The following is a 57,671-nucleotide window of genomic DNA, read 5'->3' as shown; positions in this document are numbered from 1 at the left end:
GGGGGTCTCGCGCTCGACGACCTCGCCGCCGAAGGCGAGCGTGCCGCCTTCCTGCTTCGCGATGGCGACGTAGCGCAGGTTCTGGTCGAGCTGGCGCTGGTCGACGACCGGTCCGATGTCGGTGCCGGCCTTCAGCGCATGGTCGACCTTGAGCGTCTTCATCTTCGCCACGACGGCCTCGACGAAACGGTCGTGGATGCCATCGGTGACGATGATGCGGCTCGACGCGGTGCAGCGCTGACCGGTCGAGAAGAAGGCGCTCTGCACGGCCGCGTTGACGGCCACGTCGAGCTCCGCGTCGTCGAGCACGATCAACGGGTTCTTGCCGCCCATCTCGGCCTGCACCTTGGCCTGGCGCGCGGCGCAGGCGGCGATGAGGCGGCGGCCGGTGGCGACCGAGCCGGTGAAGCTCAGCGCCCTGACGCGGGGCGAATCGACCAGCGTCTGCCCGACCTGCGAGCCCGCGCCCATCACCAGGTTGAAGGCACCCCGGGGCAGCGCGGTGCGCGACAGGATCTCGGCGAGGGTCCAGGCGCAGCCCGGAACCAGCTCGGCCGGCTTGAAGACGACCGTGTTGCCGTAGGCCAGCGCGGGCGCGATCTTCCAGGCGGGAATCGCGATCGGGAAATTCCACGGCGCGATCAGGCCCACGACGCCGACCGGCTGGCGTAGCACGTCCACCGACACGCCCGGCCGCACCGACGGCAGCGTCTCGCCGCCGCAGCGCAGCGCCTCGGCGGCGAAGAACTTGAAGATCATCGCGGCGCGGTGCGTCTCGCCCAGGCCCTCGGCCAGGGTCTTGCCTTCCTCGCGGGACAGCAGACGGCCGATCTCGTCGCGGCGGGCGAGCAGTTCGTTGCCGACCGCGTCCAGCACATCGAAGCGCTGCTGCGGCGTGGTGGACGCCCAGGCGGGGAACGCCGCCTTCGCGGCGGCGATCGCCGCCTCGGTCTGCGCCGCATCGGCTTGCGCGTACAGGCCGATCACGTCACCGGTGTCGGACGGGTTGATGTTGGGACGCTGATCGACACCGGCGACCCATTCGCCGCCGATGTAGTTCTGGAATTGGGGGATCTGGCTCATGACGGGCCTCGGGGGTTGGGGTCGGGGCCGACTCGGGGCCGACTCGGGAGCGGACTCGGGGTGGGACTCGGAGCGGGACTGCGGAACGGACTCAGCGCGCCCAGCGCAGCACCAGCGGATCGAGGCGCCTGGCCGCGTCCAGCAGACCGGCGCGGACATGCGGGTTCATCGTCGGGAACGGATGACGCGGCAGGTCGCAGGCGATCACGCCGCCCTCCTTCATCAGCGCCTTCGCGGTCAGGATGCCGCCCTGGCGGTTCTCGTAGTTGATCAGCGGCAGCCAGCGGCCGTATTCGGCCACGGCGGTCTCGCGATCGCCCGCGGCGTAGGCATCGACGATGCGGCGGATCCCGTCGGGGAAGGCACCGCCGGTCATCGCGCCGGTCGCGCCGGCGTCCAGGTCGGCCAGCAGCGTGATGGCTTCCTCGCCGTCCCACGGGCCTTCGATCGTGTCGCCGCCCAGCGCGATCAGTTCGCGCAGCTTGCTGGCGGCGCCGGCGGTCTCGATCTTGAAGTAGCGGACCTGCTCGATCTCCCGGGCCATCCTCGCCAGGAAGGGCGCGGGCAGCGGCGTGCCCGACATCGGCGCGTCCTGGATCATCACCGGGATGTCGATCGCATCGGAGAGGCGCGCGTAGAACTCGTGGATGCCGGCCTCGCCCACGCGCAGCGTCGCGCCGTGGTACGGCGGCATCACCATCACCATCGCCGCGCCCATCTCCTGCGCCATCCGGCTGCGCTCGGCACAGATCTGGGTGCTGTAGTGCGTGGTCGTGACGATGACCGGCACGCGGCCGGCCACGTGCTCGAGGATGGTCCGCGCCAGCACCGCGCGCTCGTCGTCGCCGAGCACGAACTGTTCCGAGAAATTGGCCAGGATGCACAGCCCCGTCGAGCCGGCGTCGATCATGAAGTCGACGCAGCGCTTCTGGCTCTCCAGGTCGAGGCCGCCCTGCTCGTTGAACGTCGTGGGTACGACCGGGAACACGCCCTTGTATGGTCGGGGGAAGCTCAGGCTCATGTTGTCTCCAGGAGGCTTCGTGTTTCTTGTGGATCGAATTAAAGTATTACTTTATTTGGAGTCATATCCGTGCAAACCCGGATCGGCCCGAGATTGACTTGGCAAATAGTCAGACTTATAGAATTGAGCCCCTTGCCGCCGGGAGGCCAGGACGGCCGACCGGCGGCACCGACACGAAGAGGCGCGACACTCGCGCCCGCACCCACGGAGACGACATGACCAGCGCCATCTATCCCAGCCTGCGCGACCAGCGCGTGCTCATCACCGGCGGGGCGACCGGCATCGGCGCGACGCTGGTGGAGCGCTTCGCCGCGCAGGGCGCGCGGGTGGGCTTCATCGACATCGCGGCGGACGCCGGCCGGGCGCTGGCGGCGAAGCTGCCGGGCAGCGCCTTCGTCGCCGCCGACCTGACCGACATCGCGCAACTGCGCGCCGCGATCGCGGCGCTGCGGGAGCAGCTCGGCGGTCCGTTCAAGGCGCTGCTGAACAACGCCGCCAACGACAAGCGCCATGCGCTGGAGGACGTCACGCCGGAGTTCTGGGACCAGGCGATCGCCGTCAACATCCGGCACCAGTTCTTCGCCGCGCAGGCGGTGGCGCCGGACATGAAGGCGCTGGGCGGCGGCTCGATCATCAATTTCGGCTCGTTCAGCTGGATGCTCATGCAGGGCGGCATGGCGGCATACACGACGTCCAAGGCCGGGGTGCAGGGGCTGACCCGCTCGCTGGCGCGCGACCTGGGGCCCTTCAACATCCGCGTCAACACGCTGGTGCCGGGCTGGGTGATGACCGAGAAGCAGCTCAAGCTGTGGGTCAATGACGAGACGAAGCAGGAGATCGACGCCAACCAGTGCCTGAAGCAGCCGCTGATGCCGGACCACGTCGCGGCGCTGGCGCTGTTCCTCGCGGCGGACGACAGCGCGATGTGCAGCGCCCAGGACTACATCGTCGACGGAGGCTGGGCGTGAGCGCGCCGGGGTCCTGGACGTCCACGTCCGCGAACACGTCCGCGACCGGGACGGCCACCGCCAAGGTCCACGTCGACTGCCGGGACCGGCTCGGCGAATGCGCGCTCTGGTGCGACCGCGAGCAGGCGCTGTACTGGACCGACATCGACAGTCACCGGCTGTCGCGCTGGCAAGCGAGCGCGTCGCCGACGGGCGACGTCACGCAGTGGTCGATGCCGGAGGCGCTGGGCAGCTTCGCGCTGTGCGAGGCCCCGGGTCGGCTGCTGCTCGGGCTGGCGTCCGGCGTGGCGTTGTTCGACCTCGCCACCCGCGAGATCGGCCCGCTGACGCCGGTCGAGGCCGATGAGCCGCGCACCCGCATCAACGACGGCCGCTGCGATCCGCAGGGGCGCTTCGTGTTCGGCATGTTCAATCCGCACGGCGCCGCGGTCGGCGGGTATTACCGCGCGGAGACGGCCGGCGTCGGCATCGGGCGGGGGCTGAAGGTCGAGCGGCTGCCGTTGCCGCCGGGGATCGTCGGCAACTCGCTGAGCTTCAGCCCGGACGGCGGGACGCTGTACTACACCGACTCGCCGACGCGCACGATCTGGGCCCTGCCCTATCACGCCGACGGTCGGCTGGGCGAGCGGCGCGTCTTCGCGCAGTGGCCGATGGACGGCGGCGAACCGGACGGCGCGGCGGTCGATGCCGACGGCGGGCTGTGGTCCGCCGCCTGGGGCGACGGCGTCGTGGTCCGCTTCGATGCACAAGGGCGCGAGACACTGCGTCTGGCCTTGCCCGCGTCGCAGCCGACCTGCCCGGTCTTCGGCGGTCCGTCGCTGGACCGGCTGTTCGTCACCACCGCGCGCAAGGACTGCGAGCATGAGCCGCTGGCCGGCGCGGTCTTCGAGCTCGATGCGCACGGCCATCGCGGCCGCGCGCCCTACCGGTTCCGCACGCCATGACACCGATGCAGCGCAAGGTCTACGGTCACCTGCCCGACGGGCGGCCGGTTCACGAGTACACGATGGACAACGGCCGCGGACTGCGGCTGTCGGCGATCACCTATGGCGGGATCGTCACGCGGCTGGAGGTCCCCGATGCCCGCGGTCAACTCGCCAACGTCGTGCTGGGGCTGCCGACGCTGGAGGACTACGTCCTGCGCAATCCGCACTTCGGCGTGATCGTGGGCCGTTATGGCAACCGGATCGCGAATGCGGCCTTCCGGATCGATGGCGAACGGCACGCGCTGCCGGCCAACGACGGCGCCAATTGCCTGCACGGCGGGCCGCGCGGCTTTGGGCTGCAGTTGTGGCGCGCGGAGGCGGAGAGCGACGACTGCCTGCGTTTCGAGCTGGACAGCCCGGACGGCGATCAAGGCTTTCCGGGACGGCTGCGGGCGGTGGTGCGGTACCGGCTGGTCGAGGACATGGGCTGGCAGGTCGAGTACGAGGCGACGACCGACCGGCCGACGGTGGTGAACCTGACGCACCACGACTACTTCAACCTCGCGGGTCATGGATCGGCGCTCGACCACGAGCTGCAGATCGCCGGCAGCCGGTATTGCGAGATCGACGCCGCGTCGATTCCGACGTCGATCGCGCCGGTGGCCGGCACGCCCTTCGACTTCCGGGAATCGCAGACCATCGCGTCGCGCCTGCGTGAGGGGCATCCGCAGTTGCGCCACGGCAAGGGCTACGACCACCACTGGGTACTCGATGGTCTTGTCGACGGCCTTGTCGACGCCCCTCTCGGCGCCCGTGCCGACGCCCAGCCCCACCTGGCGGCGCGACTGCGCGATCCGGTGTCGGGGCGATGGATGGAAGTCCTGACGACGGAGCCCGGCGTGCAGTTCTATTCGGGCAACTTCCTCGACGGCAGTCTGCTGGGCAGCGGCGGGGAGTTCATCCGGCAGGGAGACGGGCTCTGCCTCGAAACCCAGCACGCCCCCGATTCGCCGAACCGCGCGGTCAGCGCGGAGTGGCCGTCGACGGTGTTGCGGCCGGGCGAGGTCTACCGGAGCCGGACCTTGCATCGCTTCGGCGCGACTCCGTAGTCACTCGCCGGCGCGCCGTCCCGCTTGGCGTTTCAGCCGCCGGAGCGGTCAGCGTTCCGGCCTGCCGGCCAGAGGTCAGTGCTTCGACCTGCCGGCAGACATCAGCGTTCCGGCCTGCCGGCCAGAAGCCCCTCCGTGGCGTAGGCCCGGAGAAACGCGTCCACCGCGCGTTGGGCGGAACGCTTGATCTGCGTCCGACTCAGCGGCGGCAGATCGCGGTGAAACCAGCGGTGATACTGCTCCGCGTTGACCAGCCCGCCGAACTGCTGGGCCAGGATCCCCGGATCCTCGCGGCGCAGTTCGCCGAGCGCCACCGCTTGCCGGAACATGTCCGTCACCACCGCCAGGCCGCGCTTCGGGCCGGCCTCGTAGAACAGCCGGCCGATGTCGGAGTGTCCCGCCGCGCCCAGCACCATGCGGTGCGCCGCCACCGACTCGTCGCTGGTCAGGAAGCCCACCAGCTTCTCCGCGAACCGCAACAGCGTCGCCTCGAGGTCCCCGCCGCGGTACTCGGCGATCTCGGCCAGCGCCGCGGCCATGTGCCGGTCGCCCGTCGCCGCGGTCACGGCGAGGAACAACTCCTCCTTCGACGCGAAGTAGCCGTAGATCGTCGACTTCGATCCGCCGATGCGCTTGACGATCTCCGCCATCGAGGCGCGCTCGTACCCGAACTCCAGGAACACCTGCGAGGCCGTCTCCAGGATCGCCTCGCGGCGGGCTTCTGTGCGCACTTTCACGACAACTCCTTAACAGTACCAATCGGTCTATTTTTCCTTGACACCCATGAACTGTCAAACCAATAATCCGCCCGTCAATACCGAACCGTTCGGTACATTTTCTAGAACACCGCCCCTGCTCGACCTGGAGTCCCGTCATGCGCATCCGCCCTGATCCCTTCCTGCCCACGGCGCTGCTGGCCGCCGCCGCGGCGCTGGCCCTCACCGCCTGCGGCGAGCCTCCCGGCCGGCCCGCCATGGGCGCGGGCGGCCCCCCGCAGGTCAGCGTCACGACCGTGACGACGCAGCGCCTGGCGCTGACGACCGAGCTGCCCGGTCGCGTGACGGCGGCGCTCGTCGCCGAGGTGCGGCCGCAGGTCGGCGGCCTGGTGCAGGAGCGCCGCTTCAAGGAAGGCGGCGAGGTCAAGGCCGGCGAGCTGCTCTACCAGATCGACCCGGCGACCTACCGCGCCAGCGTCGACAACGCGCAGGCCACGCTGGCCAAGGCGCAAGCCACGCTCGTGTCGGCGCGGCTGAAGGCCGGCCGCTACAAGGAGCTGTCCGCGATCAAGGCGGTCAGCCAGCAGGACGCCGACGACGCCGAAGCCAGCCTGCTGCAGGCGCAGGCCGACGTCGGCGCCGCGCAGGCGGCGCTGCAGACGCAGCGCATCAACCTCGCCTACACCCGCATCACCGCGCCGATCGGCGGCCGCATCGGCCGCTCCACGGTGACGCCGGGCGCGCTGGTCACCGCCAACCAGGCCGCCGCGATGGCCACCGTGCAGCAGCTCGATCCGATCTACGTCGACGTCACCCAGTCCAGCGGCGCGCTGCTGGCGCTCAAGCGCTCGCTCGAGAACGGCCGCCTCAAGAGCGGCACGGCCGCCGTGCGCCTGGTGCTCGAGGACGGCAGCGTCTATCCGCAGGCCGGCACGCTGCAGTTCTCCGAGGTGACGGTGGACCCGAACACCGCCGCCGTGACGCTGCGCGCGGCGTTCCCGAACCCGCGCGGCGACCTGCTGCCCGGCATGTACGCCAAGGCGGTGATCGAGGAAGGCGTGATCGACCAGGCCGTGCTGGTGCCGCAGCCGGCCGTCAGCCGCGACAGCACCGGCAAGCCGGTCGCCTTCGTCGTGGACGGCGACGGCCGGCTCGCGCAGCGCGCGCTGACGACGGAACGGGCCATCGGCGACCAATGGCTGGTCGGCAGCGGCCTGAAGGCGGGCGACCGGCTGGTCGTCGAAGGCCAGCAGAAGGCGCGCCCCGGCCAGCCGGTCGAGGTCAGGACCGCGACCGCACCGACCGCACCCACCGTCAAGACCGCATCGGCCAGCGCCGCCGCGGGTGCGAACTGAGCATCGGACGGAGACCCTTCATGGCTCGCTTCTTCATCGACCGGCCGATCTTCGCCTGGGTCCTGGCCATCATCACGATGCTGGCCGGCACCGTGGCGGTGCTGACCCTGCCCATCGCCCAGTACCCCTCCATCGCCCCGCCCGCCATCGCCATCACGGCCAACTACCCCGGCGCCTCGTCCAGGACGCTCGAGGACACCGTGACGCAGGTCATCGAGCAGAAGATGAAAGGACTGGATCGCCTGTCCTACATCGCCTCGACCAGCGAATCCACCGGCAGCGTGACGATCACGCTGACCTTCGAGACCGGCACCGATCCCGACACCGCGCAGGTGCAGGTCCAGAACAAGCTGGCCCTGGCGACGCCGCTGCTGCCGCAGGAGGTGCAGCAGCAAGGCCTGCAGGTCGCCAAGTCGGCCAACAACTTCCTCAACGTGCTGGCCTTCATCTCCGAGGACGGCAGGCTCAACGGCTCGGACCTGTCCGACTACGTCGCCGCCAACGTGCAGGACCCGATCAGCCGCGTCGAGGGCGTCGGCGACACGACGCTGTTCGGCTCGCAATACGCGATGCGGATCTGGCTGGACCCGGACAAGCTCAACAGCTTCAAGCTGACGCCGCTGGACGTGAAGACCGCGGTGCAGGCGCAGAACGCGCAGGTCTCGGCCGGCCAGCTGGGCGGCCTGCCCGCGGTGCCCGGCCAGCAGCTCAACGCCACCATCACCGCGCAGACGCGGCTGAAGACGGCCGAGGAGTTCGAGGCCATCCTGCTGCGCACGCAGACCGACGGCTCCGCGGTGCGGCTGCGCGACGTCGCCCGCGTCGAACTCGGCAGCGAGAGTTATGCGACCGTGGCCCGCTTCAACGGCAAGCCGGCCGCCGGTCTGGCGATCAAGCTGGCCACCGGCGCCAACGCGCTGGACACCGTCAAGGGCATCGACGCGCGGCTGGAGGAACTGAGCCGGTTCTTCCCGCCCGGCGTGAAGGTCATCAAGCCCTACGACACCACGCCCTTCGTGCGCATCTCCATCGAGGAAGTGATCAAGACCCTGATCGAGGCCGTGGTGCTGGTCTTCCTGGTGATGTACCTGTTCCTGCAGAACTTCCGTGCCACGCTGATCCCCACGATCGCGGTGCCGGTGGTGCTGATGGGGACCTTCGGCGTGCTGGCGGTGTTCGGCTACTCGCTCAACACGCTGACGATGCTGGCGATGGTGCTGGCGATCGGCCTGCTGGTGGACGACGCCATCGTCGTGGTCGAGAACGTCGAGCGCGTGATGAGCGAGGAAGGCCTCTCGCCGCTGGAAGCGACGCGCAAGTCCATGGGCCAGATCACCGGCGCGCTGGTCGGCGTGGCGCTGGTGCTGGCGGCGGTGTTCGTGCCGATGGCCTTCTTCGGCGGCTCCACCGGCGTGATCTACCGCCAGTTCACGGTGACCATCGTGTCGGCGATGACGCTGTCGGTGCTGGTGGCGATGATCCTCACGCCGGCGTTGTGCGCGACGCTGCTCAAGCCCGCGGCCAAGGGCCATGCGCTGGCCACGACCGGCTTCTTCGGCGCGTTCAACCGCGCCTTCGATCGCGGCAACCGCCGCTACCAGGGCATCGTGCACCACATGCTGGGCCGCGGCTGGCGCTACATGGCGGGCTACGCGGTGCTGGTGCTCGTGGTGGGCGTCGTCTTCAGCAAGATCCCGGCCGGCTTCCTGCCCGAGGAGGACCAGGGCACGCTGTTCACGCTGGTGCAATTGCCCCCCGGCGCCACGCAGGCCAAGACCCTGGAGGTGCTGCAGCAGGTCGACCACCACTTCCTGGTCGAACAGAAGGACGCGGTCGATTCGATCTTCTCGGTGGCGGGTTTCAGCTTCGCGGGCAGCGGCCAGAACGCGGGCTTCGCCTTCGTCAAGCTCAAGCCCTGGGGTGAGCGCGTGCGGCCGGAACTGAAGGCCGCGGCGGTGGCCAACCGCGCGATGGCGACGCTGTCGAGGATCCGCAATGCCACGGTCTTCGCGATCGTGCCGCCGGCGGTGTCGGAGCTCGGCAACGCCAGCGGCTTCGACCTGATGCTGCAGGACCGGGCCAACCTCGGCCACGCGGCGCTGATGCAGGCGCGCAACCAGCTGCTGGGCGCGCTGTCCAAGGAACCCGGCCTGGTGGCGGTGCGGCCCAACGGCATGGAGGACACGCCGGAGTTCCGGCTCGACATCGACGAACACAAGGTCGGCGCGCTCGGCCTGTCGATGAGCGACGTCAACGCGACCTTCTCCACCGCCTGGGGCAGCAACTACGTCAACGACTTCCTCGACCGCGGCCGCGTGAAGAAGGTCTTCCTGCAATCGGACGCGCCGTTCCGGATGCTGCCCGGCGACATCGACCACTGGTTCGTGCGCAACGCCGGCGGAACGATGGTGCCGTTCAGCGCGTTCGCCACCGCCGGCTGGACTTCCGGTTCACCGCGCCTGGAGCGCTACAACGGCGTGCCCTCGGTCGAGATCCTGGGCATGGCGCTGCCCGGCACGCTGTCCAGCGGCCAGGCGCTGGCGCTGGTCGAGCGCCACGCCGCCGAACTGCCCGCGGGCATCGGCTACGAGTGGACCGGCGTGTCGCGGCAGGAGCGCGAGGCCGGCGGCCACGCGACGCTGCTGTACGCGGTGTCGATCCTGGTGGTCTTCCTCTGCCTGGCGGCGCTGTACGAGAGCTGGTCCATCCCGTTCTCGGTGATCCTGGTCGTGCCGCTGGGCGTGCTGGGCACGCTGATCGGCGCGGTGCTGACGTGGAAGATGAACGACGTCTACTTCCAGGTGGGCCTGCTGACCACGGTGGGCCTGGCGTCGAAGAACGCGATCCTGATCGTCGAGTTTGCCAAGGAGCTGCACGCCAAGGGCCTGTCCGCGCTCGACGCCGCGATCACCGCGGCCCGCATGCGGCTGCGTCCGATCCTGATGACTTCGCTGGCCTTCATCCTCGGCGTGCTGCCGCTGATGATCAGCAAGGGCGCCGGCGCCGGCGCGCAGAACGCGCTGGGCACCGCCGTCGTCGGCGGCATGGTGTCGAGCACGGTGCTGGCGATCTTCTTCGTGCCGCTGTTCTTCGTCGTCGTGCAAAGGCTGTCGGGGCGCGGCAAGCCCCAGGCCTCCCCCGCCGCCGCCGCGACCGCGGACACCCCTCCCCTGTTGAACGAGGGCCACTGACATGACCCGCTTGATCTCTCCTTCCTCGCTGCCTTCCCTGACGAGCCTCGCGGCATTGACCGCGGCCCTGCTCCTCGCCGGCTGCGTCAACCTGGCGCCGCGCTACGAGCGGCCCGCCGCGCCGGTGCCCGAGCGCTTCCCGCAGGCGCCGGCGGACGGCGCCCCGGCCGCCGACGTCGGCTGGCGGACCTTCTTCGCCGACGCGAAGCTGCGGGACCTGATCGGGCTCGCGCTCGACAACAACCGGGACCTGCGCGTCGCGGTGCTCAACATCACGCAGGCCCGCGCCCAGTACCGCATCCAGGACGCGGCCACGCTGCCCGCCGTGACCGCGAACGGCAGCGGCACGGCCACGCGCACGCCGGCCGCCCTCTCCGGCACCGGCGCGGCAGTGACCAGCCACCAGTACAGCGCGACGCTGGGCGTCAGCGCCTACGAGCTGGACCTGTTCGGCCGCGTGCGCAACCTGAGCACGCAGGCGCTGGAGCAGTACCTGTCCACCGAAGAGGCGCGGCGAAGCACGCAGATCTCGCTGGTGGCGGAGGTGGCCACCGCCTACCTGACCTGGGCCGCCGACCTGGAGCGCCTGGCGCTGGCGCAAGAGACGCTGCGCAGCCAGAGCGACACCTATGCGCTGACGCGGCGGCGCTTTGAGCTCGGCAGCGCGTCGGCGCTGACGCTGCGGCAGGTGCAGACCAGCGTCGACAGCGCCCGCGTCGACGTGGCGCGCTACGCCGGACAGATCGCCCAGGACCGCAACGCGCTGGCGCTGCTGCTGGGCACGCCGGTGCCCGACGCGCTGGCCCCGGTTGCGCTGGGGGACGCGCTCAACGCGCTGCCCGAGCTGCCCGCCGGGCTGCCGTCGGACCTGATGCTGCGCCGGCCCGACCTGCTGCAGTCCGAGCACCAGCTCAAGGCGGCCACGGCCAACATCGGCGCCGCGCGGGCCGCCTTCTATCCGCGGATCAGCCTGACGGCCTCGGCGGGCAGCGGCAGCGCCGACCTGTCGGGCCTGTTCAAGGGCGGCTCGGGCACCTGGACCTTCCTGCCGCAGATCAGCCTGCCGATCTTCGACGCGGGCAGCAACCGCGCCTCGCTCGACAGCGCCGTCGCCGGACGCGACATCGCGGTGGCGCAGTACGAGCAGGCGATCCAATCGGCCTTCCGCGAGGTCGCCGACGCGCTGGTGCAGCGCGACGCGTTGAGCGGCCAACTGGAGGCCCAGCAGTCGCTGGTCGAAGCCAGCGGCGAAGCGCTGAAGCTGTCCGACGCCCGCTTCGTCCGGGGCGTCGACAGCTACCTGGACGTGCTGGATGCGCAGCGCACCTGGTACGGCGCGCGGCAGACGCTGATCGGCACGCGGCTGTCCCGCCTGACCAACGGCGTGACGCTTTACAAGGCGCTGGGCGGCGGCTGGAACGGTTGAGCGCTCGAGGAGGCGGCGGTCTGGAAAGAGGCGCTCCGGAACATGGGAGACTGCGCCGCGTGGTTGATGCACGGGGTGGGGAGTCGACGATTGAGAAGTTTGAAGCAGCTGTTTGAGCGGTCCACGGGGCATCGGCATTCCGGCCGGTTCCGGGACCACGCGCCGGGACGGGGCCAGGCCTGTCTCCTGGCCGCCTTGATGACCATCGCGACGCTGGCGGGTTGTTCGACTTATCGCCCGTGGATCAACGCGGGGCTTCCCCCGGCGGCGGACGGCGCGTTGCCCGTCGCGCGGCCCTCGCCGAGTCGCCCCGTGGCGCCGGTGGTGGCCGCGGTCACGCTGTCGGGCGGTGGCGCGCGGGCGGCCGCCTTCGGCCTTGGCGTCCTGCGCGAGCTGAAGGCCACGTCGTTCAACATCGACGGTGAACCGACCACGCTGCTGGACCAGGTCGCGCTGGTCAGCGGCGTCTCCGGCGGCAGCATCCTGGCCGCGCACTTCGCGGCTTTCGGCGACGAGACGCTGACGCGCTTCGAGCCCGACTTCCTGATGGTGCCGTTCGAGGCCGGGCTGATCCGCCAGGCCTTCGCGCCGACGCGGCTGTATCACCTCACCTCGCCGTGGTACGGCCGCAGCCACATCCTGGCGCAGCGGCTCGACGAGCTCTATCGCGGCCGCACCTTCGGCGACCTGAAATCGCGCCCCGGCGCGCCGGACCTGATGGTGACCGCCACCGACCTCACCACCGGCGCACCCTTCGACTTCACGCCGGAGCAATTCGGCCTGATCTGCTCCGACCTGGATCGCACGCCGCTGTCGTTCGCGGTCGCGGCCTCGTCGGCGGTGCCCATCCTGCTTTCGCCGATCACCTTGCAGAACCACGCCGGCGAATGCGCGCCCGGGCCGCTGCCGCCGCGCGGCTCGACGATGGTCGAGAACGACTACCGCACCCGGTTGCTGGCACTCAGCGCCCAGAGCTATCGCGACGCCAAGGAGCGTCCCTTCATCCACCTGGTGGACGGCGGCGTCTCGGACAACACCGGCGCGCGGCTGATGCTGGACCGCCTGCTGGCCGGCGGCTCCATCGCGTCGTCCTTCCCGGACGCGCCGCCCGGCTCGATCCACCGGATGATCCTGGTCACGGTGAACTCGGAACGCGACCTGGCCGAGCGCATCGACGCCAGCGACCGCGTGCCCTCGACCGGGCAGGTCATCGAGACGCTGGTCTTCGGCGCCGGCGCGCGGGAGACGCAGGTCACGCTGGCCATGCTCAACGACGACGACCGCCGCTGGCGGGCCGAACTGATGCGCACGCGCGGCACGCCGGGCAGCCCCTTCGCGGCGGACGCCGAACTCCACATCATCAGCGTGAGCCTGCATGACGTGCCGGACGACAAGATCCGGCACAGCCTGCTGCGCGTGCCCACGGCGTTCACGATCGAGGGGCGCGACGTGCAGGAGCTGCAGAAGGCGGGCGCCGAGGCGCTGCGGTCGACGCCCGCGTTCAAGCGCTTGAAGGACAGCCTGGATCGCCTGTCGCAGCGGGCGGCACCCGGTTGAGCCGCACGCCGCCGTCGAGGTGGATGGCGCGCGTTGGGGATGTCGAGGCGTCCTCGCGGGGATAGGTGTTGCGCCGTGCCGACGCGAACCGTCACAGAGTGAAACCGCCCGCGAGCTGACAACGATGTCAAGTCAAGATGAGGAAAGTGCCCAAAGGCACCTTCTTCGAAGCAACTTCTTGTCGACGCAGGCTTTCCCATCGTGATGAATCTCGACCTTGACGCGTGGCTCGCGTCGACCAGCTCCCGCCGCCAATGGATGCAGCGGGCTCTTGTGACCGGTGGATCGGCGCTCGGTTTGAGCGCTTGCGGCTCAGGCGGTTCCGATGAGTCCATGGCGTCGACCGGCGCCAGCACCGACGGCGGCACGGTCGCGACCGGCGGTACCGGCTCGACGAGCACCGGGACGACAGCCACCCCGCGCGTGTTCACGCATCCGGGCCTGCTGAACACCGAGGCCGACTTCAGCCGCATGAGGACGCAGCTCGCGGCGGGGCGCGAGCCGTGGGTGGGCGGCCTTCGGGCCCTGACCTCGAGCAGCCGCGCGCAGCTGGGCCGCGACCCGCAGCCGGTCGCCACGGCCATCCGCGGCGGCGACGGCGAGAACTTCCGCGCCATGGTGGAGGATGTCCAGCGCGCCTACCAGTTGGCGCTGCGCTGGAAGGTCACGGGCGATGCCGCCTATGCCGACCAGGCCGTGCGCTACGTCAACGCGTGGGTCTCGACGATGACCTCGCTGACCGGCAACGGCGACCGCTTCCTCGCCGCCGGGATCTACGGCTACCAGTGGGCCAACGCGGCCGAGATCCTGCGCACCTACAGTGGCTGGAGCGCCGTGGACCGCGCCGCCTGCCAGCAGTGGCTGCTGACCCATTTCTATCCGCTGACCAGCAGCTTCCTGAAGGACCACAACGGCTCGAACGTCACCAACCACTGGGCCAACTGGGACCTCGTGTGCCTGGTCGGCATGCTGGCCATCGGGGTCTTCGCGGACCGCGCCGACGTCTACCAGGAGGCCCTCGACTACTTCAACCGGGGCCGCGGCAACGGTGCGTCGCAGCACATGGTCTACGCACGCCATCCCGGCCACATGGGGCAATGGCAGGAAAGCGGGCGGGACCAGGGGCATGCGACGCTGAGTCTGGGCATGGCCGGCTACCTGTGCGAGATGGCCTGGAACCAGGGCGACGATCTGTACGGCATGGACGACAACCGCCTGCTCGCCGGCGCGGAGTACGTTGCGAAGTCCAACCTGAAGGACGCCGCGGGCGCGTTCTACACGCTGCCGTTCTACGTCTACAGCAACCGCCAGGGGACCTTCACCGCCGTCTCCGACGGTGGCCGGCCGAACGGCCGGCCCTGCTGGGAACCGATCTTCAACCACTACGTCAAGCGCAAGGGTCTCGCGGCACCGTGGGTCAGCGCGCTGGCGGCGCAATTGCGCCCGGAAGGCAACACCTGGCTCGGCGACGACCTCAGCTTCGGCACGCTGACGTTCTCGCGGGACGCGGAGGTGTCGCGCGTCAAGCCCACCGGGTTGCAGGCGATCGTGCGCGGTGGCGCGGCGCAGTTGTCCTGGTGGGGCAGCGCGGACGCGGCGTCACACGCGGTCCTGCGCGCGGCCGTCGGGGCCAGCGCGTTCACGGAGCTCGGCCGCATCAATGCCGGCGACCTGAACACGTGGACCGACACCTCCGTGACCCAGGGCCGGTGGCAGTATCAGATCCGCGCGCTGGACGGCGCCGGAGCGACCTTGTCGACCTCGGCCACCTCGATCGTCGACCTGGACGCACCGCTGCTGTTGAGCCTGCCGCTGGACGACGGCCAAGGCACGGTCGCCCGCGACCTCGGCGAGCGCCAGTTGGCCGGCGCCCTCAAGGGCGGCGCGTCCTGGGGCGACGGCCGCAAGACCGGCACCCAGGCATTGGCGCTGGATGGCGCCTCCGGTCACCTGGAGCTGCCTGCGGGCGTGGTGGCGGGTGTCGGCGACCTCACGATCGCCGGCTGGGTCTGGTGGAACGGCGTGAACAAGGGGAACGCGCGCATCTTCGACTTCGGCTCGACCGACATCACCTATCTGGCGCTCCTGGTGAGCGCCGACGCGATGCGGGTCAGCGTGACCAACACCAGCTACTTCGGCGAACAGACCGTGTCGACGGGACCGCTCGCCAAGGGCCGCTGGGTCCACCTGGCCATGACGCTCAAGGACAGGACCTGCACGCTCTACGTCGACGGCGCCGCGGCGGCCTCGATCGCGACGATGGATCTCGCGCCCTACCAGCTCGGCAAGACGACGCAGAACTGGCTGGGCCGCGCGCAGTACGGGCAGGATCCCTACTTCAACGGACGGCTGCAGGACTTCAAGATCTTCGGCGGCGCGCTCACCGCGGAACAGGTGCGAGCGATGGCGCAGGGGTGACCTTCGCACCGGCACCAACGATTGTTGCCAGCCGGAACGCAACACCCGGCGTGATTCAATCGGGGCATCATTCCCCGCGAAACACCGCGAGCCCTGGAGCCCCATGCACCGACACCCCGACACGCCCGCCGGTTCCGTCCATCGCCTGATGCTCGACAGCGAGGTGCTCGTCGGCAACCTGGTCGGCGCCCCCACCCGACGCCTCGTGGACGTGTACATCCCGCACGGCCATGACGGCCGAGGCCTGCCGCTGCTCGTGGACATCGTGGGCTTCACCGCTGGCGGCCCGGTGCACACGAACTGGAAGAATTTCGGCGAGAACGTGCCCGAACGGCTGGACCGCTTGATCGCCGCCGGCGAGATGCCGCCGGTCGTCGTCGCCTTCCCGGACTGCTTCACCCGGCTGGGCGGCAACCAGTACGTCAACTCGGTCGCCATGGGCCGCTGGGACGACTTCCTCCGTGACGAGGTCGTGGCCCTTCGTCGAGGGACGTTTCGACTGCGGCGGCAATGGCCGTCGCGGCCTGTTCGGCAAGTCCAGCGGCGGCTACGGCGCCATGGTCCATGCCCTGCTGCATCCGGACTTCTGGGCTGCGGCGGCTGTGCATTCCGGCGACATGGGTTTCGAACTGCTCTATCGCCACGAGTTCGTCCCGGTGCTGCGCGCACTGTCCAGGGAGCCGGACGTCGGCCGATGGGTGGACGCCTTCTGGACTGCGAAGAAACCCAAGGACAGCGACGTCCACATCCTGATGATGCTCGCGCAGGCGGCGAGCTTCGACCCCGATCCCTCGGCGCCCTACGGCGTGCGGCTGCCGGTCACCGCCGACACCTGCGAGCTGATCCCCGACCGCTGGGCCAACTGGCTGGCCTGGGACCCGCTGACGCTGGTCGAATCGCATGGCCGCGGGCTGAGCGCGCTCAAGGCGCTCTACATCGACTGCGGGGACGTCGACCAGTACAACCTGGTCTATGGCGCCCGTCGCATGCACAAGCGGCTGAGCGCGATGGGCGTGATCCACGTCTATGAGGAGTTCGCCGACGATCACACGGCCGTCGACTACCGGATGGACCTCAGCCTGCCGATTCTGGCGACGGCCCTTTCATGAGGGCGACTTCCGCCGACGTCCCATTCCAGCGCCTCAACGCCCGCTGGAAGAACAGGCTGTTCGGCAGCTGCAGCATCGTGCCGTTCTGCGCGTCGCCGCTCTCCAGCAGCGTGGTGTAGACCAGGTTGATGTCCACCACCCGGCCCTTGACGCCGGGCCGGTCGCCCGCTTCCAGCAGCTCCACGACGTCGCCGATCCGGAACGCATGCGTGATGTAGATCAGCAGCGTGCAGAACAGGTTCGAGAGCACGCTCCAGGCCGCGAAGAACGCGACCGCGCCCACCGCGGCGAAGCCGGTGAACGCCGTCCACAGCACCGACCCCGACACGCCCAGGCGCTCCAGCGACCACAGCACGGCGCCGCCGTAGACCAGCACGCCGATGCTGCGCAGGAACAGCGACGCGACCTTGACGGGGAAGCCATAGCGGGTTGTCAGCCGGCGGGAGATGAGCCCCGCCACGCGCATCAGCAGCCAGGCGCCGAAGCCGATGATCACCACCTCGATCACCGGGACGAAGATGTCCAGCCATTCGGCCAGCCACAGGGGAAGACGGTCGTGCAGGGATTGGTAGAGCTTGTTCATGGCGCCGCAGATTACACGTCGATGGCGTCGCCACCGCTTCCGGGTGAGTGGTCGTTGCAGCTCATGATCGAAGCGACCGGCCGTTACAAACTTTGATCGCCGCCCCTTCGCCTTGCGCGCGGGGTCTTTACGCGGTTTCGCCGCTACAAGGATCGCTTTTTGCTGTAACCCCTTGCTCGCAGGCCGGCGACCCTCGTCGCCGTTCACATTCTTTTCAAGACAAGGAGATTCCCATGAAGCGTTCCCTGTTGATGGTGGCCACGGCCACGGTGCTCTCCCTGGGTGTTGCGGCCGGTCCGGCCATGGCCCAGGCCTCCAGCCCGACCTCGGGCAGCGTTGATCAGGCCAAGGCGCTGAAGAAGCAGGCCGATGCCGATTACAAGGCCGCCAAGAAGGCGTGCAACGCCATGAAGGGCGATGCCGAGAAGCAATGCGAAAAGGACGCCAAGGCCACGCACGAGAAGGCCGAGGCGGACGCCAAGGCCATGAAGGAAAAGGCTGAGGCCGACAAGAAGGCGATGAAGTAAGCGGCGGCGCCTGCCGCGGCGCTTCGGCGCGGCGGCAGGCGTTCGGCCTCGGCCCGCGATTGCGCGACCCGTGAAGGCGCGGGCCGGGTTCAGCTCACCGTCAGTTCCCGCTCAGCCCGCTCGTCGTCGACCGCGGGCTGATCTGCCGTGCCGGCGTCGCCGAGGATCTTCCCGTTGCCCATCCGGATCACGCGATCCGCCAGATGGAAGTAGCGGTCATCGTGCGACACCACGATCACCAGGTGGCCCTTGTCGCGCAACTCCGGCAGCAACTCCGTGTAGAAGAGATGCCGGAAGGTCGGATCCTGATCCGCCGCCCATTCGTCGAAGACCAGCACGGGCCGGCCCTCGAGGTAGGCGTGCACCAGCGCCAGCCGCTTGCGCTGCCCGGTCGACAGGTCCACGGTGCTGAAGGAGCCGTCCTTCACCGACACCTTGTGCGCGATCTCCAGCCGCTGCAGGTAGGGCAGCGCCCGCTCGGGGAGGCTGCCGCCCTGCCCGGCTTCGGCGGCCAGGTCCTCGAACAGGTAGAAGTCCGAGAACACCGTCGTGTAGAGCTGACGGTAATGATCACGCGTCTCGTCGGTCACCGGCGCGCCGTCTGCCAAGACCTGACCCTGCTGCGGCGCATACAGCCCCAGCAGCAACTTCACCAGCGTCGTCTTGCCCGAGCCGTTGTCGCCGACGATGAACACCATCTCCCCGCGCTTGAGCCTCAGGTCCACCGGCCCGAGCACGAAGGCCTCGCCGCCGTCCGGTTTCGCGAAACCGTAGCGCACGCCGCGCAGCTCGATCGCCTCGGCCAGCGCGGCCGGCTCGCCCGGCTTGTCGAGGTCGAGGAAGGGTTCCGGCGTCGCGAAGCGCGCCGACATGTCCGCGATCCGCTGGAACGCCACCCGCGCCCGGCCGATGCCCGGCACCGCCGCGGCGATCTGGTCCAGCGGTCCCTTGAGGAACAGCAGCACCAGCACGAAGCCGCTCAGCACGGCCGGCTCCATGGTCCGGAACGCCGCCCAGCCCAGGATCAGCGCGATCAGCAGGAAGAACAGCGCCGAGCCGAAGGCCGTCGCCAGCACGTAGGTGTTGATCGCGCGCCAGTTGATCTCGCGGATGCGGTCGACCGTGCCTTCGATCTGGCCGCCATACATCCCCGCGCGGCGAGCGCGGTGCATGCGCAGTTCCTTGGCGCCATCGCTGATCGCGCGATAGGCCTTGTGCAACTGCTCCTCGGCGTCGCGCGCCTTGTGGAAGCCGCGGATGCCGCGGGCCTGCGCCCAGGTTTGAACGCCCACGCCGATCACCAGCGCCACCAGCAGCAGCCCGAACAGCGGCGGCGACAGCCACGCCAGGTAGCCGAGGCAGCCCAGCGTGATCGCCAGCGCGATCACCGCCGAGGACAGCACGAAGGCAGCGTCGCTGATCATGTCCACATCGCCGGTCAGCACCGGCATCAGCCGGTGCGTGCGGTAGCGCTCCAGCGCGTCGATCGGCGCGGCGAGGATCTTGCGCGCCAGGCTCTTGCGCACCTGGGCCACCAGCCGCTGGCCGACCAGGTTCGTGCACATGCTCGAGGCCGCGCGTCCCACCAGCGCCACCGCGCACAGCGCGACGAAGGTCAGCAGCAGCCCGCCGGCCATGCCGCCCGGGCGGTTCAGCACCTCGTTGATCGTGCCCAGCAGCGCCACCGTCGCCGCGCCGGCGGCGATGCCGGTCACCGCCGACACGAGCAGCCACGGCAGGAAGGGCTTCAGGAGCGTGGAGACTTCGCCGGCCTTGCCGGGAGCGGCGCTATCGGAGCGGGGCGCGGCGCCCGCCGGGGTGCCAGGAGCAGTGTTCATCAGCGTGGTCTTTCAGCCACCGGCGCGAGGGCGCGGCGGACGGGGTGAGGTCCTCTGCGGTAGACGTTCCAGCGGGCCGGATGTTCACGGGGCAGGCCCGTCATGAACAAACGCGGCGCCAGCACGTCTCTCTTCGGACACCCTCTTACCGGCATCTCCGCCGATGCCGCGCCCCGTTCCCATGCCTCTGCATCCCGACCTGGAAGCCTTCCTCGAGCTGGTCAACGACGCGAATGCCGACGGCCCGGCGCTCCATGAGATGACGCCCGCGCAGGCCCGCGCTGCCTATGACCGCTCGACGCTAGCGCTGGACGAGCCCGGCCCCGACCTGTCCTGGGAGGCGCTCGCGCTGCCGGCCCGCGACGGTCACGTGCTGCCCGCGCGCCTGTACCGCGGCGGCACGGAACCGCGCTCGCCGGTGCTGCTGTTCTTCCACGGCGGCGGCTATGTGTTGGGTGGACTGGACTCGCACGACTCGCTGTGCCGCGACCTCGCGGCACGCGCCGCCTGCGCGGTGCTGGCCGTCGACTACCGGCGCGCGCCTGAGCACCGCTTCCCCACCGCCTTCGAAGACGCCGAGGACGCCGCCGCCTGGCTGCGCGGCCATGCTGGCTCGCTGGGACTGGATCCGGACCGCATCGCCGTCGGCGGTGACAGCGTCGGCGGCACGCTCGCCACCGCGCTGACGCTCGCGGCGCGCGATGCCGGGCTGCCGCAGCCCGTCCTGCAGCTGCTGCTCTACCCCTGCACCAGCGCCCGACAGGACACGCCGTCGCACAAGCGGCTGGCCAGCGGTTTCCTGCTGGAGGAACGCAACCTGCAATGGATGTTCGGCCAGTACCTGCGCGACGACGCGGACCGCCTCGACTGGCGCTTCGCGCCGCTGCAGGCGGCGACCCTGCAAGACCTGGCCCCCGCCCACCTGGCGCTGGCGGAATTCGATCCCCTGCTGGACGAGGGCCTCGCCTACGCCGAGGCCTTGCGAACCGCCGGCGTCCGCGTCACGGCCAAGGTCTACGCGGGCATGGTCCATGACTTCGCGCGGCTCGGCAACGTCGTCGAGGAGGCGGCCACGCTGCGCGCCGAGCTCGCCGCCGTGCTGGCCCAGGCCTTCCGCTGAGCGCCTCCGCGCTGCCCCGACCTGCCGCCGTGAACAAATCGGCGCGGCCAACGTCTTTACCGGAGACGGCGGCGCGTTGAGCGCCGCACCCACCTTCAAGGCAGTCCCATGTCCATCGCTTCGCCGGCGCAGGCCGCCGGCTCCGACCGCCAGGATTCCGCCGCCGGTGCGACCGGCCGGATCCTGGGCCTCATCGCCGGCCAGCCCTTCGAGACAGTCATGGACGGCGCCCAGATCACGGTGAAGCCGCTGGACGGCGGCCCCGCGAGCACCTGGATGCTGGAGGCCCGTTCGCCGCTGCCCTCCCTGCATGCCCGCCACGGCCTCGGTCAGGGCGTCACGGCTCTGGCGGACGGCCACCTGCCGGCGGCGCTCGAAGCCCTCTTTGCGCTGCGCCCCGGGCTGCCTGCGGTCGTGCTCGGCGACGCGCTACCGGCCAACGCCGCGCTGATCGCTGGTGGGATCGCCCTCCCCGTCGGCTCGCCGACAACGACGCTCACGGTCTCGCGGGAGCTGTTCTGGCAATGGGACCGTCTCTGGCTGGCCAACCGCCGCGAGCCCGCACCGATCCAGCAGGTCTTCAGCAAGGACGGCCGTCGCCATCCGCGCCGCCCGGCCAAGCCCACCGGCATCGTCTACCGCCGCCACATCCCGTGGCTGGACAAGACCTTCAGCCTGCGCGCGATGGACGTCGAGCGCGACCTCGCCACCGTCAACCGCTGGATGAACGAGCCGGCCGTCGCGCACTTCTGGCAGGAAACCGGCGACCTGGCGCACCACCGGCGCTATCTCTCCGGCATCGCCGCGGACCCGCACACCCTCGGCCTGATCGGCTGCTTCGACGACCAGCCCTTCAGCTACTTCGAGGCCTACTGGGCCAAGGAAGACCGCATCGCGCCCTTCTACGACGCCGCCGACCATGACCGCGGCTGGCACGTGCTGGTCGGCGAACCGGCGCTGCGCGGCCGCGAGTTCCTGACGGCCTGGATGCCGGGCATCTCGCATTACCTCTTCCTCGACGACTGCCGCACGCAGCGCCTCGTCATCGAGCCGCGCATCGACAACCGCCGGATGGTCCACAGCCTGAACCGCTGCGGCTACGCCTCGCTCAAGGAGATCCAGTTCCCGCACAAGCGCGCCGTGCTCGGCCTGCTGATGCGCGAGCGCTTTTTCGACGACGCGCTCTGGATCCCGCGCGGCGATTCCCCCTTCGACCTCCCCGCAGTCCCGCAATCCTGAGGCACCCATGCACATCCATGACCTGATCGGCATCGGCTTCGGCCCGTCCAACATCGCCCTGGCCATCGCGCTCGAGGAAGGCCGCGAGGCGCGTCCCCAGGACCGGCCGCTGGACGCGCTGTTCGTGGAACGCCAGCCCGGCTTCGTCTGGCACAAGAACATGCTGCTGGACCACGCGCACATGCAGATCTCCTTCCTGAAGGACCTGGCGACCCTGCGCAACCCGTCGAGCCGCTTCACCTTCCTGAACTACCTGCACGAGAAGGAGCGGCTGCAGGACTTCATCAACCTGAAGACCTTCTTCCCCAGCCGCCACGAGTTCAACGACTACCTGGGCTGGGCGGCGGCCCAGTTCGAGGACCGCTGTGCCTACGGCGAAGACGTCTTCGAGGTGCTGCCCGAGCCGCGCGCCGGCGAGGTGAAGCTGCTGCGCGTGCGCTCACGCGACGCCGTGGGCGCCGTGCATGAGCGGTTGACGCGCCACCTGGTCGTGGGCGTCGGCGGCATGCCGCGCATCCCGGCCGAGTTCAAGGCCTTCAAGGACGATCCGCGCGTCTTCCACTCCAGCAACTACCTGCAGGCGATCGCCGGCAACGGCGCGGCCCAGCGCATCGCCGTCGTCGGCGCCGGCCAGAGCGCGGCGGAGATCTTCATGGACCTGCACGGCCGGCCGCAACGCCCGCACGTGGACCTGGTCATGCGGGCGCGCTCGATCAAGCCCTCGGACGACAGCCCCTTCGTCAACGAGATCTTCAACGCCGACTTCACCGACTTCGTCTTCAGCCGCACCGGCAGCGAGCGCGAGGAGCTGCTCAACGAGTACTGGCACACCAACTACGCCGCGCCCGACCTGGCGCTGATCCAGCAGATCTTCGACGTGTTCTATCGCCAGCGCGTCAGCGGCGAGGAGCGTCACCGCTTCCTGCGTCGCCACGAGGTCGCCGGCGCGCAGGCCGCCGACGACGGCCTGCGGCTGACGCTGCGCGACCTGAACCACGACCGCACGACGACGCAGCGCTACGACGCGATCGTGCTGGCGACCGGCTACGAGCGCGACCGGCATCGCACGCTGCTGTCGTCGCTGGCGCCCTACCTGGGCAACTTCGAGGTCGACCGCCACTACCGCCTGCGCGGCAGTCCCAACTTCCATCCGAGCGTCTTCCTGCAGGGCGCCTGCGAGCTGACCCACGGCCTGAGCGACACGCTGCTGTCGGTCACCGCGATCCGCTCCGGCGAGATCCGCAGCGCGCTGCACGGCGCTGCCGGCATCGATCACGCGACGGTCCGGCAGGAAAGCTCGCGTCAGGCCGCATGACGACATCGATGCCTCGCGACCGGCCGCCCCGGAGGCAGCCGGGCCCGCGCTCAGTGCCTCCGGATCGTTGAGCGAGGAGCCGCCGACGACCCCCGCTTCGTTCTCCGCGACGCGCGCCGCCACACGGGATCCGTGGCGGCGCGCTTTTTCACGTTCCGGGCTCCCTCTTACCTCTCCACCACAACCATGAATCCTCAGAAGGATCGCGCCATGTTCCCGTCCTCCTCGTTCACGTCGTTCACCTCGTCCCCGTCGGTTTCGTCGCAATCGCAATCGCAATCGCAATCGCCGTCGCCTTCGTCATCGCTGCCGCCTCGGCCCCGCCGGCTCTCGCTGGCCCTGGCCTCCGCCTTCGGCACCGTCGCACTGGCGGGTGTCCCGTCCGTCTGGGCACAGGCCGCCGCGGACGCGACCGCCGCCGAGGCGGCCGCGGCCCCCGGTGCCGCCGCCTCGGGCGCGGCCGGCTCCGCGCTGCCCACCGTGTCCGTGAGCGGCCGTTCCGCGCCGAGCGAGGGCACCGGCTCCTACACCGTGCGCAGCACCGGCGCGGGCACGCGCATGCCGCTGTCGCCGCGCGAGACGCCGCAGTCGCTGACGGTGATCGGCCGCCAGCAGATGGACGAGCAGAACCTGGACACGCTCAACGAGGTGATGCGCCAGACGCCCGGCATCGTCGTCAACCGCCGCGACGAGCGCGTCGACTTCACCTCGCGCGGCTTCTCGATGAGCCAGATGGTCGACGGCATCCCGACGCTGGCCTTCAACAACGTCTCGGCCGAGGCGAGCATGACCAGCATGGCCATGTACGACCGCGTCGAGGTCATCCGCGGCCCGGCGGGCCTGCTCAACGGCGTCGGCCAGCCGGGCGGCTCGATCAACCTGGTGCGCAAGCGCCCGACGAAGAACTTCGAAGGCAGCGTCACCGTCGGCGCCGGCAACTGGAGCCGATACCTCACGCAGGCCGACGTGGGCGGCAGCCTGACGGCGGGGGGCGGCGTGCGCGGTCGCGTGGTCGCGTCGTACTCGGGCGGCGATACCTTCATCGACAACAAGAGCCGCAAGGACAGCATGCTGTACGCGATCGTCGAGACCGACCTGGGCGCGCGCACCGTGCTGGCCGGCGGCTTTGAGTACCAGAAGAACGACATCGATGGCGCCAACTTCGGCAACATCCCGCCGTACTACGGCAACGGCACGCGGCTGGTGGTGCCGCGCTCCTACTCGTTCAGCACGCCGTGGAGCGTCTGGAACATGGAGACCCAGCGCGCCTTCGTCAACCTGCAGCACGCGTTCGACAACGGCTGGCTGGTGAAGGCCGAGCTGGCGCAGGTCAAGAACAAGCGCGAGCGCTACAGCGGCGACCTGCAGAGCACGCTGCCGACCTTCCCGATCAACGCGGCCACCAACGTCGGCGTGGTCTCGCTGAGCGACAACCCGGCGGAGGGCACGAACAAGTCGCTGGACGTGTACGCGTCGGGACCATTCCGGCTGTTCGGTCGCACGCACCAGGCGGTGATCGGCTTCAACGTCAACAAGCTCGAGAACGAGATCGCCAACAACAGCGCGCTCAACACCGGCACGCGACTGGACCGCCGTCCGGGGTCGGTCTTCGACCTCGGCGCGATCGCCAAGCCGGACTTCCAGTACCCGCGCCTGCGCCAGTACGGCGACACGCAGGAGCGCGCGATCTACGGGTCCACGCGGCTGCAGGCGACGGACGCGCTTTCGGTGATCGTGGGGTCGCGCGTGACCTGGTACGAGAACACGGCCTACCAGCGCTCCTGGGCCGGCACGGCCAACGGCGCGCGCGTCGACGGCGCGCCGGTGAAGGAGGACGGCGTGTTCACGCCCTACGCCGGCGTGGTCTACGACCTGACGCCGCAGTTCTCCGTCTACAGCAGCTTCACGCAGATCTTCCAGCCCAACACGTCCAAGGACGTGAACGGCAACGTGATCGATCCGCAGCGCGGCAGCAACGTCGAATTCGGCGTGAAGGGCGAGCACTTCGGTGGCCGTCTCACGACCGCGGTCGCCGTGTACCGGACCAAGCAGGACCATGTGCCGGTCGCGACGGGCACGCTGCAGCCGGACGGCACGGCGGCCTTCCGCGGCGAGCGCGGCACGGTGACCGAGGGCTATGAGTTCAGCCTCGCCGGCGAGGTGCTGACCGGCTGGCAGCTGCAGGCCGGCTATGCCTACGGCACGCCGACCAAGGCGGACGGCTCGGCGCTGTCGCCGCACCTGGCCACGCGCACGTTCAACCTCGCGACCAGCTATCGCCTGCCGGGCGTGCTGAACAAGCTGACGGTGGGCGGCAACGTGAGCTACCAGAACCGCACGTCGATGGACGTGATCTCCAAGCCGGCGCTGACGCAGGGCGGCTACACGCTGCTGGGCCTGCTGGCGCGGTATGACGTGACGCGGCAGCTGAACGTGTCCCTCAACGTCGAGAACGTGACCGACAAGACCTACATCTGGATGAGCGGGCAGTCGGGCTACATGTTCGGGACGCCGCGGAGCACGTGGGTCAGGGCGAACTACAAGTTCTGACGGGCAAGGACTGACCCTCGGGTGGCGATCGACACGGGGCGCCCGGAAGTGCCTCGTGGTCAACTCTTCATTCGATTAGCGAGCGCTGCCAGGGAGAAATCGAGTCATCTCGATCGGAACACCAGCCCAGCGGAGGATCCGAAAGAGAGGCCACCTCCGCTCTCTGCCGGCTGCCTCACCGCACCTCTGAGGCACGACGACGGCAGAATGCCCCAGGACTGCATGACGTCCGAACAATGACCATCACCTTCGCCCAAGCTGCCGAGATTGCCGAACGCCACCTGCGCGCGTGCTCCGAAGGTGAAGTCGCGCTGCGGCTCCTGCCCGACAGGACGGACGACGTCGATGTCGGCTGGGTTTTCTACTATCAGTCTGCCCGCTACCTGGAGACCGGTGATCTCAGCGACATGCTCGCTGGAAACAACCCGCTCTTCATCGCCCGATCCGATGGTCGACTCTTTGTCGTCGACTTCCATCGGCCGTTGGAGGAGTCGCTCGCGGCTTATCGGTCCTGTGGCGACCTCAATGCACGAGAGGCGTCGCTCGTTCGACTGTCGGGTTGGCGCCGGGGCGCATTGCCCATCTCGGCGGTCCAAGCGATCCGTCGTCATTCATCCCTTGGTCTTGCAGCGGCGAAACAACTTGTCGATTCATGCCTGTCCAATGAGTCTCCCGTCATCGAGGCAGGCTCCGTGGCGGAGGCCAGAACGCTGGCGCAGAGCCTCGAAGCAGCTGGCTTCGAAGCGGTGGTCAGCTACGCATATCCATCCTTTGTCGATACGGATATGCCATCTTGAGCGATCCGCGCGACCACTGCGTCGGCGGGCACCCCCACGGACACGAGCACGGGTTCCAGCGCCTCGATGAACTTCTGAACGATGGACCGTCCCTCCCGTGCGGGCAACACGACGGGCAGCAAGGTTCGCTCGCTGACGGCGAGCACGACCTGGATCCGCCCGACGCAGACCAGGTTGGCGTACCAGTCGACCACTCACTCCTGGCGCAACCAAGTCTGCGAGCGCCCCAGCATGGGCACGCCGATGTAGCCGCGCACGCTGAGCTTCTTGCCGTTATCGGTCAGGCTCACTTTGCAGCGATAGACCTTGCCGTTGTCCGGGTCGAGAATCTGACCGCCGTCATATTCCTCGCCCTGTCTGGTCAGGCCGTTGAGGATCACCAGACCGATGATTGGCGCGTTCTTGTTCGCGCCTTCGCACTTGTCGCATTTCGGAGCCGGATCTTCATTCGCGGCAGGGAACACTTTCTCGATCCTGCCCATCAGACCGCCATTCGACTCGGTGATGCGGATCAGTGCCCGCGGCTTGCCGCTGACGTCGTCCACGCTCTTCCACAGACCCACCGGCGTTGAATCGTCAGCCCACGCGGGCAGCGTCGTGAGCAGCGCGGCCGCGGCGAATGCCTTGAACGCGAGAGCCGGAAAGAGCGGGAGGTGGCGAGATGCAGGATTCATGGTTCTGAACGAATTGGAGTCATGGCGGTGGGCATGCTGGGCAAACTACGCCGCGAGTCGCAGGTTCTTGCGAATGCCCGCGTCCACCACGCCTGCCGGCGCGAAGGTACGCAGGAACTGCAGGAAGCCGGCGCGGCCACCAGCCGTGTAGCGCAGCTTCGGGCGCGTCGCCATCGAAGCCTTCAGCACCGTCTCCGCCACGACCGCCGGTTCGTCCGCCTCATCGATCAGCTCGCTCAGCCGCTGACCGACGGCCACACGGACGTCGCGGTACTCATCGAGCTTGGCATCGGGTTCGAGCAAGTTGGCCTCGAACTGTGTCCTGGTGTTGGCGGGCTCGATCACCGAGACCCGGATGCCCATCGTGCGAAGCTCATGGTCGAGCGACTCCGAATAGCCTTCGACCGCGTGCTTGGTCGCGGCATAGAACGCCATGTAGGGCGCCGGCAGAAAGCCGAAGACGGAGCCGATGTTGATGATGCGACCGCCCCCTTGGTGCCGCATGTGAGGCACGACGGCACGGGTCATTCGGACGGTGCCGAAGAAGTTCGTCTCGAAGATCGACTGCGCCTGCGCCGTCGAACTCTCTTCCGCACCGGCCGGGGCAGTGCTGAATCCCGCGTTGTTCACGAGCAGGTCGATGCGCCCTTCCCTGCTCAGCATCTGCGCCACGGCGGCCGCGACGGATTCATCGCTGGTCACGTCCAGGGACAGCATCTCGAACGAGCCCTGGTGGGCGTGGGCATCGCGTCGGCTGGTGCCATAGACCTTGAAGCCGGCCGCCGAGAGCCGCTCGGCCGTGGCTTGGCCAATGCCCGAGGAGGCCCCCGTCACGAGCGCCGTCTTGCCATTCATCGTCATGATGTTTCCTTGCTATGCTGCGAGCGTTAGAAGACTGATGGTCTCCAATTTAGCAGACCGATGGTCTCTTGTGCAAGCCCCTACGAGCGACGTCCCCGATGAGCCCACCCTCCCCGTATCTGCGCGCGCGTTCTCCCGAACAGAAGGAGGAGCGCCGCCGCCACCTGCTGGACACCGCGAGATCGCTGCTGGTGGACATGCCGGACCTGCACGACCTGGGCATCAACGAACTGGCGCGGCGCGCGCAGATGACCAAGTCGAATGTCTACCGGTACTTCGAGAGCAGCGAAGCCGTCTTGCTGGATGTGCTGGTCGAGGAGTTCGTCCTGTGGCGCGCCGAGCTGCGCAAGGCCCTGAGCCGCGATCGCAAGCGCAGCGGAACCGTGGAGCACATCGCGCGTGCGTTCGCGGCCACCGTGGCGGCGCGCCCGCTGTTGTGCCGGCTCACCAGCATCTTTCCTTCGATCCTCGAGCACAATATTTCGGCCGAGCGCATGGTCGAGTTCAAGCACGGCCTGCTGGCCCTGCGCCAGGAGACCGCGCTCGACTTTCACGCCTGCGTGCCGACGATCTCGTCAGCCAGTTTCGAGCGTTGCCTCCACCTGGCCCTGCCGATGCTCATCGGGCTTTGGCCGCTCAGCCACCCGGCCAAGGTCGCCGCCGAAGTGGTCGAGCTTCCCGAACTGGCGGCCTTGCGCTACCGCTTTCAGCACGACCTGGAAGAGGGATTGCTGATGCTCCTGGGTAGCCTGCCGAGCGAGTGATTGGCTGGCTGGCCGGAGCGGCCGGAAGCTGCCGTGCGACCGCGCTGCGGAGGCCGCCTGCGCCGTGCGTGCGCAGGCCTCATCCAGGCTCGGAGAGCTGGTTCCTCCAGGACTTCACCAGCGCCTGGATGGTCTGCGCGACCACCTTGCAGGCCGGCGTGAGCTTGCCGTGCCGGGGCGTGGCCAGCGTCACGTGTCGCATGAGGTCCGGACGGACCAGCTTTGTCGCATGCACCCTCCCGGCCCGCAGGTCCTCCGCGAAGGCGTAAGGGCCGAGGATGGAGTACAGCCCCGGCTGGTTCGCTACCAGCGTCCGTTGAACGGTGAGCGAGTCGGCCTCCGCCACCGGCTCCAGCTGGAAGCCAAGGCCTCGGGCGGTTTCATCGAGCGCGTTTCGCCAGTGGCTCGGCCGTCGCGGAAGCACCAGGCGCAGCCCCTTCAGACGCGAGAAGGGCAGCGTTGGCTGCTGGGTGAGCGGGTCGCCAGGCGCGCTGACCAGGTAGGTACTGACGCTCGACAGGAGCTTCTCATCGCGCCCGGAAGGCTTGCTGAAGCGGAACAACACGGCGAGGTCCAGTGAGCGGCTGTCCAGCAGCGCATCCAGTTCCGTTCCCTGCGCTTCCACCAGGTCCAAGGAAATGCCCGGATGCTCGCGCTGCAGCTGCTCGAACAAGCGGGTGGTGAGCGGATGAGCGGCCGTGGGGATGATGCCCAAGGTCACCCGACCCACGATGCGGCCCGCGTCGGACTTCAGCTCGAGCTCCATCTGCTCGGTCTCTTGAAGCCAGGGACGCAGCCGGGCAGCGACGCGTGCGCCGAGCTCGGTGACCGCGACGCCACGGCCAGTCCGGCGAAACAGCGGCCCGCCGTAGCCGGACTCGAAGTCCGTGATCTGGCGGCTGATGTGCGACTGGGCCGTCTGCCGATGCGCCGCCACCTTGCTCAGGCTGCCCGCCTCCACCACCTCGAGGAAGAGCCGTACCGCTGCGATGTTCATGCGCGTCTCCGTGAGATATGCCAATTCTGGCATGTCTGATTCATCTGATCTGTGGCTATGCGGATGGTCGCCGGATTTCTACATTCACTCCCACCGACCCGTACCCCGCTGCCGGCGCGAAGCCGGCGAGAGTGACAAGACGGCCAGGTTCATCACCCACCCTCGGCACTGCGACATCAGGAGACATCCATGCAAGCCCCCGACCTCCGCGGCCTCGTGCCCGCACCCGTCACCCCCTTCACCCGCGACGGCGCCGTCGACTACGCGGCCATCCAGCGCCTGGGCAGCTGGCTGGGCGGCATCGACGGCGTCAAGGGCTTGACCGTCCTCGGTCACGCCGGCGAAGGCACGTTCCTGGAGCGTGACGAGCAGCTGCGCGTCATCACCGCCTTCCGCGAATCCGTGGGCGACCGCCTGCCCATCATTGCCGGCATCACGCTGGAAGGCACGAGCGTCGCGGCCGAAGAAGCCAAGCGCGCGGTCAAGGCCGGCGCCTCGGCCGGCCTGGTGTACCCGTCGCATGGCTGGCTGCGCTTCGGCTACCAGGACGGCGCTCCGCAGGACCGCTACAAGGCCATCCACGAAGCCAGCGGCCTGCCGCTGATCCTGTTCCAGTACCCGGATGCCACCAAGGCCACCTACAACCTGAAGACGCAGCTGGAAATCGCCGCGCTGCCGGGTGTCTTCGCGATGAAGAACGGCGTGCGCAACATGAAGCGCTGGGACACCGAGATCCCTGTCATCCGCAAGGAGCGCCCGGACCTGCAGATCCTGACCTGCCACGACGAGTACCTGCTGCACACCATGTTCGACGTGGACGGCGCGCTGGTCGGCTACGGCGGCCTGACGCCGGAGCCGCTGATTGAACTGATCGCCGCCGGCAAGGCCAGGGACTACGCCAAGGCGCGTGCCATCCACGACCGCCTGCTGCCGGTGACCAAGAACGTGTACCACCGCGGCAGCCACATGGAAGGCACCGTGGCGCTGAAGCACGGCCTGGTGGCCCGCGGCATCCTCGAGCACGCCACGGTGCGCAGCCCGCTGCTGCCGCTGGCGGAAGGCGCCGGCGAGGAGATCGCCGCGGCCCTGCGCTCGGCCGGCCTGGCCAAGTAGGCGCAAGACCTGGCACCGCGGGGAGCGGCTCCGCCCTTCCCCGCCGTGCCGTCGGTGGCTCATCACCGGCATCCGTGGCGCGCCGGCGCTCCGTGGCACGAAGAAGACTTCGGCCACCCGGCATCCCCTAGACGTCCGGCGAACAACGCCGGCAGAGGAGACAAGACATGTTCCGATTCCCCGTCGCCGCATGGGCGGCCGTGGCTGGGATCGTCGGCGGGCAGTGCCACGCGCAGACCTCGGTCGCGTTGTCTGGCACGGTCGACGTCGGCGTCCGCCACGTGAAGAATGGCCGGCTGGGCAGCATCGACTCCGAAGTGAGCGGCGCCAACACCACCAGCAAACTGGTCGTCCAGGTAAGAGAAGCGCTCGGCGACGGCTTGAGCGCCGGCATCTATCTCGACAGCACCCTCCTCGGCGACACCGGCGCCGTGAACACACCGTTCTGGGACCGGCGAGCCACCGTCAGCCTCGCGCACGACCGCCTGGGCGAGATCCGCCTGGGCCGCGACTGGGCCCCCACGCACATCCTCTGGTCCGACATGGACCCGTTCATCACCCTGGGCATCGCGGGCGCCAACAGCTTCCGCTCTGTCTTCGCGTCGCGCGCCCTCGGCCAGGCCTTCGGCGTGAGCGCCGATGCCAACCAGCTCAACCCGACCCTCCGGATCGCCAACACCGCGCAGTACTTCCTGCCGACCGGTCTGGGCGGCCTCTACGGCTCGCTGCTGGTGAGCGCTGGTGAAGGCGGTGCCGCCGGCGCCGGTTCCGCGAAGACCGATGGCGGACGCCTGGCCTGGCGCGGCGAGCAGCTGATGGTCGGTGTCGCGCAGGTCGCGACCCGCAACGCCAACGCCGGCCGCGACTTCACCGACCGTGTCTGGGGCGCGTCCTACGACTTCAAGGTCTTGAAGGTGAGCCTGGGCCAGCGCCAGTGGCGCTACGGACCGGACAAGACCACGAACACGCTCGTGGCCGCGCTGGTTCCCCTCGGCTTCGGCGATCTGAAGTTCTCCGTGCTTCGCGCGGACCAGAAGGGGGCGACTGCAGCACAGAGCTCCAACGATGCGACCTTGATCGGTGCCGGCTACGTGCACCATCTGTCCAAGCGCACGGCGGTGTACGCGCATGCCTCACGCATCGCCAACAAGGGCGGCGCCTCGTTCGCCGTCACCGGCGGTCCTGCGGTGAGCGGCGTCGCCACGGCAGCCAACTACTTCGGAGGCCAGAAGTCGACGGCCTTCGAAAGCGGCATCCGGCACAACTTCTGAGGTCCGCCCCATGGCGAGAACGATGATCGAGACGCCCGACCAGGCGCTCGAGGACCTCTCGTCCTGAACTGCGACGACCCCCAGAGCAGAGAAAAGCAAGGAGACACCATGAACTTCGTCAAAGTGCTGGCCACCCTGATGGCCGGCGCCGTGATTCCCCTGACGGCGCACGCACAGGCCTTTCCGGAGAAAGGCAGCACGCTGCGCATCATCGTTCCGTTTGCAGCAGGGGGCGGCGTGGACAACGCGGCCCGTCTGCTGGCCGAGCAATTGCGCAAGCAACTCGGCACTCCCGTCGTCGTGGAGAACAAGGCCGGCGCGAGCGGCACCCTCGGCGGCAAGGCGGTTCAGACAGCGCCGGCCGACGGCTACACGATGCTGTTCTCCGCAGCCACGCATGTCCTGGCCAAGCAGGTGATGGCGACGCCGCCCTACGACCCGCAGACCGACTTCGTCCCTGTGGCGCGTGTTGGCGAAGCGCCGCTCATGCTTGTCATCGCACCGGGGCTCGAACCCAAAACGCTGGCGCAGATGATCGTCGCCGCCAAGGCCAAGCCCGACGACTGGATGGCGGCCATTCCCGCGGCCGGTGCGCCGAGCCATCTGGCGACGCTCCTCTTCGCGAAGCAGGCGGGCCTGAAGCTCACCTACGTTCCGTACAAGGGAACCCAACCGGCTCTGGTCGATGTCGGCGGCAACCACGTGAGCCTGCTGATGGACTCCATGGTGTCGCTACTGCCGCTCGCGAAGTCCGGAAGGGTTCGTCCTCTGGCCATCACCGCGGAGAAGCGAAGCCCGCTGGCGCCGGACGTGCCGACGATGCAGGAAGGCGGCCTCAAGGCATTCAAGTACGCGTCCTGGTACGGCGTCTGGGTCCCGAAGGGAACGCCCGAGGACCGCGTCGCCAAACTGAGCGCGGCCGTGACGCAAGCGTCGACGGAGCTGGGACGCAATGGCGCTTACGCGGCGATCGGCATCGATGCGATCGCTGAAGGCAGTGCGCAGTTCAAGAAGTTCATCGCCGCCGACGTGGCGCTGGGCGCGGAGCTGCTGAAGAGCTCAGGGTTCAAGCCGGAGTGACGGGGAGGACAAGCACTGCGGTTGGCGCCACCTCCACCTGGACAGCGCCCCCGGGCGCGCATGAACCGCGCCACGCCGACTGCTGCGCACGCACAACGCCTCCGTTGCTTCCCGCCCATCGCGGTGTTAGCCTCGCGGCCCTATGCAGCAGTTCCTGACCTTCCAGCGCGCACAAGCCGCAGCCGAGACCCGCACATTCGCGGTGGATACGCTGTGCGCGGCGTATGACGCAGCACTGCTTCCCTAGAGCCATTCCATCCGGAGGCTCGGCCTCCTGAGTTCAACGAAACCCGGTAGGCCACAAGCCACCGGGTTTTGTTTTTTCCGTCCTCCGTTGGAGACCCAGGCCATGAGCCTCGATCGAGATTCGTCCTCATTCTTCGCCGCACGCGCTGCAAGCAGCGCCGTGCTGTGCGTCCCCTTCGTGGAGTGGTTCGTGTAGACCTCTCCGGGCCTGCGTGTGCCTGGAGGTCCATCCTTCAGGCGAGATGAAAAGCCTGCCGGGTGGCCCACACCCCGCAGGCTTTTTTCTTTCGTCCGCACAAGCGGGCACCCAGGTCTGGCGCGCGCGCCGACAACCCCGCCGACAGGTCCACCTGGCCAGTGGACCGAACCGGCTTTTCACTCATCAACGAACTGGAGAAACATCATGACCACCAAGGTCCACGTCAACGTCGGCACGATCGGTCACGTCGATCACGGCAAGACGACGCTGACGGCCGCCCTCACCGCCGTGCAGGCCGCACGCTTTGGCGGCCGCGCCCTGTCCTACGGACAGATCGACAACGCCAAGGAAGAGCGCGAGCGCGGCATCACGATCAACACCTCGCACGTCGAGTACGAGTCGGACAGGCACCACTACGCGCACATCGACTGCCCGGGCCACGCCGACTACATCAAGAACATGATCACCGGTGCCTCGCAGATGGACGGCGCCATCCTGCTGGTGGACGGCACCGAAGGCGCCGCCCGGCAGACCATCGAACACGTGCTGCTGGCGCGCCAGGTGAACGTGGGGCACATGGTGGTGTTCGTGAACAAGATGGACCTGGTGCCCGAGAGCGACCGCACCGACATTGCCGAGCTGATCGAGATGGAGATCGGCGCCCTGCTGGCCACCCATGGCTATCTGGAGCCCGCCTTCGTCTTCGGCAGCGCCATGAAGGCGCTGGCTGCCGCCGAGCGCGGCGAGCTGGATGGCCCGGACGTGCAATGCATCGTCGAGCTGGTGAACGCCCTGGACGCGCGCATCCCTGACCCGGTGCGCGACTACGCCAGCCCGTTCATGATGCCCGTCGAGGCGGTGCACACCATCGCGGGCCGCGGCACGGTCATCAGCGGCCGTGTCGAGCGCGGCGTGATCCGCGTGGGCGACTCTCTGGAGATCGTCGGCCTCAGCTCGTCCGGCGACGACCCTGTCGTCGTCACCGGCGTGCAGTCCTTCCACAAGGACGTGGCCGAGGGTCGTGCCGGCATGAACGTGGGCCTGCTGCTGCGCGGCGTCAAGCGCGATGACGTCGTGCGCGGCCAGGTCGTGGTGAAGCCCGGTGCGCTGAAGCCCTACCGCGCGGGGCGTGCCCAGATCTTCGTCCTCAGCAAAGAAGAAGGTGGCCGCCACACGCCGTTCGGCTCGGGCTACCAGCCGCAGTTCTTCTTCGGCCCGACCGACGTGACCGGTGTCATCAGCGTCGACGCCGACGCCGGCGTTGTCGAACCCGGCGCACAGGCCTTGATCAGCTTCGAGCTGAACAAGCCCGTCGCGATCGAGAACGGCATGCGGTTCGCCATGCGCGAGGGCGGCAAGACCGTCGGCGCTGGCATCGTGACTGAAGTGCTCAGCTGAAAGGCTCAGTTGAAAGGCTGAGCACTCCCCGCCCCTGTTGCTTGCTTGTCAGGCAGCAGGGGCTTTTTTTCTTCGGCCGCTACTCGACACCTTGCTGAGCGCCCTCTGCTGGAACAGGCATAGGCGCCGCCTTCCTGAAGAGCCTCGGATAGAGTGTTCCATTCCATGAAGGTTGGCGAAGGAAATCCAGTGACTGACACCCCCATGGCACTTCCTGAACGATTCGAAGTGCAACGATCCGAACGATGGGTGTTTCTGGCCGCGCCTTGGCTGTTCATCGCCTTGGCAGCGTTCTTCGTCGCCATGCCCTTCCTTCCCGGCGATGGGAAGCCGCGCAATGAAGCTTTCCTGTTGGGCTTCGCTGTCGTCGGTTGTCTCGCCTTCAGCGTCTGTGCGTGGTACTCCCGGCAGCTCGTTCGACAGCTGGTCGAATCCGCTGTCTCGGTCGATGAACAGGGGCTGTGGCCGTCGGTCAAGAACAGGCATGACGCCCTGGTTCCCTGGAACTCGATCGTCCGCTTGCGGGAGCGCGAGATCTTGCAGCGCCTCGACGCGATCGATGCCTCGGGAAAGACTGTTGCCAGGCTGGAGTACCAGCTCAAGGACTTCGATCGTCTGCGGGCCATCGTGTTGGAGCGGGCAAACCTGCGCGGCACGGCGCCATCGTCCGACACTTACAAGCGGCCGCGGAGCCACCACCTGCTTGCCATCGGTGGCGTGCTCGGCTTCGCGCTTCTGGGCTGGTACCTGGGCCCCACCGAGCCACTGCTCGGCTACGTTGCGATGACCTTCGTCGTCGGGCTCGTCGCCTGGGAGTACTGGACCACGCCATTCCGCCTGCGCATCACACCAGGCGCTCTCGAGATCAGCCTGCCGGGCCGTCTCCGGCGCGTTCCGCGCGAGCACATCAGGAGCGTCGAGATTCAGGATGAACAGGTGAACTACACCAAGCAACCAGCCGTGATGTTGCAGCTGGTCGGAGGCGGAAAGCCTGTGAAGCTCAAGGCGCTCGGCGTGCAGACCGTGGAACTGCATCAGGCGCTTCAGGCTTGGCACCGGGGCAACGCCTGACCCTCCCAGGTGCCGTGGAATGCCCCCACGAGCACGGCCGCCCCTGCCCGGCAGCGGTTGCAGCAACCATGCGTCGCTTTTCCCCGAAGACCTATCATCAACTCGCTCACGCTCCGTGACACGAAGCGGTCATCGGCTCAGCTGACTGGGCCGTGGCATTCACACTCAAGAGGCCTCCGCTTGTTCGAGATGCCTACCTTTCATCATGGATAAATTCTTGCTGCAGCAGCAGGTGCTGGAACGGCTCGCCGAAGACCTGCTGCAAGCCGAACAGGCAGCGCGCGTGGCGCATGAAACGGCGACTCACGAAGAAAACATCGCCGAGAACAAGTACGACACGCTGGGTCTCGAAGCCGCCTATCTCGCCACCGGCCAGGCTCGTCGCGCCGAAGCCATCCGCCAGGCGATGGCCAATTGGCGCCAGTTCCGCCCGCCCGCCTACGACGCCAGGTTGGGCATCCAGATCGGCGCGCTGGTCTGCCTGGTCGATGCCGACGACAAGCAGCAACAGCTCTTTCTCGGCCCGGATGGCGGCAGCATGAAGTTGGTGAGCGGCGCTCAGCTCGTTCAGGTCATCAGCAGCGAAGCCCCGTTGGGCAGGGCCATGCTGGGCAAATGTGAAGGTGATGAGGTGTCGATCCAGGTCGCTTCAATCCGACAGCAGTTTGAGGTGATGTGGGTTCATTGATGCTGACACCGCACGCACCACTCGCCACCCCAGGTCTACAGTTGCCGCGGCTCTACACCTTTCGCCGCTGCCCCTACGCCATGCGCGCACGGATGGCGCTGCTGCAGGCCGGGCGGGCCTTCGAGGCGGTGGAGGTCAGCTTGCGCGACAAGCCGGCAAGCTTGCTCGCCTTGTCTCCCAAGGCAACGGTACCCGTGCTGCAGTTGCCCGATGGCAGCGTGATCGAGGAGAGTTGGGACATCATGCGCTGGGCACTGGCTGCGCCCGATGCGCAGGGCTGGTGGGCGCGGGCGCAATCGCCTGCGAACCTCGACCTGGTACAGCGAAACGACGGCGACTTCAAGCATCACCTCGACCGCTGGAAGTACCCCCAGCGCTACGCGAGTGAGACCCTCACGCCAGACGCACACCGCGACAGGGCGCTGGATGTGCTTCTGCGACCGCTGGAGGCACGGCTGCACAGCGCGCCCTTCCTGGGCGGCGCCACGCCATGCGCCACCGACTTGGCCGTGTTCCCCTTCGTCCGCCAGTTCGCCGCAGTGGAGCCGGAATGGTTTGCAACGTTGGACTTGCCATCGGTACGGTCCTGGCTGAACGGCTGGCTCGACAGCCCGCTATTCGTTTCATGCATGTACAAGTTGCCCGCGGAAGGGGCGAATCGCTTTCCGCCGCTCCAGCGATAGCCGACAGACGACTTCTGGAATCGCAGCTGGAGTCGGGGCCTTTGGAACGCCTCATGAAGTCAAGGCTTGCGCATGACCCGCTGCATGGCGTCCTTGCTCATCTCATCGCGCGCGTCGACCTGCAGTACGAAGCCCACCGCCGCGCGACCGAGGCCAACGCCGAGAACGCGACCAACCTGAAGGTGTTGGCGGGACTGGCGGCGTGCTTCGACAAGCCGTACCGGGAGGCCTACGGCAAGTGCAGACCCCGCGATTGACCCGGCTTCCCACCCGCACCGGGTGGCGAAGCGACCGGGTCAGGCGTAGGTGTTGATGTTCCGGCCGAGACTGCCTTCGGTGGCCAGGGCAGTCGGCTGCGGCAGCGCCGCCAGCAGCGCGGCGGCGCCGGCTTCCTGGACGTCCATGGCCTTGCGGAGCACCAGCAGGCCGGCCGCGTTGCCGACCGTGCCAGGCGTGCCGTTGGATGCATTGCTGACGGCTGCGGCGACGCTGGGGGAATTGGTGATGACCATCCCTGCAATATCGGCGATTCCGGCGCGAGCTTGAGCGCTGATCTCACGAAACCACGGCGCCGATGGGGTGAGCCCCGCAGTGCCCGATCAGCTCCACCAGTTGCGCCCGGAAGCCCTGCGCCAACCCCTCCATCGTCTCCGGCCTGAACATCCGATCGCTGTAGGACCAGTTCATCGTCAACACGCCGTCCATCACCTGGCCGATCACCTCGATCCAGTTCGGCAGCGGGCCGTTCTCGTCGCGCGCCATGCCGCCGGAATCGCGAGCGCGCGTGAAGCCGGTGCCCTCCTTCAAGGTCTGGTCGAACTGCCCCAGGTAGTTGAACGCGATGCCCGGCCGCACCGCCGCGAGCGAGTCGCGCACCGCCGCATCGGCGTGCAGGTAGCGCAGCGCGCCGAAACCGACGCCGCGGTTCGGTACCGCGCGCAGATGCGCGGACACCGCCGGGATCGCCTCTGCCCACGGCCGGCCGTGCCCGGACAGGCGCACGGGATAGGCGCTGGTGAACCAGCCCACCGTGCGGCTCAGGTCGAGGTCCGCGGCGTCGCCCTCGCGGCCGTGGCCCTCGAGCAGCACCAGCGCCTCCGGATGCCCGGTCCACGCGGACAGCGTGCGTCCCAGCGCGGTCAGCAGCAGCGCATCGATGCCGCTGCCGTAGGCGGCAGGCGCGACGCGGAGGAGCTGCTGCGTGAGCGCCGCGTCGAGCGACATCGACGCCGTGCGCCGGTCCTTGATCCAACCGGGCGCCTCCGGGTCGTCGCGGGGAAGGTCGGGGATCGCGGCGATCTCGCGTTGCCAATGCGGCAGCTCGGCAGCCAAGGCCCCCGACTTCGCCCACTGCTGCAGATGCTCCGCCCACGCCTTGAACGGCGCGCTGCGGACCGGCAGTGTCGGCTCCGTGCCCGCCGCCAGCGCCAGGTACAGCGTCTGCAGATCCTCCAGCAGCACGCGCCAGGACACGCCGTCGATCGTCAGGTGATGCACCGCGATCAGCAGCCGTGCGCTGCCGTCGGCATGTCGCAGGTGAAGCATCCGCCAGAGCGGGCCCTGTGCGAGGTCCAGGCTGCGCTGCGCGAGGTCCGCCTCGCGTCGGATGTCGTCCGGGCTGGCCACATCGCGTGTCCACAGGACCTCCACGGCATCCGCCGCCGAAGCATCCTCGTAGCGTTGCGTCCAGGTGCCATCCGCGTCCTGCTGGAAGCGCAGGCGCAGTCCGTCGTGATGCTGCGCGAGCAGCGTGATCACGCGTTGCAACCGTTCCTCGTCGAGCCAGAGCGGCGCCTGCAGCATCACCGACTGGTTGTAGTGGTGGCGCGCGGGAATGGGCTCGTCGAAGAACCAGTGCTGGATCGGCGTCAACGGGACGAGGCCTTCCGCAACGGCGTCGTCAGCCACGGCGGTGGCGGAGGCGGAACCCGCCTGCGTCAGCGACTCGCTGTCCGCCGTTGCCGTCGTTGCTGTTGCTGTTGCTGTTGCGGACGCCGTGGCGGCCGCCACCGCGACGGCGGCACTCAGCCCCTCGATCGTCTGGTGGCGGATCAGGTCGCGCAGCCGCAGCTCGAAGCCGAGTTTGGCGTTGCGCACCCGCGAGATCACCTGCAGGCTCAGGATGGAGTCGCCGCCGAGCTCGAAGAAGTTGTCGCCGATGCCGACCTGCTCGAGGCCGAGCACTTCCTGCCAGATCGCCGCCAGCCGGCGTTCGACCTCGTTGCGCGGAGCGCGATGGGCGCCGTCGGCGCTCGCGATCGGATCGGGCAGCGCGCTGCGGTCCAGCTTGCCGCTGATGAGTCGCGGCAGGCGCGGCAGGACCACCAGATGCGCCGGCGCCATGTGCTCCGGCAACTGCTCGGCGATCCGCTGGCGGATGCGTGGCAGCAGCGCCGCCTCGGTGACATCGGGCAGCGCGACGACGTAGGCCACGAGCTGCTTGCCCGAGGGGCTCTCGCGCGCGACGACCGCCGCCTCGAGCACGCCCGGCACCTCGCACAGGCAGGTCTCGATCTCGCCCAGCTCGATGCGGAAGCCGCGGATCTTGACCTGGTGGTCGGCGCGGCCGATGTATTCGATGTTGCCGTCCGCCATCCAGCGGACCAGGTCGCCGGTGCGGTACAGCCGGCCGCCGGCGGCGTCGAACGGATCGGCGACGAAGCGTTGCGCCGTCAGCCCCGCGCGGCCCAGGTAGCCGCGCGCCAGGCCGTAGCCGCCGATGTAGAGCTCGCCGACGACGCCCGCCGGCACCGGCTGCAGATCGGTGTCGAGCACATGGATCGCGCGGTCGCCCACCGGCCTGCCGATCGGGGCGTAGGCGCAGTCGAAGCTCTCGGTGGCGGCGGACTTCCAGATCAGCGGCGTGATCACGCACTCGGTCGGGCCGTAGCCGTTGATCATCGTGCGCGGACGCAGGTGGCGGCAGACCTTGTCGTAGGCGGCCTTGGGCATGGCCTCGCCGCCGAAGACGTACAGCTCCACCGGCGGCGCATCGCCCCGCATGCCGGCCCAATCGGCGATCTGGCCGAGGTAGGCCGGCGGGAACGCGGCGTTCGTGACCTCGTAGCGGTACAGCGCTTCGCTCGTCTGCTCGGCGGTCCAGAGTTCGTTGTCGCGCAACGCCAGGCCCGCGCCGATGCATAGCGGCGTCAGCCAGCGCTCATGCGCGCCGTCGAACGAGAACGACATGAAGTGCAGCTCGCATGAATCGGCGCTCATGCCGTAGATCTCTGCCGTGGCCAGGCAGTGCATGGCCAGCGGACCGTGCGTCACCGCCACGCCCTTGGGCAGGCCGGTGGAGCCGGAGGTGTAGATCACATAGGCCAGGTGATCGGGATGGTCCGGCAGGTCGAGATTGGCGCTGTCGCCATCGGCGTCGCCCTCCTCTTCCATCGTGACGACGGCCAGTCCGTCGATGACCGGCAGACGCGATCGCAGCGCACGCTGCGTCAGCAGCAGCGACGCGCCGCTGTCCCGCAGCATGAACGCCAGGCGGTCGGCGGGATAGGCCGGATCGAGCGGGACATAGGCCGCGCCCGCCTTCAGCACCGCGAGCAGGCCGACGATGCTGTCCAGCGATCGCTCCAGCGCCACGCCGACACGCGCGTCGCGTTGCACGCCCAGGCGCACGAGGCGGCGCGCCAGGCGATTCGCGCGGGCGTTGAGTTGGGCGTAGCTCAGTTCGTCGTCGCCGAACAGCAGCGCGATTGCTTCGCCGCGTTCTGCGGCCTGGCGTTCGATCAGGCGGTGCACCGGGACCGGACGTGGCGCGGCCAGACCGTCGCGGCTCCGCCCGAGTTCACGCACCGTCGCGGTCGCGGTGTCGTCCAGCCAGCTCAGCTCGCCGAGCGGCGTGGAAGCGTTGGCGCTCATGCGAGCGAGCAGCGTCTCCATCTGCGCGCGCAGTTCCTCGACGAAGGCATCGTCGAAGTCGCGGCGGCTGTAGCAGTACTCGATGACCAGCCGGTCGCCGGCGACCACCTGCAGGTCCATCGCATAGCCGGTGAGGCCCTCGCCGCCGATCTCGGCGAACGCCAGGCCGTACTGGCTCAGCTGGCGCAAGGCGCGGTCGATCGGGGCGTTCTCGAAGACGATGATGCTGTCGAACAGCGGCCGGCCGGACGAGCCCGCCCAGCGCTGCACGTCGGCCAGCGCGGCGTGCTCGTGGTCGCGCAGCTGCAGGTTGGTGTCCTGCACGGCGCGCAGGTAGTCGCCGACCCGCTGGCCGGCGTCCCAGCGCACGGGCACCGGCACCGTGTTGATGAACAGGCCCAGCATCTCCTCGGCGCCCGGCAAGGTCGCGGGTCGGCCGGCCACGGTCGCGCCGAAGACGACGCGGTCGCGGCCCGTGTGCCGATGCAGCAGCACGGCCCACGCGGCTTGCACCAGCGTGTTCACGGTCACGCGCTCGCGCTGAGCGAAGGCCTGCAGCGACGCCGTGCCGTCGATGTCGAAGCGCGTGTACAGCTTCTGGAAGCCGGAACGGCCCGGCGCGGCGCGGGTGGACTCGGCCAGCAGCGTGGGCCCGTCCAGCTGCGCCAGTGCCGAGGTCCAGAACGCCTCGGGCGCGCCGGCGTCCTGGCGCTGCAGCCAGCGGACGAAGTCGCCGTACCGGGGCGGCTCGGCGGGCAGCGCTTCGCCGGCGTAGCAGCGCAGCCACTCGGCCATCAGGCGCGAATCGCTCCAGCCATCCGACAGCAGGTGATGGCGCGTCCACACCAGTTGATGACGGTCCTCGTCCAGCCGGATCACGGCGACACGCGACAGCGGCGGACGGATCCAGTCGATGGGTCGCACGAGTTCGGCACGGGCGAAGTCGGCAATGCGACGGGCCACCGCAACCGGATCGTCGGAACCAACTGAACCGGCTGATGAGTCGGGATCGCGCCAATCGAGCCGTTCCATCACGGCCGGCGCCTCGCGCAGCACCAGCTGCAACGGACGAGCCATGCCAGACTGCCAGAGCACCACCGTGCGCAGCATCGCGTGGCGGGCGACCATCACGCGCCAGGCGGCTTCGAGCCGGTCAGGATCCAGATGGCGGACCTCGACATTCAGCTGATTCACGTAGAGGCCGGAGTCCGGCGCCTCCACGGAATGCAGGAGCATGCCCTCCTGGGTCGGCACCAGCGGGTAGACGTCCTCGATCATCGAGGCGTCGATGCCAAGCGCGGCGATGACCGCATCGTCGAGGAAGTCGCTCAAGTGGCCGCGCGCAGCGGGCGCATCGGCGGCATGGCTGCTGCCACTGCCCGACGTGTCCTGCTCGACCAGACGCTCGGCCAACTCGCCGAGTCGCGCGACGGTCTGCAGCTCGAAGACCTGGCGCGGCGTGAGCCGCCAGCCCGCACGCCGCAGGCGCGAGATGATCTGCAGGCTGAGGATCGAATCGCCGCCGACTTCGAAGAAGTTGTCGTGACGGCCCACGCGCGTCGCGTTCAGCACCTCCGCCCAGATGGCCGCGATGGCGAGCTCGACCTCGCCCTGCGGCGCTTCGTACTCGACGGCGGACGCGGCCTCCGGCTGCGGCAACGCCTTGCGGTCGACCTTGCCGCTGGGGTTCAGCGGCAGCGTGTCCAGCACGACGATGACGGCGGGGACCATGTACTCCGGCAGCGCGCGGCCCAGCGCCTCGCGCAGGGTCGACACGTCGATCGAGCCGATGGCGCCAGCGTCGCCACCAACGCCATCAACGCTTCCGACACCGGCAATGCCGGCGGTCTCGACGCTTGCCCCATCGCCCATTCCGGGCATGGTCGTGGCCTTCGCTTGCGCCGACACGTACGCGATGAGCCGAGCACCCGTCGGCGCCGGCTGCGCCACGACGACGGCCTCGCGAACGCCTGGCTGAGCGAGCAACTGTGCTTCGATCTCGCCGAGCTCGATGCGGAAGCCGCGGATCTTGACCTGATGGTCGATGCGGCCGAGGTAGTCGAGCTGACCTTCAGCATTCCAACGCACGAGGTCGCCCGTGCGGTAGAGACGGCTGCCTGCCGAAGCACCCGGAAGATCCCGCGCGGAATCGTTCACCGCGTCTTTGGCAACCGTGGCCATCGGGTTGGCGACGAATCGTTCCGACGTCAGCCCGGCGCGACCGTGATATCCACGCGCCAGTCCGATGCCGCCGAGGTAGAGCTCGCCCGGCACGCCGGGCGGGACCGGGTTGAGGTCACCGTCCAGAACCCACGTCGAGATGCCGGCGATCGGCGCGCCGATCGGCACCTGGCTGCGACCGTCGTCGCGGCACGTCCAATGCGTGACGTCGATGGCGGCCTCGGTGGGCCCGTAGAGATTGAACAGCCCCGCCTGCGGCAGTCGCCGGAACACGCCGGCCTGTGCTTCCGCCGGCAGTGCTTCGCCGCTGCACACGATGCGGCGCAGCGAGGTGCAGACCTCGACGCCGTCGTGCGCCAGAAACGCTTGAAGCATCGACGGGACGAAGTGGATCGTCGTGACTTGGTGCGCCTCGATCAGCGCCACCAGGCGCGCCGGATCGCGATGATCGCCCGGGCTTGCGATGGCCAGCCGGGCACCTTCGGCCAACGCCCAGAAGAGCTCCCACACCGAGACATCGAAGCTCAACGGCGTCTTCTGAAGCACCGTGTCCGACGCGTCGAGCGTGTACGCCTCCTGCATCCACGCCAGGCGGTTGTGCAGCGCCACATGGCGGTTCGCCGCGCCCTTCGGACGCCCGGTCGATCCGGACGTATAGATCACATAGGCGAGGTTCTCGCCGTGCACCTCGACATCGGGGTTGACGGCTGATTGCTCCGAGACATCGATGGTGTCGATGTCGACGAAGCGACGCCCTCCCCCGTCCGGCAGCCGTGAGCGCAAGTGCGACTGCGTCAGCACCAGAGACACATCACTGTCCTCGAGCATGTAGGCCAGCCGATCCGCCGGCAGCTCGGGATCGAGCGGCACGTAGGCGCCGCCGGCCTTCAGGATCGCCAGTACGCCGACCATCATGTCGAGCGAGCGCTCGACCGCCAGACCCACGCGTGCGTCGGCACGCACGCCCAGGGCGATCAGGCGATGCGCGAGCCGGTTCGCGCGCAGGTTGAGCTCGCCGCGCGTCAGCGCGGTGTTGCCGAACACCAGTGCCGGCGCATCGGGATCGATCGCCGCCTGGCGCTCGATGAGGCGATGCATCGTCGATGCGCTGGCAACAGCCTTCGAGCCTTCGCTCCATCTCGCCAAGGTCGCCATCTCGGCATCACCGAGCAACGGCAGCGCATGCAACGGCCGCTCGCCGCCGGCCGCCAGCGCATCGACGATCCCGCGCACGGCGGCATCCAGGTAGCCGGCCATGCGCTCGGCACGCACCGAGCGCTCGACCTGGAGCACCAGCTCGAAGACCTCACCGCGGTCGTTGACCGACAGCGTGAACGGATAGTTGGTGCGCTCCTTCGCTCCGACCAGCGTCATGCCTTCCCAGGTCGTCTCCGCGCCCACCGCGCCCACCGCGTCGTTTGCGCCGCTCGCGTCCTTTGCCTCATGCGTTCCATGCGCCTCATGCACGCCCCCGGAGCTTTCATCGCCTCGACGCGGGCCGCTGTGGCGATAGTTCAGCAGGCTGGAGAACAACGGCGTGCCACCCGGCAGCCCACTGCAGCGCTGCGCCAGCGACAGCGGTGCGTGCTCGTGATACAGCAGGCCGGTCAGGCGTTCGTGCGTCTCGCGCAGGCCCTGCGCGACGCTGCGGCCGCCAAGCCGCACCCGCAGCGGCAGCGTGTTGATGAACATCCCCATCGCGCGGTGCGCGTCCTCGCCGCCCTGCATGCGGCCGAACAGCACCGTGCCGAAGACGACGTCGTCGCGCCCGGCGGTGCGGGCCAGCACCAGCGCCCAGGCGAGATGGAAGAGCGTCGCCGCACTGACGCCCTGGCGCCGCGCCTGCTCGCGCAGCGCCGTCGACAGCGTCGTGGGCAGCGTCAGTCGCGACTCCTCGTTGGCGCTGCCGTCCAGCCGCGCGTCCGCGAGCCCGAAAGGCGCGGTCAACTCGTCCACGTCGCCCAGCTGCGCGCGGAAGAAGGCCTCATGCGCGGCCGTGTCGATGCCGCCGCGCGCCTGCGCGACGTAGCGGCGGTACGGGACCGGTTCAGGCAGCTCGGCCTGCCGGCCCTGGAGGATCAGCGCGATCTCCTCGATCATCAGCTTCTCGGCCGTGTGGTCGAGCGCCAGATGGTGGCTCGGCAACTGCAGCAGCCATTGACCGGCCGGCGCATCGTGCACGGCAATCGCGCGCACCAGCGGCGCGCGGCGGACGTCGATGCGGAAGCTGCGACGATCCACGTGCGCCGCCAGCCGCTCGGCCGCGAGACCCGCGGCGCGATCCGCCTCGTCGATCTCCAGCCACTCGAGCCGCAGCGGCGCCTCGCGGCAGACCACCTGGACCGGCGTCCGCAACCCTTCCCACAGGACGGCGGTGCGCAGGATGTCGTGGCGCGCGATGACCTCGTTGAGGGCGCCGATGAAGCGCAGCAGTCGCGGCTGCGAATCGAATCGCAGCAGCAGCGAGATGACGTAGGCGTCGCCCTGCTCCTGCATCAGGTGATGGAACAGCATCCCTTTCTGCAGCGGCGCGAGCGGATAGAGGTCCTGGATGTTGCCGGCTCCGCCGGGGATGGCGGATTCGATGCGACGCAGTTCGTCCGCGTCGAGGTCGATCAGCGGCAGCATGCCAGGCTCGATCGCGGCGCAGCCCGGAGGGATGGTGGCGGCGCTGTCGTCGATCGGCACGGTGTCCGACGACGACGCGCGGGCCGTCGCTACTGCGGCAGCGGCGGCGAAGTCCGCCAGGCGCGGATGCAGGAACAGCTCGCGCATCTCGGAGTGCCAACCGGCTTGCCGCATCCGCGCCTGCAGCTGGATCGCCAGCAGCGAATGACCGCCGAGTTCGAAGAAGTTGTCCTGGCGACCGACGCGCTCGACGGCCAACAGGTCCGTCCAGATCGCGGCGATGGCGAGCTCGGCGTCACCTTGCGGCGCTTCATACTCGACCGATGAAGCGGCCTCGGGCTGCGGCAGCGCCTTGCGATCGACCTTGCCGCTGGGGTTCAGCGGCAGCGTGTCCAGCACGACGATGACGGCGGGGACCATGTACTCCGGCAGCGCGCGGCCCAGCGCGTCGCGCAGGGTTGCCACGTCGAACGCCAAGTCGACCAGCGCTGCGGTCGGCTCTTCGACCGGCGCCTCCACAGACTCATCTATCGGACAGGTCTGGCCAGCGGTCGTCGCATGCGCCGACACGTACGCGACGAGTCGCGCGCCCGCCGGCGCCTGCTGCGCCACGACGACGGCCTCGCGAACGCCCGGCTGCGCGAGGAGCTGCGCCTCGATCTCGCCGAGCTCGATGCGGAAGCCGCGGATCTTGACCTGATGGTCGATGCGTCCGAGGTAGTCGAGTTGTCCGTCTGCGTTCCAGCGCACGAGATCGCCGGTTCGATAGAGCCGGCTTCCTGCCGATGCAAGCGACGCAGGCGAGCCACCCGCCGCATTCGTGGCCATCGGGTTGGCGACGAATCGCTCGGACGTCAGCCCGGCGCGATCGTGATAGCCACGCGCAAGCCCGATGCCGCCAAGGTACAGCTCGCCCGGAACACCGGGCGGGACCGGGTTGAGATCGCCATCCAGCACCCAGGTCGAGATGCCCGTGATCGGCGCGCCGATCGGCACCTGGCTGCGGCCGTCGTCGCGACACGTCCAATGCGTGACGTCGATGGCGGCCTCAGTCGGTCCGTACAGGTTGTAGAGGCCCGCATTCGGCAGCCGCCGGAACACGCCGGCTTGCGCCTCCGCCGGCAGCGCCTCGCCGCTGCACACGATGCGACGAAGCGAGGTGCAGGCTTCGACGCCTTCATGCGCCAGGAACGCCTGCAGCATCGACGGCACGAAGTGGATCGTCGTGACCTGATGCGCCTCGATGAGCGCCACCAGGCGCGCCGGGTCGCGATGATCGCCCGGCGCGGCGATGGCCAGCCGGGCTCCCTCGGCGAGCGCCCAGAACAGCTCCCACACCGACACGTCGAAGCTCAACGGTGTCTTCTGCAGCACGGTGTCGGAAGCATCGAGCGCATACGCCTCCTGCATCCACGCCAGACGGTTGTGCAGCGCCACGTGGCGATTCGCCGCGCCCTTCGGACGACCGGTCGACCCGGACGTGTAGATCATGTAGGCGAGGTTTTCGCCGTGCAGCTCGACGTCCGGATTCGCTGTCGAATACTCCGAAACATCGATGGTGTCGATGTTGACGAACGTTCGCCCTTCCCCGCTCGGCATCTGAGCGCGCAGATGCGACTGCGTCAGCACCAGCGCCACGCCGCTGTCCTCGAGCATGTGGGCCAGCCGGTCCGCCGGCAGCTCGGGATCGAGCGGCACGTAGGCGCCACCAGCCTTCAGAATGGCCAGCACGCCGACCATCATGTCGAGCGAGCGCTCCACCGCCAGACCCACGCGCGTGTCCGGGCGGACGCCCAGTGCGATGAGACGATGCGCCAGACGGTTCGCGCGGACGTTGAGCTCACCGCGCGTCAACGACGAGGTTGCCGACGACGCCGACGACGACACCGTCTCCGATGACGATGACGATGACGATGACGAAGACGACCGTGACTTCGCTTCGCCGATCACCAGCGCCGCTGCATCGGGATCCGCTGCCGCCTGCCGCTCGATGAGCCGATGTACAGGCTCCGACGCGGCGACCGGCGCGGTGTTGACGCTGAGTTGCGCGAGCCAGTCCGATTCGACCGTCGACATCAGCGCGACATCGCCGACCGCGATCTCCGGCGTGTCGGCGATCGCCGCCAGCATCGCGGCGAAGTGGCCGGCCATGCGCTCGATGGCCGCGGGCTCGAACAGCTCGGCCGCGTAGCTGAAGCTCGCGCGCACCGTGCCGTCGGCATTCTCGGTGGTCGTCAGCATCAGCTCGAACTGCGCGGCCTGCTCGCCGGAGGCATACGGCGTGACTGTCAGCCCCGGCAGCACCGCCTCGCCCTGGGCCCCACCGCGGCCGTGGTTGAACATCACCTGGAACAGCGGATGCACGCCGAGCGAGCGCTCGGGCTGCAGCGCATCGACCAGTTGCTCGAAGGGCAGGTCCTGATGCGCCTGCGCGCCGAGCGCGGCCTCCCGGGCCTGATCGAGCACCTGCGCCAGCGTGCGGCGCCCCTCCACGCGATTGCTGAGCACCTGCGTGTTGACGAAGAAGCCGACGACCCCTTCGGTCTCCGGCCGCTGCCGATTGGCCACTGGCACGCCGACACGGATGTGCGCCTGTCCGGCATGGCGGGCAAGCACCGCCTGGTAGCCGGCCAGCAGCGCCATGAACAGCGTGGCGCCGTGCTCCAGCGCGCGCTGTCGCAGCGCACCCACCAGCGGCGCGGGCAGCGTCGTCACATGCTGGGCGGCGCGATACCGCCCATCCGATCGCCGCGGATGATCCGCCGGCAGCTGCAGCACCGGCTGCTCGCCGCCCAGCCGGTCCGTCCAGTAGGTCAACTGCCGGTCCTTCTCGCCGGCCTCCAGCCAGTGGCGCTGCCATGCGGCGTAGTCCGCGTACTGGATCGGCAAGGCCGGCGCCGACGGCGTCTCGCCGCGCACCCGAGCGCCGTACTGCGCAACGAATTCGTCGACGATCACCTTCATCGACCAGCCGTCCGACACGATGTGATGCATCACCACGACGAGGATGTGCCGCTCCGCGCTCTGCCGCAGCAAGGCCACGCGCAGCAGCGGTCCCGCGCCGAGGTCGAACGGGCGGTCCACCAGACGCCGTGCCATCGCCCGTGTGCGCGCTTCCAGGTCACCATCGGCGCCGACACCGACATCGAAACCAACATCGATCGTTTCGACCTGGAAACCAGTCTTCCCGGCCTCATGCACCCGCTGAGCCACTTGGCCCCGCTCATCTGCGTGGAAGGTCGTGCGGAGCGACTCATGGCGCTCGATCAGCGCCTCGAAGCTGGCGCGCAACGCTGCCTCGTCGAGTGCTCCCTGCAGGCTCAATGCGCCCGACAGGTGATACGCCGTGCTGCTCGGATCCAGCGTCCACAGGAACCACTGGCGCAACTGGGCGTGCGAGAGCGGCCGCGCATCGAGGCGAGCAGCCTGGTCATCGCCGGAGGCCTCCACCACCGAAGAGGCGTCCGCAACCACGGCGCCGGCCGCCACACGCGGCGCAGGCACGATCGGCAGCATCGCGAAGTCGATGCCCTGCGCCTTCAGCGCCTGCAGGAACCCGCGCTGCTTGTCCGCGGGAAGACGCGCGAAGCGCTCCGCCAGCGCCCGCTTGGGATCTGCGGGAGATGCGGCCGCCGGTGCGGCCGCGGCTGAGGTCGACGGCGAGACCGCTGCCGGGGTCGACGGTGCGACCGTCGGTGCGGTCGACGAGGCGTCGTTCTTGTCGATGATGCTCATTCAGTTCTCCCAGGTGTCCAGCAGTGCCGCCATGCGATCCAGATCGCCGCGCTGCGCCGACGCCGTCGCGTCGACCTCGCGCTGCACCGCCGCGGCCGCGTCGGCCAGCGTCGGGCTCTCGAAGTACGCGCGCAGCGGCAGCTGCACGCCGAAGCGCCGCTGCACCTTCATCTGCAGTTTCAGCAGGGCCAGCGAATGCCCGCCCAGTTCAAAGAAGTTGTCGTCGCGACCGACGCGTTCCACGGCCAGCGTCTCCGCCCACAGCGCGGCCAGCGCCGTCTCGGTCTCGCCGCGCGGCGGCTCGTGCGGGCGGTCGACGTCGGCCTCGGGCGCCGGCAGCGCCTTGCGGTCGACCTTGCCGTTGGGGTTCAGCGGCAATGCGTCCAGCACGATGAACAGCCCCGGCACCATGTGGTCCGGCAACACGCGCGCGAGACCCTCCCGCAGCGCGCGCGGCGCCAGCGCATGACCGGGCAGCGGCGACACGTGGGCCACCAGCCGGGCGCCGGCCGCGCCGTCGGCGGCGACCGCCACCGCCTCGCGCACGCCGGGCTGCAGACGCAGCTGCGATTCCACCTCGCCCAGCTCGATGCGGAAGCCGCGCACCTTCACCTGATGGTCGATGCGGCCGAGGTACTCGAGCTCCCCGCGCGCGTTCCAGCGCACCAGGTCGCCGGTGCGGTACATGCGACCGCCGGCGCTAACAGACGGCTCGCTGATTGGCCGGCCGAATGGATCGCCGGTTGGATCGCCGGTTGGATCGCCGGTTGGATCGCCGAATACATCGGCGAACGGATCGGCGACGAAGCGCTCGGCGCTTGCATCGGGCCGTCCGAGGTAGCCGCGCGCCAGACCGCCCGCCAGGTACAGCTCGCCCGGCACGCCGGGCGGGCACAGGTTCAGATCGCCATCGAGCACGTAGGCGCTGCGGTCGCCCACCGGCTTGCCGATCGGCATGTAGGACGCGTCGGAGCGCTCGCCGGCCAGCGCGATGCCCACCGTCGGCGTGATCACGGTCTCGGTCGGACCGTAGCCGTTGATGATGCGCGGCGGCTTCAGCACGGCCTGCACGAGATCGAGATTCGCGCGGGACATGGCCTCGCCGCCGACGGTGTAGGACCGGATCGGCAGCCGGCTCGCCGATTCGCCGAGCAGCTCGGCCATCTGCGTCAGGTAGCCCGGCGTGAAGCAGGCGATCGTGATGCCGTGGCGCTCGATCTCGGCCGCGGTCCGCTCCGCGGGCCAGAGCTCCTGGTCGCGCGGCATCAGCGCCGCGCCGAAGGCCAGCGGCACCCAGGTGCGCTCATGCGCGCCGTCGAACGCGATCGACGCGAACTGCAACTCGCGGTCCTCCGGCGTCATGCCGTAGACCTCCCCGATCGATTGCACGTGCATCGCCAGCGGCCCGTGCGTGACGGCCACGCCCTTCGGCCGCCCCGTGGAGCCCGAGGTGTAGATCACGTAGGCCAGATGCTCCGGGTGGAGCTCGACGGCGGGATCCGTGTCCGCGCCGGTGAAGGCGTCGCCGCCGTCCAGCGTCAGCACCTCGAGTCCGTCGTGGACCGGCAGCCGCGATGCGATCGCCTCCTGCGTCAGCAGCAGGCGCAGACCGCTGTCCTCGACCATGTAGGCCAGGCGCTCGACCGGATAGCTCGGATCCAGCGGCACGTACGCGGCGCCGGCCTTCAGGATCGCCAGCAGGGCGACCACCATGTCCATCGACCGCTGCACGGCCAGGCCGATGCGGTCCTCTGGTTGAACGCCCAGCGCGATCAGCCGGTGCGCGAGGCGATTGGCCCGGGCGTTGAACTGCGCGTAGGTGAGCTGTTGATCGCCGGAGATCAAGGCGACCGCGTCGGGCCGTTCGGCGGCCTGGCGTTCGACCAGACGCGGCACCGGTGGCGTCCGACCGTAGCGATGCTCGTTGAGGCCCCAGGCCTTCAACCGGTCGAGCGAGGCGGGATCCATCACGTCCAGCTCGCTCAACGTCTTCGCGGGACGGTGCGCCAGCGCGTTCACCAGGCTGCCTACCGCGGCCTGCATCAGCCTGCAGACATGCTCCGCATCCAGCGATTCGTGCACCTGCGCGACGAGACCGAAGCCTTGTCCATCGTCGTCCACCGAGAGGCCGAACGGGTAGTTCGACCGCTCCTGGGCGGCGCCGATCTCCATGCCTTCCCAGGCGATCGAGGACGCATCGCGTTGGCGGCCCGCATGCCGGTAGTTGAGCAGCGCCGAGAACAACGGCGTGCCGCCGGACAGCCCGCTGCAGCGTTGCGCGAGCGACAGGCTCGCATGCTCGTGACGGAGCAGCGCGGAGAGCGCCGCATGGGCGTCGCGCAGCCCATCGGCGACGGACTGCGTGCCGACGCGCAGGCGCAGCGGCAGCGTGTTGATCGAAAGCCCCAGCGCGCGTTCGGCGCCGCCTTCGGCGCGCAGGCGGCCCAGCAGCACGGTTCCGAAGACCACGTCGGTGCGGCCCGTCGTGCGGCCCAGCACCAGCGCCCACGCGAGGTGGAACAGCGAGGCGACGCCGACGCCATGACGGCGCGCCTGCCGGCGGGCCTCGGCCGCCAGCGGAGCTGGAAGCGCATGACGTGCCTGCCGCAGGCGCGAGCCGTCACCGCGGACATCGGCCACGCCGAACGGCGCGGTGGGCTCGGTGACATCGCGCAGCATGGCGCTGAAGAAGGCCTCGTGCTCCGCGCGGCTGATGCCCAGGCGGGCCTGCGCCACGAAGCGGCGGAACGGCACCGGCTCGGGCAGCTCGGCTGTCCGGCCCTGCTGGATCAGCGTGATCTCCTCGACGACACCGGCCAGCGTGCTGTGGTCCGTCACCAGGTGATGGCTGGGGAGTTGCAGCAGCCAGCGGCCCTGCGCGGCGTCGAAGCCAGCGATCGCGCGCAGCAGCGGCGCGCGCCGCACGTCGATGCGGCAGCGGCCGGGGCGCCCCATGGCCTCGAGCCGCGCGGCCACCGCACCGTCTTCGGGCGCCAGCCACTCGATGTCGAGGCGCGCCTCGCGGCACACGACCTGCACCGGCTCCTCGAGGCCTTCCCACAACACGGCGGTACGCAGGATGTCGTGGCGCTCGATGACGCGGTTGAAGCTGTCGACGAAACGGCGCAGTCGCGCCTCGCTGTCGAAGCTGATCAGGTGGGCGGTGACGTAGGCGTCGGCATCGGGTTGCAACAGGTGGTGGAAGAGGATGCCTTCCTGCAGCGGCGCGAGCGGGTAGACGTCCTGGATGTTGGCGGCGCCGCCGGGGATGGCGGCTTCGATGCGGCGGGTCTCGTCGGGAGTCAGGGCGATCAGCGCCGCCCCGTCATCGATGGAGGCCGAAGTCGAAGTCGATGGGGACTCCGACTCCGATGTCGATTGAGTCGCCGTCGACAACGATGACGCCGACGACGCGATCGATTCGGCGAATGCCGCGAGTTCCGCATGCAGGAAGATCTGCCGGACCTCGGTGCGATGTCCCCGTGCGCGCAGGCGCTCCTGCACGCGCAGGGCCAGCAGCGAGTGGCCGCCCAGCGCGAAGAAGTTGTCGCGACGGCCGACGCGTTCGACGTCGAGGACCTCGGCCCAGATCGCGGCGATCGTCTCCTCGATCTCACCGCGCGGCGCTTCGTACTCAACGGCGGACGCTGCCTCCGGCTGCGGCAGCGCCTTGCGGTCGACCTTCCCGCTGGGATTCAGCGGCAGCGTGTCCAGCACGACGATGACGGCGGGGACCATGTACTCGGGCAGCGCGCGGCCCAGCGCCTCGCGCAGGATCGACACGTCGATCGAGCCGACGGCGGCAGTGGCGCCAACGACGCTTCCGACACCGGCAATGCCGGCGGTCTCGGCGCTTGCCCCATCGTCCATTCCGTGCGTGGTCGCCGCCCTGGCGTGCGCCGACACGTACGCGATGAGCCGAGCACCCGTCGGCGCCTGCTGCGCCACAACGACGGCCTCGCGAACGCTCGGCTGAGCGAGGAGCTGCGCTTCGATCTCGCCGAGCTCGATGCGGAAGCCGCGGATCTTGACCTGATGATCGATGCGGCCGAGGTAGTCGAGCTGTCCGTCTGCGTTCCAGCGCACGAGATCGCCGGTTCGATAGAGCCGGCTTCCTGCCGATGCAAGCGACGCAGGCGAGCCACCCGCCGCATTCGTGGCCATCGGGTTGGCGACGAATCGCTCGGACGTCAGCCCGGCGCGATCGTGATAGCCACGTGCAAGCCCAATGCCGCCAAGGTACAGCTCGCCCGGAACACCGGGCGGGACCGGATTGAGATCTCCATCCAGGACCCAGGTCGAGATGCCGGTGATCGGCGCGCCGATCGGCACCTGGCTGCGACCGTCGTCGCGGCACGTCCAATGCGTGACGTCGATGGCGGCCTCAGTCGGTCCGTACAGGTTGTAGAGGCTCGCCTTCGGAAGCCGCCGAAACACGCCGGCTTGCGCCTCGGCCGGCAGCGCTTCGCCGCTGCACACAATGCACCGGAGCGAGGTGCAGGCCTCGACGCCGTCGTGCGCGAGGAAGGCCTGCAGCATCGACGGCACGAAGTGGATCGTCGTGACCTGATGCGCCTCGATGAGCGCCACCAGGCGCGCCGGGTCGCGATGATCGCCCGGCGCGGCGATGGCCAGTCGGGCGCCTTCGGCGAGCGCCCAGAACAGCTCCCACACCGACACGTCGAAGCTCAGCGGTGTCTTCTGCAGCACGGTGTCGGAAGCATCGAGCGAATACGCCTCCTGCATCCACGCCAGACGGTTGTGCAGCGCCACGTGGCGGTTGGCCGCGCCCTTCGGACGGCCGGTCGACCCGGACGTGTAGATCATGTAAGCGAGGTTCTCGCCGTGCAGCTCGACATCCGGATTCGCTGCCGAATACTCCGAAACGTCGATGGTGTCGATGCTGACGAACGTTCGCCCCTCCCCGCTCGGCATCCGAGCGCGCAGATGCGACTGCGTCAGCACCAGCGCCACGCCGCTGTCCTCGAGCATGTAGGCCAGCCGGTCCGCCGGCAGCTCGGGATCGAGCGGCACGTAGGCGCCACCAGCCTTCAGGATGGCCAGCACGCCGACCATCATGTCGAGCGAGCGCTCGACCGCCAGACCCACGCGCGTGTCCTGGCGGACGCCCAACGCGATGAGGCGATGCGCCAGACGGTTCGCGCGGACGTTGAGCTCACCGCGTGTCAACGATGAGGTTGCCGCCGACGCCGACGCCGACGCCGATGTCGATGTCGATGTCGATGTCGATGTCGATGTCGATGTCGATGTCGACGACGTCGCGTCGCCGAACACCAGCGCAGGCGCCATGGGATCCGCTGCAGCCAAGCGTTCGATGCGCCGATGCACCGGCTCCGCCGCCGCGACCGGCGCGGTGTTGACGCTGAGTTGCGCGAGCCGCTCTGCTTCCCCCGTCGACATCAACGCCACATCGCCGACGGCGATCTGCGGCGTGTCGGCGATCGCTGTCAGCATCGCGGCGAAATGGCCCGCCATGCGCTCGATGGCCGCGGGCTCGAACAGCTCCGCCGCGTAGCTGAAGCTCGCGCGGACGCTGCCGTCCTCCAGCTCCGTCGTGTGCAGCGCGAGCTCGAACTGTGCCGCGCGTTCCGCGACTTCCACCGGCTCGATGGCCAGTCCGGACAATTGCCGTGCCGACAGATCCTGGCCGCGTTGGTGGTTGAACAGCACCTGGAACAGCGGTTGAACCCCCAGCGAGCGCTCCGGCTGGAGCGCCTCGACCAGTTGCTCGAAGGGCAGATCGGGATTCGCCTGCGCGCCGATCGCCGCCTCGCGCGCCTGCGCCAGCACCTGCGTGAGCGGCAGCCGCGTGGCGATGCGGTTGTCCAGCACCTGCGTGTTGACGAAGAATCCCACCACCGGCGCGATCTCGGGCCGGTCGCGGTTGGCGATGGGCACGCCGACGCGGATGTCCGTCTGGCCCGTCCACCGGGCCAGGACGGCCTGGAAGCCGGCCAGCAGCACCATGAACGGCGTCGCGCCCGCGTCCCGCGCGCGCTGTCGCAGACGCCCCGCCAATGCCAGCGGCAGCGCGAGCGTGTGCCGCGCCGCGCGGTACCGGCCGTCGGCGCGGCGCGGATGATCGGTCGGCAGCTGCAGCACCGGCTGCTCGCCGCCCAGCCTTCCCAACCAGTGATCGAGCTGCCGCTGCTGCTCGCCATCGGCCATGCGATGACGCTGCCACGCGGCGTAGTCCGCGTACTGGATCGGCCACGGGACCAGCATCGACTGCTCGCCGCGCAACGCGGCCTCGTAGTCGGCCAGGACTTCGTCCACGACGATGCGCATCGATCCGCCATCGGACACGATGTGGTGCATCACCACCACCAGCAGATGGCGGTCCGCGTCCTGCCGCTGCAGCCCGACGCGGATCAGCGGTCCCGCGCTGAGGTCGAACGGCGTGTCGACAAGCCGCCGCGCCTGCGCATCGTCCGAGAGCTCCGTCAGCGTGATCGCCGCTTCGCCCGGACCTCGGACGCGCTGCATCACCGCGCCGTCCGGCGACGCGTGGAAGGTGGTCCGCAGCGATTCATGCCTGCGGACGAGCGCCTCGAAGCTCGCGCGCAGGGCCGCGACGTCCAGCGCGCCGCGCAGCGTCAGCGCGCCGGCGATGTGGTACGCGGTGCTCGTGGGATCGAGCTGCCAGAGGAACCACTGACGCTCCTGCGCGAAGGACGCCGGCATCGCCGCAGACCGCTCGGCGGCTGGCAGCACAGTGATGGCAAGACGCGGGGATCGACCGTCCACGGCGCGCGCGAGCGCAGCCACGGTCGGGTGCTCGAACACCTCCCGCGGCGACAGCTGCCAGCCCCGACGGTGAGCTAGCGAGATCAGCTTCAAGCTCAGGATCGAATCGCCGCCGAGCGCGAAGAAGTGATCGTCACGCCCGACCCGCGATACGCCGAGAACGTCGGCGAAGAGCGCCGCGACGGCCGCTTCGGTGTCGCCGCGAGGTGCCTCGTAGGCACCCACCGAGCCGAGTTCGGGATCGGGCAGCGCGCGCCGGTCGACCTTGCCGTTCGGGTTGAGCGGCAGCGCGTCCAGCACGACCACCAAGCTCGGCACCATGTAGTCGGGCAGTACCGCGGCAGCGCGCTCGCGCACGCTTTCCACGTTTTCAGCGTCCAGCACGTGGCCGGCCCGTGCAACGACGTAGGCCACCAGCCGCGTGCCGGACGGTCCCGGCGCGGCGACGGCCACCGCCTCGCGCACGGCGGGCTGCGAGGTCAATGCGGCCTCGACCTCGCCCAGTTCGATGCGGAAGCCGCGCACCTTGACCTGGTGGTCGACGCGGCCGAGGTACTCGAGCTCGCCGTCGGCGCTCCAGCGCACCAGATCGC

The 57,671-nt window shown here is 69.1% G+C and carries 36 protein-coding genes (2 of these 36 cut by a window edge); 24 read left to right on the top strand and 12 right to left on the bottom strand.

Annotated elements, in window-relative coordinates; translation table 11 throughout:
- Positions 1-1,083: the 5' portion of an aldehyde dehydrogenase family protein gene (locus tag AC1VNM_RS07545; RefSeq protein WP_483106433.1), read on the bottom strand. It extends 366 nt beyond the left edge of the window; 1,083 of the gene's 1,449 nt are visible here — the first part of the coding sequence; the start codon lies at positions 1,081-1,083; its stop codon lies off the left edge, out of view.
- Positions 1,084-1,174: 91 nt separating this feature from the next.
- The gene (locus tag AC1VNM_RS07540) at positions 1,175-2,104 is read right to left on the bottom strand and encodes a dihydrodipicolinate synthase family protein (RefSeq protein WP_377155040.1); all 930 of its coding nucleotides are present in this window, start codon (positions 2,102-2,104) and stop codon (positions 1,175-1,177) included.
- A gap of 215 nt (positions 2,105-2,319) precedes the next feature.
- Between AC1VNM_RS07540 and AC1VNM_RS07535 the strand changes: the two genes are divergently transcribed.
- Genes AC1VNM_RS07535 through AC1VNM_RS07525 form a run of 3 tightly spaced genes read left to right on the top strand, consistent with a single transcriptional unit; the run spans position 2,320 to position 5,107 of the window.
- A complete protein-coding gene (locus tag AC1VNM_RS07535) occupies positions 2,320-3,072 on the top strand; it encodes an SDR family NAD(P)-dependent oxidoreductase (protein WP_483106432.1) in 753 nt (250 codons plus the stop codon).
- Positions 3,069-4,016, top strand: a complete 948-nt coding sequence (locus tag AC1VNM_RS07530) for an SMP-30/gluconolactonase/LRE family protein (RefSeq protein ID WP_483106431.1) — start codon at positions 3,069-3,071, stop codon at positions 4,014-4,016. The genes AC1VNM_RS07535 and AC1VNM_RS07530 overlap by 4 nt, the downstream gene beginning before the upstream one ends.
- Entirely contained in the window at positions 4,013-5,107 is a 1,095-nt protein-coding gene (locus AC1VNM_RS07525; protein WP_483106430.1) for an aldose epimerase family protein, read from the top strand. The genes AC1VNM_RS07530 and AC1VNM_RS07525 overlap by 4 nt, the downstream gene beginning before the upstream one ends.
- A 101-nt stretch (positions 5,108-5,208) precedes the next feature.
- Here the strand turns inward: AC1VNM_RS07525 and AC1VNM_RS07520 are convergent, their stop codons facing one another.
- On the bottom strand, positions 5,209-5,844 hold the full coding sequence (locus tag AC1VNM_RS07520) for a TetR/AcrR family transcriptional regulator C-terminal domain-containing protein (RefSeq protein WP_483106429.1): 636 nt from the start codon (positions 5,842-5,844) through the stop codon (positions 5,209-5,211).
- Positions 5,845-5,981: 137 nt separating this feature from the next.
- On the opposite strand from AC1VNM_RS07520, the gene AC1VNM_RS07515 reads away from it, so the two are divergent.
- The 6 genes from AC1VNM_RS07515 to AC1VNM_RS07490 all read left to right on the top strand — a co-directional run bounded on the left by AC1VNM_RS07515 (position 5,982) and on the right by AC1VNM_RS07490 (position 16,879).
- Positions 5,982-7,178, top strand: coding sequence for an efflux RND transporter periplasmic adaptor subunit (locus tag AC1VNM_RS07515; protein ID WP_483106428.1), 1,197 nt, complete (start codon positions 5,982-5,984; stop codon positions 7,176-7,178).
- A 20-nt stretch (positions 7,179-7,198) separates the two neighbouring features.
- Positions 7,199-10,369 carry an efflux RND transporter permease subunit gene (locus AC1VNM_RS07510; RefSeq protein WP_483106427.1) on the top strand — a complete coding sequence of 1,057 codons (3,171 nt, stop codon included), beginning with the start codon at positions 7,199-7,201 and terminating at the stop codon, positions 10,367-10,369.
- Position 10,370: 1 nt separating this feature from the next.
- Entirely contained in the window at positions 10,371-11,795 is a 1,425-nt protein-coding gene (gene adeC / locus AC1VNM_RS07505; protein ID WP_483106426.1) for an AdeC/AdeK/OprM family multidrug efflux complex outer membrane factor, read from the top strand.
- 198 nt (positions 11,796-11,993) lie between these two features.
- A complete protein-coding gene (locus tag AC1VNM_RS07500) occupies positions 11,994-13,352 on the top strand; it encodes a patatin-like phospholipase family protein (protein WP_483106425.1) in 1,359 nt (452 codons plus the stop codon).
- 333 nt (positions 13,353-13,685) lie between these two features.
- Positions 13,686-15,770, top strand: a complete 2,085-nt coding sequence (locus tag AC1VNM_RS07495) for a LamG-like jellyroll fold domain-containing protein (RefSeq protein ID WP_483106424.1) — start codon at positions 13,686-13,688, stop codon at positions 15,768-15,770.
- Between the two features lie 461 nt (positions 15,771-16,231).
- Positions 16,232-16,879, top strand: a complete 648-nt coding sequence (locus tag AC1VNM_RS07490; RefSeq protein ID WP_483106423.1) for an alpha/beta hydrolase-fold protein — start codon at positions 16,232-16,234, stop codon at positions 16,877-16,879.
- On the opposite strand, the gene AC1VNM_RS07485 is transcribed toward AC1VNM_RS07490, so the two are convergent.
- Positions 16,845-17,462, bottom strand: coding sequence for a mechanosensitive ion channel domain-containing protein (locus tag AC1VNM_RS07485; protein ID WP_483106422.1), 618 nt, complete (start codon positions 17,460-17,462; stop codon positions 16,845-16,847). The two genes, AC1VNM_RS07490 and AC1VNM_RS07485, sit on opposite strands and share 35 nt — an antisense overlap.
- A gap of 233 nt (positions 17,463-17,695) precedes the next feature.
- Here AC1VNM_RS07485 and AC1VNM_RS07480 point away from each other — a divergent pair, with 233 nt between their 5' ends.
- The gene (locus AC1VNM_RS07480; RefSeq protein ID WP_377155051.1) at positions 17,696-17,989 is read left to right on the top strand and encodes a hypothetical protein; all 294 of its coding nucleotides are present in this window, start codon (positions 17,696-17,698) and stop codon (positions 17,987-17,989) included.
- Between the two features lie 89 nt (positions 17,990-18,078).
- Here the strand turns inward: AC1VNM_RS07480 and AC1VNM_RS07475 are convergent, their stop codons facing one another.
- Positions 18,079-19,827, bottom strand: a complete 1,749-nt coding sequence (locus tag AC1VNM_RS07475) for a cyclic peptide export ABC transporter (RefSeq protein WP_483106421.1) — start codon at positions 19,825-19,827, stop codon at positions 18,079-18,081.
- A 181-nt stretch (positions 19,828-20,008) separates the two neighbouring features.
- On the opposite strand from AC1VNM_RS07475, the gene AC1VNM_RS07470 reads away from it, so the two are divergent.
- From AC1VNM_RS07470 to AC1VNM_RS07450, 5 genes are all read left to right on the top strand, one after another.
- Positions 20,009-20,947 carry an alpha/beta hydrolase gene (locus AC1VNM_RS07470; protein ID WP_483106420.1) on the top strand — a complete coding sequence of 313 codons (939 nt, stop codon included), beginning with the start codon at positions 20,009-20,011 and terminating at the stop codon, positions 20,945-20,947.
- A 108-nt stretch (positions 20,948-21,055) separates the two neighbouring features.
- Positions 21,056-22,186: a GNAT family N-acetyltransferase gene (locus AC1VNM_RS07465; RefSeq protein ID WP_483106419.1), complete on the top strand. Its 1,131-nt coding sequence runs from the start codon at positions 21,056-21,058 to the stop codon at positions 22,184-22,186.
- Positions 22,187-22,193: 7 nt separating this feature from the next.
- Positions 22,194-23,501, top strand: a complete 1,308-nt coding sequence (locus AC1VNM_RS07460; RefSeq protein ID WP_483106418.1) for a lysine N(6)-hydroxylase/L-ornithine N(5)-oxygenase family protein — start codon at positions 22,194-22,196, stop codon at positions 23,499-23,501.
- A gap of 210 nt (positions 23,502-23,711) precedes the next feature.
- Positions 23,712-26,051 (top strand): TonB-dependent siderophore receptor, encoded by a 2,340-nt coding sequence (locus AC1VNM_RS07455; RefSeq protein WP_483106417.1) that lies wholly within the window; start codon positions 23,712-23,714, stop codon positions 26,049-26,051.
- A 236-nt stretch (positions 26,052-26,287) separates the two neighbouring features.
- Positions 26,288-26,848, top strand: a complete 561-nt coding sequence (locus AC1VNM_RS07450) for a YrhB domain-containing protein (protein WP_483106416.1) — start codon at positions 26,288-26,290, stop codon at positions 26,846-26,848.
- On the opposite strand, the gene AC1VNM_RS07445 is transcribed toward AC1VNM_RS07450, so the two are convergent.
- From AC1VNM_RS07445 to AC1VNM_RS07435, 3 genes are read right to left on the bottom strand one after another with little or no spacing between them, the layout of a single operon-like run.
- Positions 26,806-27,042 (bottom strand): DUF6933 domain-containing protein, encoded by a 237-nt coding sequence (locus tag AC1VNM_RS07445; protein ID WP_483106415.1) that lies wholly within the window; start codon positions 27,040-27,042, stop codon positions 26,806-26,808. The genes AC1VNM_RS07450 and AC1VNM_RS07445 overlap by 43 nt on opposite strands.
- Positions 27,043-27,522 (bottom strand): DUF2147 domain-containing protein, encoded by a 480-nt coding sequence (locus tag AC1VNM_RS07440; RefSeq protein WP_483106414.1) that lies wholly within the window; start codon positions 27,520-27,522, stop codon positions 27,043-27,045.
- Positions 27,523-27,567: 45 nt separating this feature from the next.
- The gene (locus AC1VNM_RS07435) at positions 27,568-28,377 is read right to left on the bottom strand and encodes an oxidoreductase (protein ID WP_483109254.1); all 810 of its coding nucleotides are present in this window, start codon (positions 28,375-28,377) and stop codon (positions 27,568-27,570) included.
- A gap of 104 nt (positions 28,378-28,481) precedes the next feature.
- Between AC1VNM_RS07435 and AC1VNM_RS07430 the strand changes: the two genes are divergently transcribed.
- On the top strand, positions 28,482-29,147 hold the full coding sequence (locus tag AC1VNM_RS07430; RefSeq protein ID WP_483106413.1) for a TetR/AcrR family transcriptional regulator: 666 nt from the start codon (positions 28,482-28,484) through the stop codon (positions 29,145-29,147).
- Positions 29,148-29,226: 79 nt separating this feature from the next.
- On the opposite strand, the gene AC1VNM_RS07425 is transcribed toward AC1VNM_RS07430, so the two are convergent.
- The gene (locus AC1VNM_RS07425; protein ID WP_483106412.1) at positions 29,227-30,144 is read right to left on the bottom strand and encodes a LysR family transcriptional regulator; all 918 of its coding nucleotides are present in this window, start codon (positions 30,142-30,144) and stop codon (positions 29,227-29,229) included.
- A 189-nt stretch (positions 30,145-30,333) separates the two neighbouring features.
- Between AC1VNM_RS07425 and AC1VNM_RS07420 the strand changes: the two genes are divergently transcribed.
- The 8 genes from AC1VNM_RS07420 (at position 30,334) to AC1VNM_RS07385 (ending at position 38,150) form a co-directional block, all read left to right on the top strand.
- Complete coding sequence (locus tag AC1VNM_RS07420) at positions 30,334-31,257, top strand: dihydrodipicolinate synthase family protein (protein WP_483106411.1); 924 nt, start codon at positions 30,334-30,336, stop codon at positions 31,255-31,257.
- 167 nt (positions 31,258-31,424) lie between these two features.
- On the top strand, positions 31,425-32,528 hold the full coding sequence (locus tag AC1VNM_RS07415) for a porin (protein ID WP_483106410.1): 1,104 nt from the start codon (positions 31,425-31,427) through the stop codon (positions 32,526-32,528).
- 108 nt (positions 32,529-32,636) lie between these two features.
- Complete coding sequence (locus AC1VNM_RS07410; protein ID WP_377155067.1) at positions 32,637-33,608, top strand: Bug family tripartite tricarboxylate transporter substrate binding protein; 972 nt, start codon at positions 32,637-32,639, stop codon at positions 33,606-33,608.
- A 649-nt stretch (positions 33,609-34,257) separates the two neighbouring features.
- Positions 34,258-35,451 (top strand): elongation factor Tu, encoded by a 1,194-nt coding sequence (locus tag AC1VNM_RS07405; protein ID WP_483106409.1) that lies wholly within the window; start codon positions 34,258-34,260, stop codon positions 35,449-35,451.
- 204 nt (positions 35,452-35,655) lie between these two features.
- Entirely contained in the window at positions 35,656-36,522 is an 867-nt protein-coding gene (locus AC1VNM_RS07400; protein WP_377155069.1) for a hypothetical protein, read from the top strand.
- Between the two features lie 205 nt (positions 36,523-36,727).
- A complete protein-coding gene (locus AC1VNM_RS07395) occupies positions 36,728-37,210 on the top strand; it encodes a GreA/GreB family elongation factor (protein ID WP_483106408.1) in 483 nt (160 codons plus the stop codon).
- Positions 37,210-37,893, top strand: coding sequence for a glutathione S-transferase (locus AC1VNM_RS07390; protein WP_483106407.1), 684 nt, complete (start codon positions 37,210-37,212; stop codon positions 37,891-37,893). Before AC1VNM_RS07395 ends, AC1VNM_RS07390 begins: the two co-directional genes overlap by 1 nt.
- A 53-nt stretch (positions 37,894-37,946) precedes the next feature.
- On the top strand, positions 37,947-38,150 hold the full coding sequence (locus tag AC1VNM_RS07385) for a hypothetical protein (RefSeq protein WP_483106406.1): 204 nt from the start codon (positions 37,947-37,949) through the stop codon (positions 38,148-38,150).
- A 39-nt stretch (positions 38,151-38,189) separates the two neighbouring features.
- On the opposite strand, the gene AC1VNM_RS07380 is transcribed toward AC1VNM_RS07385, so the two are convergent.
- The 3 genes in view from AC1VNM_RS07380 to AC1VNM_RS07370 are tightly spaced (at most 43 nt apart) and all read right to left on the bottom strand, a layout consistent with a single transcriptional unit that may run on beyond the window.
- Positions 38,190-38,405 (bottom strand): putative motility protein, encoded by a 216-nt coding sequence (locus tag AC1VNM_RS07380; protein WP_431103573.1) that lies wholly within the window; start codon positions 38,403-38,405, stop codon positions 38,190-38,192.
- A gap of 43 nt (positions 38,406-38,448) precedes the next feature.
- Positions 38,449-50,310, bottom strand: a complete 11,862-nt coding sequence (locus AC1VNM_RS07375) for an amino acid adenylation domain-containing protein (RefSeq protein WP_483106405.1) — start codon at positions 50,308-50,310, stop codon at positions 38,449-38,451.
- Positions 50,311-57,671, bottom strand: the 3' portion of a protein-coding gene (locus tag AC1VNM_RS07370; protein ID WP_483106404.1) for a non-ribosomal peptide synthetase. It continues 6,316 nt past the right edge of the window; 7,361 of the gene's 13,677 nt are visible here — the last part of the coding sequence; its start codon lies off the right edge, out of view; it ends in the stop codon at positions 50,311-50,313.

This window comes from Mitsuaria sp. MSU3D, assembly GCF_056867975.1.
The sequence above is the reverse complement of the archived record's forward strand: the minus strand, read 5'-3'. Positions and strand labels throughout refer to the sequence as shown.

Coding starts and splice junctions, on each gene's coding strand:
- AC1VNM_RS07540 (WP_377155040.1), bottom strand. CDS start 2,104: ATGAGCCTGAGCTTCCCCCGACCATACAAGGGCGTGTTCCCGGTCGTA.
- AC1VNM_RS07535 (WP_483106432.1), top strand. CDS start 2,320: ATGACCAGCGCCATCTATCCCAGCCTGCGCGACCAGCGCGTGCTCATC.
- AC1VNM_RS07525 (WP_483106430.1), top strand. CDS start 4,013: ATGACACCGATGCAGCGCAAGGTCTACGGTCACCTGCCCGACGGGCGG.
- AC1VNM_RS07515 (WP_483106428.1), top strand. CDS start 5,982: ATGCGCATCCGCCCTGATCCCTTCCTGCCCACGGCGCTGCTGGCCGCC.
- AC1VNM_RS07510 (WP_483106427.1), top strand. CDS start 7,199: ATGGCTCGCTTCTTCATCGACCGGCCGATCTTCGCCTGGGTCCTGGCC.
- adeC (WP_483106426.1), top strand. CDS start 10,371: ATGACCCGCTTGATCTCTCCTTCCTCGCTGCCTTCCCTGACGAGCCTC.
- AC1VNM_RS07500 (WP_483106425.1), top strand. CDS start 11,994: ATGACCATCGCGACGCTGGCGGGTTGTTCGACTTATCGCCCGTGGATC.
- AC1VNM_RS07495 (WP_483106424.1), top strand. CDS start 13,686: ATGGCGTCGACCGGCGCCAGCACCGACGGCGGCACGGTCGCGACCGGC.
- AC1VNM_RS07485 (WP_483106422.1), bottom strand. CDS start 17,462: ATGAACAAGCTCTACCAATCCCTGCACGACCGTCTTCCCCTGTGGCTG.
- AC1VNM_RS07480 (WP_377155051.1), top strand. CDS start 17,696: ATGAAGCGTTCCCTGTTGATGGTGGCCACGGCCACGGTGCTCTCCCTG.
- AC1VNM_RS07475 (WP_483106421.1), bottom strand. CDS start 19,827: ATGAACACTGCTCCTGGCACCCCGGCGGGCGCCGCGCCCCGCTCCGAT.
- AC1VNM_RS07470 (WP_483106420.1), top strand. CDS start 20,009: ATGCCTCTGCATCCCGACCTGGAAGCCTTCCTCGAGCTGGTCAACGAC.
- AC1VNM_RS07465 (WP_483106419.1), top strand. CDS start 21,056: ATGTCCATCGCTTCGCCGGCGCAGGCCGCCGGCTCCGACCGCCAGGAT.
- AC1VNM_RS07460 (WP_483106418.1), top strand. CDS start 22,194: ATGCACATCCATGACCTGATCGGCATCGGCTTCGGCCCGTCCAACATC.
- AC1VNM_RS07455 (WP_483106417.1), top strand. CDS start 23,712: ATGTTCCCGTCCTCCTCGTTCACGTCGTTCACCTCGTCCCCGTCGGTT.
- AC1VNM_RS07450 (WP_483106416.1), top strand. CDS start 26,288: ATGACCATCACCTTCGCCCAAGCTGCCGAGATTGCCGAACGCCACCTG.
- AC1VNM_RS07440 (WP_483106414.1), bottom strand. CDS start 27,522: ATGAATCCTGCATCTCGCCACCTCCCGCTCTTTCCGGCTCTCGCGTTC.
- AC1VNM_RS07435 (WP_483109254.1), bottom strand. CDS start 28,377: ATGAATGGCAAGACGGCGCTCGTGACGGGGGCCTCCTCGGGCATTGGC.
- AC1VNM_RS07430 (WP_483106413.1), top strand. CDS start 28,482: ATGAGCCCACCCTCCCCGTATCTGCGCGCGCGTTCTCCCGAACAGAAG.
- AC1VNM_RS07425 (WP_483106412.1), bottom strand. CDS start 30,144: ATGAACATCGCAGCGGTACGGCTCTTCCTCGAGGTGGTGGAGGCGGGC.
- AC1VNM_RS07420 (WP_483106411.1), top strand. CDS start 30,334: ATGCAAGCCCCCGACCTCCGCGGCCTCGTGCCCGCACCCGTCACCCCC.
- AC1VNM_RS07415 (WP_483106410.1), top strand. CDS start 31,425: ATGTTCCGATTCCCCGTCGCCGCATGGGCGGCCGTGGCTGGGATCGTC.
- AC1VNM_RS07410 (WP_377155067.1), top strand. CDS start 32,637: ATGAACTTCGTCAAAGTGCTGGCCACCCTGATGGCCGGCGCCGTGATT.
- AC1VNM_RS07405 (WP_483106409.1), top strand. CDS start 34,258: ATGACCACCAAGGTCCACGTCAACGTCGGCACGATCGGTCACGTCGAT.
- AC1VNM_RS07400 (WP_377155069.1), top strand. CDS start 35,656: ATGGCACTTCCTGAACGATTCGAAGTGCAACGATCCGAACGATGGGTG.
- AC1VNM_RS07395 (WP_483106408.1), top strand. CDS start 36,728: ATGGATAAATTCTTGCTGCAGCAGCAGGTGCTGGAACGGCTCGCCGAA.
- AC1VNM_RS07390 (WP_483106407.1), top strand. CDS start 37,210: ATGCTGACACCGCACGCACCACTCGCCACCCCAGGTCTACAGTTGCCG.
- AC1VNM_RS07385 (WP_483106406.1), top strand. CDS start 37,947: ATGAAGTCAAGGCTTGCGCATGACCCGCTGCATGGCGTCCTTGCTCAT.
- AC1VNM_RS07380 (WP_431103573.1), bottom strand. CDS start 38,405: ATGGTCATCACCAATTCCCCCAGCGTCGCCGCAGCCGTCAGCAATGCA.
- AC1VNM_RS07375 (WP_483106405.1), bottom strand. CDS start 50,310: ATGAGCATCATCGACAAGAACGACGCCTCGTCGACCGCACCGACGGTC.